The sequence below is a fragment of the Paucibacter sp. JuS9 genome (assembly GCF_044043925.2).
Classification (GTDB): Bacteria; Pseudomonadota; Gammaproteobacteria; order Burkholderiales; family Burkholderiaceae_C; genus JAUASW01.
Map to the genome: position 1 here is coordinate 57,672 of NZ_CP194172.1, position 56,672 is coordinate 114,343.

Below are 56,672 nucleotides of genomic sequence, written 5' to 3' on the forward strand. Positions count from 1 at the left end.
GCGCTTCTTGTAGCCGCGCACGGTGTCGGCGATCTCGGCCAGGTAGCGCGTGCGTGCGGCCGGCACGATGGGCGTCTGGTGCGTGCTGTGGCGGGTCGCGGCGATGGGCAGGCGGCCTTCCTTCAGCGTCAGGCCCAGTTCGGCCAGGCGCGGCTTCAACGCTTGATAGAGCGCGGTGACGCCGTCGTCGTTGAAGCGGCTGGCCATGGTGCCGAAGACCGGCATCTGCTCGGGCTTCTGGGTCCAGGCTTCCTTGTTGCGCTGGACCTGCTTGGCCACGTCGCGCAGCGCGTCGAGCGAACCCTTGCGGTCGAACTTGTTGATCGCAACGAACTCGGCGAAGTCCAGCATGTCGATCTTCTCGAGCTGGCTGGCGGCGCCGAATTCGGGCGTCATCACGTACATGGGCACGTCGACATGCGGCACGATGGCCGCGTCACCCTGGCCGATGCCCGAGGTCTCGACGATCACCAGATCAAAGCCGGCGACCTTGGCCGCGGCGATCACGTCGGGCAGGGCGGCCGAGATCTCGGAGCCGAAGTCCCGCGTGGCGAGCGAGCGCATGTAGACGCGCGAACCTTTGCCCCAAGGCGAGATCGCGTTCATGCGGATGCGGTCGCCGAGGAGCGCGCCGCCGCTCTTGCGCCGCGAGGGGTCGATGGAGATCACGGCCACGCGCAGCGCGTCGTCCTGGTCCAGGCGCAGGCGGCGGATCAGCTCGTCGGTCAGGCTGGACTTGCCGGCGCCACCGGTGCCGGTGATGCCGAGCACCGGGGTCGTGATGTCTTTCGCCGCGGCTTGCAGCTGCGCGACCAGACCGGCATCGGCCTTGTCGTTCTCCAAGGCCGTGATCAGCTGGGCCAGCGCGCGCCAAGCCGCTTCGCTGTGGCCTTGAATCGCGGCCACCGTGGTCGGCGCATCGGCAGTGAAGTCCTGGTCGGACTTCATCACCATCTCGCCGATCATGCCCGCCAGGCCCATGCGTTGGCCGTCCTCGGGGCTGAAGATGCGCACGCCGTGTGCGGCCAGGTCGCGGATCTCGGCCGGCACGATCACGCCGCCGCCGCCGCCGAAAACCTGAATCTTGTCGCCGCCGCGTGCTTTCAACAGCTCGACCATGTACTTGAAGTACTCGACGTGGCCGCCCTGATAGGAGCTGATGGCAATGCCCTGCGCGTCTTCCTGCAAGGCGGCCGTGACCACCTCGTCGACCGAGCGGTTGTGACCCAGGTGGATGACCTCCGCGCCCATGCTCTGCAGGATGCGCCGCATGATGTTGATCGCCGCGTCATGGCCATCGAACAGGCTGGCTGCGGTCACGAAACGGACCTTGTTCGTGGGACGGTAGTCGGCGAGCGCCTTGTATTCGGCGGACAGGTCGGTCATGGGGCAGTCTCCGTTATCGGCGCAGGCGAGCGCTGTGCCGGTTCTATCAGCAAGTTGGGCGGGATTCTAGGGTCGATTGACGTTTACGTAAACGTCAACTCGAATGCCCAAGACAGGCGAGGCCTTGCTTGCCGGCGCGTAGCTCTGGGCCAGAATCGTCGCTCTTCATCTGCAACCCACCAGGACCGAATCCAATGCGCCCCTTTCTCCGCCTGCTCGCCATCGCCGCCCTGTTCGCCACCGCCGTGCCCGCGCAGGCCCATGAGGTCGACTGCAAGGGCCGCACGGGCATCGAGCTGGCCCGCTGTGAGCGTCATGCCAAGGTGGCCAACCAGTGCGGCAAGCTGACCGGCGACGAGCACTTCGCCTGCGATCGCGACTACCTTCTGGCCAATCCCTTGAACTGCAAGTCCTTCAGCGGCGCTGAAGCGCAGCAGTGCGAGGCCGAGGTGGCGGCGGTGAAAAACTGCAAGGCCAAGCCGGTGGGCCGCGAGTTCATGCAGTGCGTGAAGGCCGAAGCCAAGGCCAATCCCATGGGCGGCAACTGAGGCTCAAGGGGCCCGTCCTATTTCCGCAGCGTCAGCTCGTCGTGGATCGTGTGTGCCCCATCGGCGGCTCGCGCAATCGCCAGGGCTTCGTCGATCTGAGCCTGGCTGTCGAGCACGCCGGCCAGGCGCACGTCGCCCTTGAGCGTCACCACCGTGATGTCGAAGCGCTTCAACGAGTCCCGCTGCTGCAGGGCCGTCTTGACATGCTCGGTCACATCGCTGTCGGAGACGTTGGCTGCGGCAGCCGGCGTCGGCGCCTGGCTGCATGAGCACAGCAGCAGGGCCGCGATCAGCGCAGCCGTCAGGCGGACGGGCATGTTGTTTGCATTCATGGGGGCCTCGGTGCGGGCGCCCTCGGGGAAGGGCCCTGGCGCCAGCATGGCCGGCCCGCTGGGCGCCGTCGGTGCGCTGCCGAACGTCGCGCCGCGGGGTTCAGGCCCTTCGCTCTAGTGCCCGCGCGCCGGTAGACGCTTGACCGCCTTGAACCAGAGCATGGCCAGCACGGCCAGGCCCGCCGGCGCGAGCCAGGTGGCCGGCGGGGGCAGTTCAAAGCCGAACAGGTGCCGGACCATCGGAATCCACAGAACGGCGACCAGCATGGCCAGCGTGCCCGCGGCCACCCAGGCCGCCTGCGGCGAGGGCTTGAGTTGCGCCGGCCCCGCAGCGAATCCCCAGGTCCGGTTCGTGCGGATCAGCGCCAGGTTGGACAGCACCAGCGCTACAAAGCTCAGTGCGCGCGCCATGCCTTCGCGCTCGGGCCCGTCGGGCAGCCAGGCCCGGGCGGCGGCATGCAGGCCCAGCAGCATCACGAGCAGGCCGACGCCTTGCAGGAGCCCGCGAGCCACCACTGCCCGGTCGAACAGCCGCTGGTCCGGCCGGCGCGGCGGGGCCTTCATGGCCTCGGGTTCCAGGCCTTCTGCCTCGAAGACGACCGAGCAGGCCGGGTCGATGATCAGTTGCAGGCAAAGGATGTGGACCGGCATCAGCAGCAGTGGCCAGCCCAGCAGCACAGGCATGAGGGAAAGGCCGACGATGGGTACGTGAACGGCCACCACGAACACGATGGCCTTGCGCAGATTGGCAAAGACCCGGCGGCCGTAGCGCACCGCGGTGACAAGGGAGGCGAAGTCGTCATTCAGCAGCACCAGCGCCGCGGCCTGGCGCGCGACTTCGGTGCCGCGCGCTCCCATGGCCACGCCGATGTCTGCGGCCTTGAGCGCCGGCGCGTCGTTGACGCCGTCGCCCGTCATGGCCACCACCTCGCCGCGCGCCTGGAAGGCCCGCACCAGGCGCAGCTTCTGCTCGGGCTGCACGCGGCAGAAGATGTGGGTGCTGCCCAGCCGTCTGGCCAGCTCGGCGTCGTCGAGCGTTGCCAGCTCGACGCCGGTGAGGGCGGGCGCCTCGGCATCCAGCCCGGCCTGTCGTGCCACCGAGACGGCCGTGGCCGGATGGTCGCCAGTCATCATCACCACGCGGATGCCCGCGGCCCGGCATTCGGCAATCGCCTGCGGCACATCGGGCCGCACCGGATCTTCCAGACCCAGCAGTCCGAGGAACTCGAAATTGAAATCGTGCTGCTGGTCAGGCAGGTCGCCGGCAGGAAACCTGGCCCAGGCCACGCCCAGGACCCGCAGGCCGTCGGCCGCCATTGCCTGCACCTGAGTGCTGATGCTGGCGCCCTGGTCCGCGCCGAGATGGCAGAGGTCGATGATGGCCTCGGGCGCGCCCTTGGCGGCGATCAGCTGCGCGGCCAGGTCCGGCGAGCGCCAGACGCGCGACATGGCCAGCAGGTCCGGCGAGAGCGGGTAGTCGTCGATCAATGTCCAGTCGGCATGCAGATGCTCGGTGCCGGCCAGCAAGCGCTGCCCGGCTTCGGTGATCGCGGTCTCCATCGGATCGAAGGCGCGGCGGTGGCAGGCCAGCACCGCGTACTCCAGCAGGCCATGCAGGGCCTCGGGCAGCGGGCTCGGACGGGCCTGGGCTGTGTCGTGACCGTGATCGGCCGACCAGAGGCGGCGCAGCGCCATGCGGTTGGCGGTCAGCGTGCCGGTCTTGTCGACGCAGAGCAGGGTGGTGGCGCCGAGCAATTCGACCGCCGGGATCTGTCGGGCCAGCACCTTCTCGCGCGCCAGCCGCCAGGCCCCGAGGCTCAGGAACAGGCTCAGCACCACGGGCAGCTCTTCCGGCAGGATGGCCATGGCCAGCGTCAGCCCGGCTAGCAGGCCCTGCAGCCATTCGCCGCGCGCCAGGCCGTAGGCCAGCGCCAGAAGTGCTGCCAGCGCCAGGCCGAACAGGGCCACGCGCTTGACCACCTGGCGGGTCTCCTGCTGGATCGGCGTAGGTGGCGCGACGATGCCGGCGAGCGACTGGCCGATGCGGCCCAAGGCGCTGCGCGCTCCGGTGGCGATGACGCTGCCGCGCGCCGTGCCCTGCGTGACCAGACAGCCGGCAAAGGCCTGCGAGCTGGTGCCGCCGCCCGCCAGGGGAGCGCTTTGCTTGGGTACGGGCGCGGATTCACCAGTCAGCAGCGATTCATCCACCGACAGGTTGGCGACCTCGCCGAGCTGGAGGTCGGCGGGGACGCGGTCGCCCTCGGCCAGCAGGACCAGGTCGCCTACAACCAGCTCCCGGGCTGCGATGCGCTGGACCTGGCCATCGCGTTCAACCAGGGCCTGAGGATCGGACAGCTCACGCAAGGCCTCCAGCGAGCGCTCGCTGCGCCTTTGCTGGACGAAGCTGGTGGCCATGACCAGGAAGACGAAACCGAGCAGCATCAGTGCTTCGCGCCGACTGCCCAGCCCCAGGTAGATGAGCCCGCACGCCATCAGCAGCAGGAACATGGGCTCGGAGGCGATCTCGCGCGCCAGGCGCAGCAGGCTGCGTGGCTTGGAGACGGGCAGCTCGTTGGCACCGTCAATGGCCAGGCGCTGCCGGGCCTGGGCCTGTGTCAGGCCTGCTGGTGAGGCAAGGGCATCAGTCACGCTGAGGCAGCATCCGCCGCAGGGTGTCGTCGCGCACGACATAGTGATGGAACAGGGCAGCCGCGGCGTGCAGGCCAACCAGGAAATAGCCGAAGCTGGCCCCAGCCTCATGCATCTCCTCGGCCCATTCGGCGACGCGCTCGCTCTGCCCGACCAGGGCCGGCAGATCGATGCCGAAAAAGGCAATCGGCTTGCCCTCGGCGCTGAGCAGCAGCCAGCCCAGCAGAGGCATCACCACCATCCAGGCGTACAGAGCGAGGTGCATCCCCTTCGCCATGCGGGCTTGCCAGGCGGGCGGCTCGGGCTCTATGCGGGGCAGGCGGCCACTGAGGTTCAGGGCGGCCCTGAGCAGCAGCAGCGCGAGCACGGACAGGCCCAGCATGAAGTGCCAGGTCTTCAGGCCTTCGCGCAGCTCGCTGCCCTTGGGGAAGTTCTCGTGCAGCTCCATGCAGGCATAGACAGCGGCAATGAGCAGCAGCATCAGCCAATGAAGGCCGATGGACAGAGTGCCATAGCGAGTGTTGCTGTTGCGCCAGTTCATGGGTGGTTCCTCAGTGTTCTGCGTGTTCAGTCTCAGCGGAAGCAGCTTCCGGCGTCTGTTCCCTATCGAACAAGGGATCCGCGCCGCAGGCCAATCTGGCGCTGTCGGCCTTGATGCCATTTGATTCAACTCAAGGTCAGGTCCTCATGTGGGCGGTCCGGCATCGCAGAGCCGGAAGCCGCAGCCGCGCACGGTCTCGATCAGGTCGGGGCCGAACTTGCGCCGCAGCGCGTGCACATGCACGTCGATCGCATTGCTGCCCAGCTCCTGGCCCCAGCGGTAGATGCGCTGTTCGATCAGCTCGCGCTCCACCACCTCGCCCTGGGCCTCGACCAGCATCTGCAGCAGCTCGAACTCGCGGCCGGTCAAGGCCACGGGCACGCCGTGCCAGTAGCTGCCGCCATCGGCAATGTCGAGCAGCAGCGGGCCGAACCAGCGGCAGCCGGCCAGATTGCCTAGGGCGCCGCGGTGGAGGGCTTCCAGCTGCCGCATCAACAGGGTGGCTGTGCTGGGGCGCAAGGCATAGGCATCGCTCGGTGGCACGCCATGGGCGAGCAGTCGCTGCAGCTCGTTGGGTATGCAAAGGTGCAGCCGGCGCCTGGCCGGCGGCAGCGAATCCTGGGCAAGGGTCCATCGGGCGTCGAGCAAGCACAGCCGGTCGGCCTCGGCGACTTCGAGGGCCGGCCATGCGCAGGCCAGCTCGGCTTGCCAGCCCTCGGTCTGCAGGCCATGCACGAGCGCCTCGGCCAAGGCGCGGTCAGCGATGGCAATCAAGGCCCGTGGAGCAACTGCTGAAGAGGTCACGGCGCCACTCTGGGCGGCCATGCTTAAGTGGGCATGAAGCCAGCAAGGGCTGTGGCGCCGGCAGCGCAACTTCAGCCGCACTTCAGCTTGGCGCACAAGCATGGGGCCTGGTCCGTGCAGCCAGCCGCGCGTTTGCGCGGCGTCGGATCCCGGCGACATGCCTGTATTTCTGGATGTAAACGAAAGCCCTCGCCCCCCATGAGCCCTGCCACCACCGTCCTGTTCAAGTGCGGGCACCTCACCCGACGTCGATCCGTCGCAGGGCAGCCGGTTGCATCTGGATACGCGCTTAATGTCGACCGCGATGCGTCTGGACAAACTGGCTGATATGTCCATGCCCAGCAGTCTTCCCCATTCCGGTGGCCAGGTTGCCAAGCCAGCGCGAAGCGCCAGACCCCACGTCCGTTCTGGCCGCTGGGTCTACCTGGCTATCGCCGCCCTGGTGCTCATGGCCTGGTGGATCGTGAAGGCGCTGGACCTGCGCGCCGCTTCCGACACCGGCTACTGGCTGGGCGTGGCCGGAGGCACGTTGATGCTGCTGCTGTTCGCCTACCCCTTGCGCAAGCGCATCCGCTTCATGCAGCGCTGGGGCGCGGCCAAGTGGTGGTTCGCGGTCCACATGGTGCTGGGCGTGGGCGGACCGGTGCTGATCCTGATCCATTCCACCTTCCAGATTGGCTCGCTGAACGCTGGCGTGGCGCTCTACAGCATGCTGATCGTCGCGGGCAGCGGCGTGGTCGGGCGCTTCCTCTACCTGCGCACCCACCGCGGCTTTAGCGGCGAGCTCGAGGGCCTGGCGCAGTTGCAGCGCCAGCTCGGTCTCCAGCATGAAGGTCTGCATAAGGCCCTGGCCGCAGCGCCGGCCGTCGAGCAGCACTTGCTGGCCTTCGAGGCTGAGGCCCTGCGCCTGCCAGGCCGCTGGAGCAAGCACCTGCGTGCCTTCGTGATCCTGCCCTGGCGGCGCCTTTTCGTGCGTCGGGCCTGCCTCGATGGCCTGCGCGCTGCGCTGCGCCAGCGCGGGTACGAGCTGGACTGGGGCCCGAACCGTCGTCGGACCGAATACCTCGCGCTGCGCGAGCAGGTGCAGGACTACCTGGCTGCCGCCATGCGTGTGGCCCAGTACGACAGCGCCACGCGCCTGTTCTCGCTCTGGCATGTGCTGCACGTGCCCTTCGTCTACCTGATGGTGCTTTGCGCGGTCGCGCATGTCGTCGCCGTGCACGCCTACTAGAAGAGATGCACGATGCAGCAGTCAGGCATCGAGGACTGGAGCCGTTCCCATGAACCGCCTTGCAGCGTTCGTGGGGCTGCTGCTCGCGCTGTGCTGGCCGGCGCTGGCCGGCGCGCAAAGCATGGAGTCGGTGCTCTCTCCCGGCACGCTCTCCAAGGCCCATGCCAAATGGGACGAGAGCTGCCGCAGCTGCCACACGCCCTTCGACCGCAAGGCCCAGGACAAGCTTTGCGCCGACTGCCACAAGGACGTTGCGCGGGACCTGGCCGACCATGCCGGCTTCCACGGCCGCCTCAAGGCCGGACAGAGCTGCCGCGGCTGCCACACCGAGCACCGGGGGCGTGAGATGAACATCGCTCCGCTCGACACCAAGGCCTTCGACCACAAGCAGACCGACTTTCTGCTGAGGGGCAAGCATGCCGATACCGACTGCGCCAAGTGCCACGCACCGGGCAAGAAGTACAGCGTGGCCGCCCACGACTGCCTGAGCTGCCACAAGAAGGATGACGTTCACAAGGCGGCCCTCGGTGCCAAGTGCGAGAACTGCCACGACGAGCGCAACTGGCGCGACACCCGCTTCGACCACAGCACGACCCGCTTCGCGCTGAACGGTGCCCATGCGCCGGCCAAATGCGAGTCCTGCCACAAGACGCGCGAGTACAAGGAGACGCCGCGCGAGTGCGTGGCCTGCCATCGCAAGGACGACAAGCACAAGGCCCAGTTCGGCGACAAGTGCGAGAGCTGCCATGGCGAGAAGCGCTGGCGTGACATCGGCTTCCGCCATGACGTCGACACCAAATACCTGCTGCGCGACAAGCACCGCGACGTTCGCTGCACCAGCTGCCATACCGGGCCGCTCTACAAGGAAAAGACGCCGACCGACTGCCTCTCGTGCCACAGGAAGGACGACAAGCACAAGGGCACGCTGGGCGCGGACTGCAGCAGCTGCCACAGCGAGAAGGGCTGGAAGGAAGTGCAGCGCTTCGACCATGACCGCACGTCCTTCCCGCTGCTCGGCCGGCATGTGAAGCCGCGCTGCAACGACTGCCACCAGAGCCTCGTGTATCGCGAGGTGCAGACCACCTGCGTCGGCTGCCACAAGAAGGACGACAAGCACGAGAAGACGCTGGGCGAGCGCTGTGCCGACTGCCATACCGAGAGCGACTGGAAGGCGCCGCGCTTCGACCATGGGCGCACCCGCTTCGCGCTCAAGGGAGCGCATGCCAAGACCGAGTGCCGCGACTGTCACCGCGATGTGCGCAGCTACCGTGAAACGCCGAGCAGCTGCATCAGCTGCCACAAGAAGGACGACAAGCACGAAGCCCAGCTCGGCGAGCGCTGCGACAGCTGCCATGACGAGCAGCGCTGGAAGCTGGCGCGCTTCGACCACAACCGGGCCCGCTTCGCGCTGGCCGGCGCGCACCTGACCGTTGAATGCAAGGTCTGCCACCAGAGCCTGCGCTACCGCGACACGCCGCGCGACTGCCTCAGCTGCCACAAGAAGGACGACCGCCACAAGGCCCGCCTCGGCGCGGCCTGCGACAGCTGCCACAACGTGCGCGCCTGGCGGCTCTGGCGTTTCGACCATGAGCGCCAGACCGACTACCCGCTGACCGGTGCCCATCAGAAGGTGGCGTGCGAGGGCTGCCACCGCGAGCCCGCACCGGCAGGCCGCAAGACGGCGCCGCTGGGACGCGACTGCGTCAGCTGCCACCAGAAGGACGATGTCCACGACCGCAGCTTCGGTCCTCGCTGCGACAGCTGCCACCAGACCACCCGCTGGAATCAGGTCCGCCACACCGCACCAGGAGCTCGCCAATGAAACTCATCCATTGGATGCTGGGCCTCGTGCTGTGGCTCACCCAGGCGCTCGCCGGTGCCGCCACCAGCGAGTTCGATCACCTTCGCACCGGCTTTGCGCTCACCGGTTCGCACCAGAACCAGCGCTGCGAGAGCTGCCACATCGGCGGCGTGTTCAAGGGTACGCCGCGCGATTGCGACTCCTGCCACACCAGCGGCGCCCGCTTCGCCAAGACCAACACCGTCAAGCCCGCCAGCCACATCCCGACCAGCCAGAGCTGCGACAGCTGCCACAACACCCGCAGCTTCACCGGCGCCAAGATGAACCACAGCGGCGTTGGCAGCGGCAGTTGCGCCAGCTGCCACAACGGCGCCATCGCGAGTGGCAAGACCAGCGACCATGTGCAGACCAGCCTGTCCTGCGACAGCTGCCACCGCACCAGCGCCTGGAAGCCGCTGTCGGCCTTCAACCATGCCGGCGTGGCACCCGGCACCTGTGTCAGCTGCCACAACGGCAGCAAGGCCACCGGCAAGCCGGCCAATCACACGCCCTACACCGGCGTGGCCTCGCTCGCTTCGCTGGCCTGCGACAGCTGCCACAAGGCCGGCTTCACGTCCTGGACCCCCGCCAAGCTGCATGCGAGCGTTGCGGTGACCGAAGGCTGCGCCAGCTGCCATGCTGCCCTCAAGCCAGCCAATGCGGTGCATGCGGGCCAGACCGCTTGCGAGAGTTGCCACAAGAGCACCAGCAGCTGGGGCGGCGCCAAGGTCGACCATGCGAGCTTCAATGCCTCGACCAACTGCGCCAGCTGCCACAACGGCAGCAGCGCCACCGGCAAGCCCAGTCAGCACATGCCCACGGGCAGCGCCAACTGCAGCAGCTGCCACAGCACCGGCAGCTGGAAGCCGAGCAAGTGGAACCACACGCAGCTGCCGGTCAGCAACCAATGCGCCAGCTGCCACAGCGGCGCCTTCCCGCCGGCCGACGGCAAGCCCGCCGCGCACACGCCGTACACCGCCGTGGCCTCGCTGGCAGCCTTGAACTGCGACAGCTGTCACAAGGCCGGCTTCACCGCCTGGGCGCCGGCCAGGCTGCACGCCAGCGTCGCGGTGAGCGAGGGGTGCGCCAGCTGCCATGCGGCGAGCAAGCCCAACACAGCGATCCACGCGGGCCAGACCGTCTGCGAAAGCTGCCACAAGAGCACCAGCAGCTGGACCGGCGCCAAAGTGGACCACGGCAGCTTCAATGCCTCGACCAACTGCACCAGCTGTCACAACGGCAGCAGCGCTACGGCCAAGTCGGCCAGCCATGTTCCGGTGGCGTCCACCAATTGCATCAGCTGCCATACCACCAGCAGCTGGAAGCCGACGAAGTGGAACCACACGCAGCTGTCGGTCACCAACCAATGCGCCAGCTGCCACACGGGTGCGTTCCCGCCGGCCGATGGCAAGCCGGCCAGCCACACGCCGTATCAGTTGGTGCCGGCATTGGCGGCCTCTAATTGCGACAGCTGCCACAAGTCGGGCTTCACGGCCTGGGCGCCGGCCAAACTGCACAGCAGCGTGGCGGTGACCAGCAACTGCTCGACCTGCCACTTGAGCGTGCGGCCGACCAACGCCACGCACAGCGGCCAGACCGTCTGCGAGAGCTGTCACAAGAGCACCAGCAGCTGGAGCGGCGCCAAGGTCGATCACAGCACGTTCAATGCAGCCACCAACTGCGCCAGCTGCCACAACGGCAGCAGCGCCACGGCCAAGTCGGCCAGCCATATCCCAGTGGGCTCGACCAACTGCATCAGCTGCCACAGCACGAGCAGTTGGAAGCCGAGCAAGTGGAACCACACGCAGCTGCCGGTGACCAGCCAGTGCGCCAGCTGCCACAGCGGCGCCTACCTGCCCGCCGATGGCAAGCCCGCGACGCACACGCCCTACCAGCTCGTGTCCACGCTGGCGGCGGCCAATTGCGACAGCTGCCACAAGGCGGGTTTCACGGCCTGGGCGCCGGCAAGGCTGCATGCCAGCGTCACCGTCAGCACCAGCTGCTCCACCTGCCACTTGAGCGCTCGTCCTGGCAATGCCACACACGCTGGCCAGACCGTGTGCGAGAGCTGCCACAAGAGCACCAGCAGCTGGACGGGAGCCAAGGTGGACCACAGCGGCTTCACCGTCGCCACCAACTGCGCCAGCTGCCACAACGGCAGCAGTGCGACGGGCAAGCCGGCGGTGCACATCCCGGTGGCGGCCACCAACTGCATCAGCTGCCACACGACCAGCAGCTGGAAGCCGACGAAGTGGAACCACACGCAGCTGCCGGTCACCAGCCAGTGCGCCAGCTGCCACAGCGGTGCCTATCCGCCGGCCGATGGCAAGCCCGCGACCCACACGCCGTATCAGCTGGTGGGCACGATCGCGGCGTCGAACTGCGACACCTGCCACAAGGCCGGCTATGCCTCGTGGACACCGGCGAGGCTGCACGCCAGCGTGACGGTCACGAACAGCTGCTCGACCTGCCACCTGAGCGCGCGCCCGGCCACGACCATCCACGCCGGACAGACCGTCTGCGAGAACTGCCACAAGAGCACCAGCAGCTGGACGGGAGCCAAGGTGGACCACAGCGGCTTCACCGTGGCGACCAACTGCGCCAGCTGCCACAACGGCAGCAGCGCCACCGGCAAGCCGGCGGTGCACATGCCGGTGGGCACGACCAACTGCATCAGCTGCCACACGACGGCCAGCTGGAAGCCGACCAAGTGGAACCACACGCAGCTGCCGGTGACCAGCCAGTGCGCAAGCTGCCATAGCGGTGCCTATCCGCCGGCCGACGGCAAGCCTGCAAGCCACACGCCGTATCAGCTGGTGGGCACGATCGCGGCGTCGAACTGCGACACCTGCCACAAGGCCGGCTATGCCTCGTGGACACCGGCGAGGCTGCACGCCAGCGTGACGGTCACGAACAGCTGCTCGACCTGCCACCTGAGCGCGCGCCCGGCCACGACCATCCATGCCGGACAGACCGTCTGCGAGAACTGCCACAAGAGCACGAGCACCTGGACCGGGGCCAAGGTCGACCACAGCGGCTTCACCGTGGCGACCAACTGCGCCAGCTGCCACAACGGCAGCACCGCCACCGGCAAGGCGGCCAGCCACATGCCGGTGGGCACGACCAACTGCATCAGCTGTCACACGACCTCCGCCTGGAAGCCGAGCAAGTGGAACCACACGCAGCTGCCGGTGACCAGCCAGTGCGCCAGCTGCCACAGCGGCGCCTATCCGCCGGCCGACGGCAAGCCCGCGACCCACACGCCGTATCAGCTGGTGGGCACGATCGCGGCGTCGAACTGCGACACCTGCCACAAGGCCGGCTATGCCTCGTGGACACCGGCCAGGCTGCACGCCAGCGTGACGGTCACGAACAGCTGCTCGACCTGCCACCTGAGCGCGCGCCCGGCCACGACCATCCATGCCGGACAGACCGTCTGCGAGAACTGCCACAAGAGCACGAGCACCTGGACCGGGGCCAAGGTCGACCACAGCGGCTTCACCGTGGCGACCAACTGCGCCAGCTGCCACAACGGCAGCACCGCCACCGGCAAGGCGGCCAGCCACATGCCGGTGGGCACGACCAACTGCATCAGCTGTCACACGACCTCCGCCTGGAAGCCGACCAAGTGGAACCACACCCAGGTTACGGTGGTGAACCAGTGCGGCAGTTGCCATAGCGGCGCCTACCCGCCTGCCGATGCCAAGCCGGCCAACCACATTCCCTACCAGCTGCTCACCGGCGTGGCGATCACCAACTGCGACACCTGCCACAAGACCGGCTTCGCCAGCTGGGCCGGCGGCCGCTTCCATGCCAACGTCACCGTCACCGGCCAGTGCAAGACCTGCCACAACGGCAGCTACACCTCGCAGGGCGCCACGGCCAAGCCGGCCAACCACATTCCCGAGAACCAGCTGCTCAACGGCGCGGCGATGGAATGCAGCGCCTGCCACACCAGCGTCACCGCCTGGACCCAGAAGATGAACCACAACGCCTCGATGGGCAGCGGCGCCGGCTGGTGCAAGAGCTGCCATGCCTCCGGCACGGCCTACCTGGGCGGCATGGAGCGCAAGTCGCTGACCCATCGCACCAAGACCCCCGTGCCCACCGACTGCTCGGAATCCGGCTGCCACCGCCCGCTCGGCAACAAGGGCGCGGCCTACACGAAATGGGACTGATGAACGCCACGACGATGCGCCGCCTGCTGGCGGCCCTGACCTTCGCCCTGTGCAGCGCCGCGAGCCAGGCCCAGCTGATTGACGATGTGGAACTGCGCCGCCAGGGCGACGATGCCCTGGTCGTGGTGCGCTTCGTGACACCGGTGCAGTTCCAGCGCAATGTGGCGGCGCGCAGCGGTGACCTCGGCCAGGTCTACTACGACTTGCTGCCGACGCGCGACACGCTGAACCTGATCACCGCCGAGCGCCGGCTCACGACGCCGGCCGGCGCGCCACTCGTGATCGTGACCGACGAAAGCGCGGGCGGCACCGAGCGCAGCCGCAAGCTGGTGCTGCGTTTCTTCGGCGAGACGCCCTACCAGGCGCGGGCGGGATCCGGCAACCGCAGCATCGAACTGTTGCTGCGTGGCCAGGGCAGCAAGCTGGCCGAGGCCGTCGCGCCCGCTACCGCGCCGCGCACGGCCCCGCCTGCGGCGCCAAGCGGTCTGACCCTGGTGCTGCAGCGGCTCGAGGGCGATGACCCGGGGCAGGCCGTGCCGGTGCTCCTGCAGAGCTATACGGTGCTGGTGCGCAACCGCCAGGTCGACGGCCGGCCGCTGCGCGAAACCCTGGTCACCGGCATCGCGAGCGAAGCCGAGGCGCGCTCGCTGATCGCTGCCCTGAAGCCGCGCTTTCCCCAGGTGGCCATCGATGCCGCGCCAGCCGGCACCGAGACCCAGGCCACCACCGCAGCCCTCGCCACCGCCCCGCAACTGCCCGCCGCGCTCGGCGAGGCTGACGAGGCCCGCTCGGCCGCGCTGCTGACCGAGGCGCGGCGCAAGAGCGAGGAGGGCGACCACACCGCCGCCATCGCGCGGCTGGAAGAGTTGCTGGCAATGCCACCGCACGGCCGCACCGCCGAGGCGCAGGAACTGATCGCCCAGGCCCGCTGGCGCCAGGGCGACACCGAGCGCGCGCGCGCCGAGTTCGAGCTCTACCTGAAGCTCTATCCGCAGGGCGAAGGCGCCGGCCGGGCCCGCGAGGCGCTGCTGACGCTGGCGCCGCCCCCGCCGCCGGTGCAGGCCGCTGTCGGTGCCGACGGCAAGGCCGCCGCGACCACCACGTTGAGCGGCTCGCTGTCGAGCTTCTATTACGGCGGTCAGTCCAAGATCCGCACGCAGGACTTCCAGGACTCGCCGCTGGGCGGCCTGCCCGAGTTGGTCAGTGATGCCTCGCTGTCGGGCACCGACCAGAAGCAGATCATCTCCAGCGTCGATGTGAACTGGCGCCGCCGCGATGCCGACAGCGACCTGCGCCTGGTGCTGCGCGACACCTACAGCGCTGACCTGCTGCGCAGCAGTCGCAGCAAGAACAAGCTCTCCGCCCTCTACGCCGACTACCGTCTGACCGGCGCCGGCCTCAACCTGCGCGTGGGTCGGCAGTCGCCCACCGGCGGAGGCGTGATCGGCCGTTTCGATGGTCTGCAGCTGGGCTACAAGTTCGCGCCCAAGTGGCGGCTGAGCGGCGTGGTCGGCCAGCCCTCCGATCACCTGCTCGATGCCAAGCGCTACTTCTACGGCGCGTCCATCGAGGCCGATGAATTCCTGGTCAAGGGCCTCGGCGGCAGCCTCTATGCCATCGAGCAGCGCGTCGATGGCCAGGTCGACCGCCGCGCCATCGGCAGCGAGCTGCGCCTGCTGGCCGGCCCGGTCACCGCCCTCGGCTTGCTGGACTACGACCCGCTGCTCAAGGGCCTCAACATCGGCTCTGTGCAAGCCACCTGGCAATGGCAGGACAACACGGTCGTCAACGTGCTTTACGACCGTCGCTCGACGCCGATGTTGATGCTGGGCAACAGCCTGTTCTTCCAGAACCCGGTGCTGCAGGTGCAGGCCCGCACGCTCTACGAACTGCTGCTGACGCAGAGCCTGCCCCTGCTGCGCCAGCAGGTGCGCGACACCACGGCCTTCAGCACGCAAGGCATGGTCTCGATCACGCGGCCGCTCACCCCCAGCTGGCAGCTGGGCCTGGACCTGCGCCTGACCAATGTCGGCGCGCTGCAACCGGTGGCCGACATCCTGCCGAACGGCCAGCCCGGCACCGGCAATATCTGGAGCAGCGGCCTGCAGCTGATCGGCACCAATCTGTACTCGGCGCGCGACACCCATGTGCTGCTGCTGACCCTGCTGCGCGGCCCGAGCTATCGCGGCGAGCTGCTCTCCTACAACAACAGCTCGGCCGTCGGCGAGGGCTGGTTGATGGAGCCCTCGCTGCGCCTGTACCGCCAGCGCGACGACACCGGAACCGACAGCCGCCGCTGGGCGCCGGGCCTGCGTCTCAGCAAGCGCAGCACGGCCAAGCTGGTGCTGGAGGGCGAGCTGAGCATGGAGTTCAGCAAGACCGACGGCCCGCTGCGGCATGAGTCTTCCAGCCGCAGCTTCTACTACCTGGGCCTGCGCTATGACCTCTGAGGCAGACCTGCTGCTGCGTGCCCGCGAGCTGGCCTGCGAGCGCGGTGGCCGCCTGGTCTGCCGCGACCAGAGCCTCACGCTGGCGGTGGGCGGCTCGATCTGGCTGCGTGGTCGCAATGGTTGCGGCAAGACCAGCCTGCTGCGCGTGCTCGCCGGCCTGGCCCGCCCGGCCCGTGGCGAGCTGTGGCTGGCGCCGCAGCTGCGCAGCCTCTTCGTCGGCCACCAGAACGCCTTGAAGGACGATCTCACGGTGGCCGAGAACCAGCGCTTCCTGGCGCGGCTGTGCCGACTGGAACGCGGCGAAGCGGCGCTCGATCAGGCGCTCAAGACCTGGGGCCTGTGGAGCCGCCGTCACCTGCCGGCGCGTGCCTTGTCACAGGGCCTGCGCCGGCGCCTGTCGCTGTCGCGGCTGAGCCTCGCGGAGGACGCACGGCTCTGGTTGCTCGACGAGCCCTTCGATGCGCTGGACGGCGAGGGCGTGGCGACGCTGGGCGCGGCGCTGTACGGCCATCGCGCGATGGGCGGGGCCTGCGTGCTGAGCAGCCATTTGCCGCTGGGCTTCGACCGGCTGCCGCAGCTGGAGCACTGGGTCGAGGCGCGGGGAGCGGGCGCATGAGCCGCGACGAAGCGCTGGCGCTCAGAATGCCTGCGCCAGCCCGGCCCGAGCCGCATCAATCGCGCGAGCCCTCGCTGGCCTGGACGCTGCTGCAGCGCGACCTGCGGCTGGCGCTGCGCCGCCGTGGCGAGGCGCTCTTGCCGCTCGGCTTCTTCGGTGTGATCGCCGGCCTGCAACCGCTGGGCATTGGCTCGGACCTGGTGTTGTTGCGCCAGCTCGGGCCGGGCCTGATCTGGATGGCGGCCTTGCTCGCGGCCCTGCTGCCGCTGCCGGCCCTCTTTGCCACCGACCAGGCCGACGGCACGCTGGACCAGCTGATGCTCAGCGGCGAGCCGCTGTGGCTGCTCGCGCTGGCCAAGGCTGCAGCCCATTGGCTGGTCAGCAGTGCGGCGCTCGTGCTGCTCGCGCCGCTGCTGGGCCTGCTTTATGGGCTGAGCGGCGAGGCCCTGCTCGTGCTGGTAGCGGGCCTAGCGATCGGCACGCCGGTGCTGAGCCTCGTCGGCACGCTCGGCGCAGCGCTGACCACCGGCGTGCGCAGCGCCGGTGCGCTGATCCTGCTGTTGGTCCTGCCCTTGCTGGCACCGGTGCTGATCTTCGGCGCAGGCGCCGTGCAGGCCGTGCTGGCCGGGCAGAGCGCTGCGCCGCACCTCTCGCTGCTCGGGGCCGAGGCCTTGCTCGCCCTGGTCGGCAGCCCCTTTCTGACGGCGCAGGCCCTGCGCATCGCCCAGGAGTGAACCCATGATGAACACCACCGCCACGCTGCGCCCGCCCTGGCGCTTTTTCAGCCTCGCGGCGCCATCCAGCTTCTACCGCGCCACCGAGGCCATGGCACCGCTGCTCTGGGCGACCTGCCTGGTGCTGGCGGCCGTGGCCCTGTGGGTGGGCTTCGTCGTCGCGCCCACCGACGCGACGCAGGGCGAGGCCTACCGCATCATCTACCTGCATGTGCCGGCGGCCTGGCTGTCCATGGTGCTCTACCTGGCCATGGCCTTCTGGGCCCTGATCGGCTGGGCCTGGAACGTGCGCATGGCCGCGATGCTGGCGCGCGCCATCGCGCCCACCGGCGCGCTGTTCACGGTGATCGCGCTGTGGACCGGCGCGGCCTGGGGCAAGCCGACCTGGGGCACCTGGTGGGTCTGGGATGCGCGGCTGACCAGCGAGCTGATCCTGATCTTCCTCTACCTCGGCTACCTGGCCCTGGTTGCGAGCATCGAGGACACCCGCCGCGCCGACCAGGCCGGGGCGCTGCTGGCTCTCGTCGGCGCCATCAATGTGCCGGTCATCTACTTCTCGGTGCGCTGGTGGAACACGCTGCACCAGGGCGCCACGATCAGCGCGACTGCCGCGCCCAAGATGGCCAGCACCATGCTCACCGCCATGCTGCTGATGACGCTGGCCTGCTGGGCCTATGCCTTTGCCGTCGTCTTTGCACGGGCCCGTGCCATCGCGCTTGAGCGCGAGTCCGATCACCAATGGGTCCGTCAGCTGCAGGCTGAGCAGGGCCCGCATCGCCATCGTCACGAATCATGAACAGCTTGCAATCCTTGATCGAACTGGGCGGCTACGGTCGCTACGTCTGGCCGGCCTATGGCCTGAGCCTTGCGCTGATGCTGGTGGAGCCCTGGCTTTTGCGCCGCCGCCTGGCGCGCGCGCTGGCGCCGCGCCAGGACGGGGAGGGCGAGGCATGAAGACGCGCAACAAGCGGCTGCTGCTGGCGACCGGCGTACTCGCCCTGCTGGGCCTCGCGGCTGCCCTGGTGATGAATGCCTTTCGCAGCAACCTGGTGTTTTTCTATTCGCCGAGCCAGGTGCAGGCCGGTGAGGCGCCGCAGGGCCGGCTGTTCCGCATCGGCGGACTTGTGGAGGCCGGCAGCGTGAAGCGCGATGGCGTGGTCGTGAGGTTCCGAGTCACCGACACCACGCATGCCATGGCGGTGGACTACCAGGGCATCCTCCCGGACCTGTTCAAGGAGGGCAAGGGCGTGGTGGCTCAGGGCCGGCTGCAGGGCGATGGCCGCTTCGTCGCGCAGGAGGTGCTGGCCAAGCACGACGAGAACTACATGCCGCCCGAGGCCGCCGAGGCGCTGGAGCGTGCGCGCAAGGGCGGCAGTCTGAACACCTCGTCGGCGGGTGCGCCATGAGGGCCGAGCTGGGACATTTCGCCCTCTGGCTCGCGCTCGCGGCCACCCTGGTGCAGTCGCTGCTGCCGCTGTGGGGGCTGCAGCGGGGCCGGGCCGATCTCGCGGCGCTGGCGCGGCCGCTGGCCCGCCTGATCGCCGGCCTGGTGGCCTTCTCCTTCGTGATGCTGACGCTCAGTTTCGTGGCGAATGACTTCAGCGTGCTCTACGTGGCCGAGCATTCCAATACCGCGCTCCCGCTGGCCTACAAGGTCGCCGGCGTCTGGGGCGGTCACGAGGGCTCGCTGCTGCTGTGGCTGCTGATGCTGCAGCTCTGGACCCTGGCCGTGGACCGCTTCAGTGCCCGCCTTCCCGAACCGCTGGTGACGCGCTTGCTGGTCGTGCTGGCCTGGGTGGCGCTCGGCTTCCTGCTCTTCATGCTGCTGACCTCGAACCCGTTCGAGCGCTTGATACCCGCTGCGCCCGACGGCCGTGACCTGAACCCGCTGCTGCAGGACCCTGGCATGGTCATCCACCCGCCCATGCTCTACATGGGCTATGTCGGCTTCTCGGTGGCCTTCGCCTTCGCCATCGCGGCGCTGCTGAGCGGCGAGCTCGATGCGCAATGGGCGCGCTGGACGCGGCCCTGGACCACGGCCGCCTGGGTCTTCCTCACGCTCGGGATCATGCTCGGCAGCTGGTGGGCCTATTACGAGCTGGGCTGGGGCGGCTGGTGGTTCTGGGACCCGGTGGAGAACGCCTCCTTCATGCCCTGGCTGGTGGGCACGGCGCTGATCCATTCGCTTGCAGTGACCGAGAAGCGCGGTGCCTTCAAGTCCTGGACCGTGCTGATGGCCATCCTCGCCTTCTCGCTGTCACTGCTCGGTACCTTCCTCGTGCGCTCGGGCGTGCTGAGCTCGGTCCATGCCTTCGCGTCGGACCCGAAGCGCGGGCTCTTCATCCTCGCCTTCCTGGGCGTGACCGTGGGCGGGGCGCTCGCGCTCTACGGCTGGCGCTCGGGCAAGGTGGGCCTGGGGGCGCGCTTCGAGCTGCTGTCGCGCGAGACGGCCCTGCTGGCCAACAACGTGCTGCTGCTGGTGGCCACGGCCGCCGTGCTGCTGGGAACGCTGTATCCGCTGGTGCTCGATGGCCTGGGCCTCGGCAAGATCTCGGTCGGCGTGCCTTACTTCGAATCGGTGTTCGTGCCGCTGATGGCGCCGCTGCTCTTCCTGATGGCCGTCGGGCCGTTGCTGCGCTGGAAAGCGGCCGAACTGCCGCCGCTGCTGCTGCGCCTGCGCTGGGCTGCCGTGGTGGCCGTGCTGGCCGGTGTGGGCAGCACCTGGGCGGCGGGTCGCATCGGTTGGCAGGCGGCGCTGGGGCTGACGGCGGCGTTCTGGATCTTTGCAGGCGTGCTCAGCGACCTCTGGCCGCGAGGCGCGACCTGGGCCGAGCGCTGGCGCCAGCTGGCCGCGCAGCCGCGTGGTGCCTGGGGCATGTGGATGGCCCATGCCGGCGTGGCGGTCTTCATCATCGGTGTGGTGATGGTGAAGGGCTACGAGCAGGAGCGCGACGTGCGCGTGCGGCCCGGCGACACGGTGAGCTTCGAGCGCCTCACTTTCCGCTTCCTCGGCGTGGAAGACGTGCAAGGTCCCAACTACCTGGCGACGCGCGGCACGGTCGAAGCCTGGCGTGGCGAGAAGCGCGTGGCCGTGATGCATCCGGAGAAGCGCATCTACCGCGTGCAGCAGAACCCGATGACCGAGGCCGCGATCCACACGGGGCTGCGTGGCGACCTCTATGTCTCGCTCGGCGAAGCGCTCGAGGACGGCTCCTGGACCTTGCGCGTCTACCTCAAGCCTTTCGTCGACTGGATCTGGGGCGGCTGTGTCTTGATGGCCCTGGGTGGCGCCGTGGCCGCCACGGACAGACGCTATCGACAAGCGATACGCGAACGGCGCACGGCCGCTTCGCCGGTGCAGGAGGTCCTGGCATGAAACCGCTGTTCAAGCATTGGAAGCTCTGGCTGCCGCTGCTGCTGTTCGCCGTGCTGCTCGCCTTCCTGGCGCGCGGTCTCTCGCGCGACCCGCGCGAGGTGCCGAGCCCCTTCATCGACAAGCCGGCCCCGGCCCTGGACCTGCCGCGCCTCGATCAGGCCGGGCTGCGCCTGCGCCGTGAGGACCTGCTCGGCAAGGTCTGGATGCTCAATGTCTGGGCCTCCTGGTGCGTGGCCTGCCGCGAGGAGCACGAGACCTTGCTCGCCTACTCGAGGCGCGGCCGCGTGGCCGTCTACGGCCTCAACTACAAGGACACGCGGCCGGCCGGCCAGGACTGGCTGCGCCGCTTCGGCAACCCCTATGTGGCCTCGGGCTTCGATGACCAGGGCCTGGCCGGCATCGACTGGGGCGTCTATGGCGTGCCCGAGACCTTCGTGATCGACATGGATGGCCGGGTGCGTCTCAAGCACGTCGGCCCGCTGACCGAGCAGGTCATCGCCGAGAAGATCGAGCCGCTGCTCGCGCAACTGGGAGTCTGAGCATGAAGCGCTGCTGGATGTTCTTCCTGCTGTACCTGCAGGCCCTGCCTGGTGCCTGGGCTGGCGAAGCGGCACCGCTCGCGGCCGACCCGGGGCTCGAGGCCCGCGTGATGGCCGTGTCCTCGGAGCTGCGCTGCCTGGTCTGCCAGAACCAGACCATCGCCGACTCGCATGCGGGCCTGGCCATCGACCTGCGCGAACAAGTCCGCCAACGCCTCGCGCGGGGCGAGAGCGAGGCCCAGGTGATCGCCTTCATGACCCAGCGCTACGGCGACTTCGTGCTGTACCGGCCGCCGGTCCAGCCCAGCACCTGGCTGCTGTGGTTCGGGCCGGCCCTGCTGCTGTTCGCGGCGCTGGCGGCCCTGCTGCTGCACCTGGCGCGGCGGCGCAACCTGGCCGACGCCGCCTTCGAACCCGACCCCACCGATGACCTCCAGGAACCCCGCCGATGAATCCGAACGACCTGAACCTGCTGCGCCAGCGCATCGAGAAACTGGACCAGATGCAGCGCGACGGCCTGCTGTCCGAGACCCTGCACCAGGAAAGCCGCCAGGCGCTGGAGCGAGAGCTGGTGGCGGCGGTGCTGGCCGCGCCGGCCGTTGCCACGGCCGCGCCGCGTGCCGGGCTGCGCACCTGGCTGCTGGTCGGCGCCGTGGTGGCCGGCCTGGGCGGTGCCGGCTACTGGTGGAGCGGCTCGGCCGAGGCCGGCTGGTCCGGCATGCAGACGGGCTTGACCCCGTCGGCCACGGCGGCTTCGGCGCCGCATGCGCTCGGCAACGAGCAGATGGCGGCCATGGTGCAGAGCCTCGCTGAGCGGCTCAAGACCAGCCCCGACGATGCCGAAGGCTGGGGCATGCTGGCCCGCTCCTACGCCACCCTCGGCCGGCCGGCCGAGGCGCTGCCGGCCTACGAGCGCGCGCTCAAGCTGGCACCCAAGGATGCGCAGCTGATGGCCGATTACGCCGACACCCTTGCCCTGCAGCAGGGCCGGCAGCTCAGCGGCGCACCGATGGAATGGATACGCAAGGCCTTGCAGATGGATCCGCGCCAGCCCAAGGCCCTGCTGCTGGCCGGCACCGAGGCCTTCAATCGCCAGGACTACGCCGCCGCGCTCAAGCACTGGGAGGCGGTGGTGCAGGGTGGCGTGGGGGGCAATCTGGTCGAGCAGGCGCGGGCCGGCGTCGAGGATGCGCGCCAGGCGCTTGGTCAGCCGGCTGCCGCCAGTGCGGCCCTGCCGGGCCTGGCCGGCGCTCGCGTGACCGGCCAGGTCAGCCTCGCACCGGCCCTGCTGAAACAGGTGCAGCCGGACGACACGGTGTTCGTCTTCGCCCGCCCAGCGCAAGGGGCGCGCATGCCACTGGCGATGCTGCGCAAGCAGGTGAAAGACCTGCCCCTGTCCTTCGTGCTCGACGACTCGCTGGCCATGAGTCCGCAGGCCCGCCTGTCCTCGGCCCGCGAGGTCGTGGTCAGCGCCCGAATCTCGCGCAGTGGCCAGGCACAGCCTCAGCCCGGCGACCTGGAAGGCAGCACGGCGGCCGTGGCCGTGGGCAGCGAGCAGCTGAAGCTCGTGATCGCGACGCCGGTGAAGTGAAGCCGCTGCGCTCAGGCCTCGCCGTGCTTGGTCTCGAAGGCAATGCCCATCTGCTGCAGCAGGGCCGTGGGCAGCACGCCGCCGGCGCAGACGATCAGTGCGTCGTTGGGGCGTGAGAGCAGCCCGCCGCTGCCACGCAGCGACACCGCGTCGGGCGTGATGCGCTCGATCTCGGTCTGCAGCAGCAGCTCAAGGCGACCGGCGGCCGCGGCAGCCTCCAGCGCGCTGCGATTCTTGGGCTTGACGCGGCTGAACGCCTGGCTGCGGTAGGACAGCTGCACCGTCGTGCCGGGCTGCTCGGCCAGCTGCAGCGCGGCTTCCAGCGCGCTGTCGCCACCACCCACCACCATCACCTGCTGGCCGCGGTACTGCTCGGCATCGATCAGCCGGTAGACCACCTTCTGCAGTTCCTCTCCCGGCACACCCAGCTTGCGCGGCGAGCCGCGCCGGCCGATGGCCAGCAGCACCGAGCGGGCACGATGCTGGCCCTGGCTGGTGTGGATCACGAAGCTTTCGCCCTGCGGTTCGATGCGGTCCATGCGCTCGTTGAAGCGGAGCACGAGGCCGGTCTTGCCGACGATGCCGTGCCAGAAGTCCAGCAGCTTCTCCTTCGAGACCTCGCTCATGCGCACGCTGCCCACCAGGGGCAGCCTGACCGGCGCCGTCATTGCGATCTTGGCGCGTGGGTAGTGGTAGATCGCGCCGCCGAGCGAGTCCTCCTGCTCGATCACCGAATAGCGCAGGCCCATTTCCTGCGCCGCCAGCGCGGCACCGAGGCCGGCCGGGCCGGCGCCGACGATCAGCAGGTCGAGTTCGTCGGGGCCGGCCTTGCGCCGGCGTATCGCATCGACCGCCTGCACGCCCTGGCTCGCGGCCTTTCGTATCAGGCCCATGCCGCCGAGCTCGCCGGCGATGAAGATGCCCGGCACGTTCGACTCGAACTGCGGCGAGACCTTGGGAATGTCGACGCCACGCTTCTCGGTGCCGAAGACGAGGGTGATCGCCTCCACCGGGCAGGCCTCGGCGCAGGCGCCATGGCCGATGCAGGCCGAGGCATTGATCAGGGTGGCGCGGCCGTCGACGATGCCCAACGCTCCCTCGGGGCAGGCGCTGACGCAGCCGCCGCTGCCGATGCAGCGCACCGGGTTGACGACCGGATGCAGCGAGGGTGGCTCGTTGAGCCCGGCCTGGTCGGCCTCTGCGCGTGCCTCGGCGTTTCCGCGCTCTCTCCGGCGGCGCATCAACAGGTGCAGGGCGATGGCGGCGGCGCCGACGCCGAGGTAGAGGGGAAGGTAGGTGCTGCTGCTCATGGGTGTGTGCGGGGCGGTCGGCTGTCGATCAGGCCGCTGATCGGCAGCTCGGGCCGTGGCGCCGCCAGCGCCGCGAGTGCGTAGTGTTGGCTGAACAGGCTGGCCTGGGAATGCAGCTGCAACCATTGCTCACCTTGTGCCTGCTCCGGTGTCCAGTGGCGGCTGCCACCGGTCCAGGACAGTTGCAGTTCGGCGCTGCCTTGCGGCGGCAGCAGCACGCGGACCCGGGTGCCCGGCAACAGCCAGATTGGTGGCTGGCCGGCGAGTTGCACGCGCACGCGGCCGTGGCGGTCATCGGGCTCGGCACGGACCAGGTTCAGCACCCGGTCGCCGGGCTGCAGAGGCTCTTCGGCCTGAGGCCGGTCGGTACACAGCGCCTGGCGAACATGGGGCACGCACAGGCGCTCGCCGATCACCGTAGTGCCGGGCAGGGCGCAGGCGACCAAGGCGGGCAGCGTCAGGGCGAGTGGGATCCAGGGCTTCATGGGACGCTCCTTGTGACCGGGTGGCCGGACAAGGGCCAGAGACGGCTGCTCGCCAGCGCGATGCGGCCCTCCAGCAATTGCCGCTCAATGCGGGCCTGCGCCAGGGCCAACGCTGCCTCCTGCGCCTGGCGGCGTGCGGCCCAGCGGTCGCCCAGCTGCGCTTCACCGAGGGCATAGGCGCGGGCGAGCTTGTCGGCGTGCTGTTGCAGCGCCTCGGCATGGCGGGCCTGCAGGCTCAATTGCTGCTGCGCGAGTTCGAGCTGGCGCAGCAGCTGCTGGGCCCGCAGCTGGGCATCCAGGCGGGCCTGATCGAGCATGGCCTCGGCGGCGGCGGCGCGGGCCGCGGCGGCGCGGCCGGCCTGGCTGCGGCCCTCGCCGCCGATGGGCAGGCTGAGGCTCACGCCCAGCACGCGCTCCTCGCCGCTGCGCCCACGCAATGCGCGCACCGCCAGCACCGGGTCGGGCCGCTGTTCGCGCCGCTCCTGCTCGGCCAGGCGCCGGCTGAGCCGGGCCTCGGCTTCGGCCAGCTGCAGGGCGGCATCCTGTTCTTCGAGCTGCGCCGTGTTGATGTCATGCGCGGCCGGCGCCTGCCAGGTGGTGGGCGGCAGCGGTGCATCGCCCAGCAGGGTCTGCAGGCGCCGCTGCTGTTCGTCGGCGGCGCTGCGGCCCTGGGCCAGGCGCGACTCGGCGCCGGCCAATGCGGCTTCGGCCTGCAGCAGCTCGGCCGGTGCGGCATCGCCCAATTGCTGGCGCCGCGCCAGCGCGGCGACCTCCTGGGCCACGCTGTCGCGCTGCGCTTGCAGCAGCGCCTGACCCTCGGTCTCGCGCCGCCAGGCAGCCCATTGCGCCAGCAGCCGCTCGGCCTGTTCGCGCCAGGCCAGGGCCAGCCGGGCGCGGCCGTAGTCCTCCCGGGCCGCGCCAGCGAGGTCGGCGGCCGCAGCCTTGCCTGGCAATCGCCAGGGGCGCTGCAGGCTCAGTTCCAGGTCCTGGTTGCTGCCGGGCTGCAGCAGTGGTTCACGGCGATGGGCAGCGGCCAGCGATACCGTCCATTCGCCATTGCCGGCGCGGGTCTGGGCGGCCAGGGCGCCCTGTTCCTGACGCCCGGCCAGGGCGGCGCGCCAGGCGGGTGAGGCCAGCAGGGCGGGCTCGGGCGACCAGGCGGCCGGCGTCTGCGCTGAGGCGCTCGACGAGGCGCCCATCCAGCCGCCCAGAGCGGCCGCCAGCAGGCAAGGCAAGAGTCGGTGCTTCATGCGAAAGCCTCCAGCTGTTCCACCGGCTGCACCCACAGGCCGCCATCGGTGCCGGCCAGCAAGGCCTTCAGCGCTGCGATCAATGCGGCGCTGTGCTCACGCGCCAGCACCAGCTTGACCTCCACGCGTTCGGCATAGCCCTGCACACGCTCCTCGATGCCCGCCAGCTGCACCAGCGGCCCGCGGGCCGCGACACGATGCACGGCGAACTCGATGGCCTTGCCCGGCTGTTCCATCAGCCAGTCCACCAGGCGCGGCTCGGCGGCGGCTGGCACGACCAGCACCACGCAAACCAGATCACTCATGGGCTTCATCACAAGGCCTCCTTGGCCAGGCCGAAACGGCGGAACATCAAAGGCAGCAGCAGCAGCGTCAGCGCCGTGGACGAGAGCAGTCCGCCGATCACGACGATGGCCAAGGGCCGCTGGATCTCGCTGCCCGGGCCGCTGGCAAACAGCAGCGGCACCAGGCCGCCGGCGGTGATCGCCGCCGTCATCAGCACCGGGCGCAGCCGGCGCCGCGCGCCCTCGCGCACCACCTCGGCCAGCGGCCGCCCGGCCGCCAGCAACTCGTTGAAATGGCTCAGCATCACCACGCCATTCAGCACGGCGATGCCCAGCAGGGCGATGAAGCCCACCGAGGCCGGCACCGACAGGTATTCGCCCGCCACGCTCAGCGCCGCGATGCCGCCGATCAGGGCCAGCGGCACATTGGCCAGCACCAGCAGGGCCTGGCGCACCGAGCCGAAGGTGCTGAAGAGCAGGAAGAAGATCAGGCCGAGGCTGACCGGCACGCCCAGCGCCAGGCGGCGCGCGGCGCGCTGCTGGTTCTCGAACTGGCCGCCCCAGGCGAGGCTGTAGCCGGCCGGCAGCTTGAGCTCGCGGGCCATCAGGGCCTGGGCCTCTCCAACGAAGCCGACCAGGTCGCGGCCGCGCACATTGGACTGCACCATCACATAGCGCTGGGCCTGCTCGCGGTCGATCTTGACCGGGCCTTCGACACTGCTGAGCCTGGCCACGCCGGCCAGCGGTACAGCGGCGCCCTGGTCACTGGCGATGCGCAGCCGCGCGAAGGCCTCCGGGTCGCTGCGCAGCGATTCCGGGCCGCGCACTTGAAGCGGTATGCGCCTGCCCTCGCGATGCACCAGGCCGGCGCTCTCGCCTTCGACCCAGTGGCGCAGCTCCTGCTGGATGGCCTCGGCGTCCAGCCCCAGGCGGCCGGCGGCGCCGCGATCGATGTCGACCTGCAGGTAGCGCACGCCGTCGTTGCGCAGGGTCAGCGTGTCCTCGGCGCCGGGCAGGCCGGCGATCAGCTTCTCGGCCTGCTGGGCCAGCTGGTTGAGCTGCGCCAGGTCGCTGCCGTAGATCTTCAGCGCCAGGTCGCCGCGGGCGCCGGACAGCATCTCGCTGATGCGCATGTCGATGGGCTGCGTGAAGGCAATATCCACGCCGGGGAAGTCGCTCATCACCTCGCGCAACTGCCCGAGCAGCCAGGCCTTGTCGGGCTTGCGCCATTGCTCGATGGGCTTGAGGACGAGGAAGCTGTCGGTCTGATTGAGGCCCATGGGGTCAAGGCCCAGCTCATCGGCGCCGCTGCGGGCCACCACGTGCAGCACCTCGGGCACGCGCTCGCGCAGCGCCTGCTGCACGCGCAGGTCCAGGGCCACGGTGGCATCGATGCCGATCGAGGGCAGCTTTTCCAGCTGCAGGATCACGTCGCCTTCGTCCATGGTCGGCATGAAGGTCTTGCCCACCCAGGCCATCGCGCCCACGGCGCCCAGCAGGGCGATGGCCGTGCCCAGGGCGAGCGTCCGGCCGTTGGCCAGCGCCCAGTCCAGGAGCCGGGCATAGGCCGGTGCGATGCGGCGCATCAGCCAGGGTTCATGCGGCTCGCCGGTCTTCAGCAGCCAGGAGGCCAGCACGGGCACCACGGTCAGCGACAGCAGCAGCGAAGCCAGCAGCGCGAAGACGATGGTCAGGGCCACCGGGCCGAACAGCTTGCCCTCCAGTCCCTCCAGGCTCAAGAGCGGCAGGAAGACGATGACGATGATGGCGATGCCCGAGGCTACCGGCGCCGCCACGGCGCTGCCGGCGCGGTAGATCAGGTGCAGAACGCCGGCGCGGCGGGCGCGCTCGCCTTGCGCCAGTTCGCTCTCGATGTTCTCGACCAGCACCACGGCGCCGTCCACCAGCATGCCGATGGCCACTGCCAGGCCGCCGAGGCTCATCAGGTTGGCCGACAGGCCGAAGGCGCGCATCAGCACGAAGGTGGCCAGCGCCGCCAGCGGCAGCATCAGGGCCACGACCAGGGCGGGGCGCAGCTGACCGAGGAAGACCAGCAGCAGCACCACGACCAGCACCACGGCTTCCAGCAGGGCGCGGCCCACGGTGCCGACGGCACGGTCGACGAGGCGGGCTCGGTCGTAGAAGACCTCGACCTTGAGCCCCGGTGGCAGCTGCAGTTCGGCAAGTCGCTGCTTGACGCCGGCCACCACCTGGCGCGCATTGGCACCGCGCAGGCCCAGCACCAGGCCTTCGACCGCCTCGCCCTGGCCGTCGCGGGTGACCGCGCCGTAGCGGGTCAGCGCGCCGGCCTGGACCTGCGCGATGTCAGCCAGGCGCACGACCTGACCCTCATGGCGGCGCACCACGGTCTGCGCCAGGTCGTCCAGCGTTCGGATGGCACCCTCGGCGCGCACGATCAGGGCTTCCTCGCCGGCGGCCAGGCGGCCGGCGCCGTCGTTGCGGTTGGCGGCTTGCAGGATCTCGCGCAGGCGCTTGAGCGTCAGCCCCTGGGCCTGCAGGGCCAACGGGTCGGGCACGACCTCGAAGGTCTCGACCCGGCCGCCGAGGCTGTTGACATCGGCCACGCCGGGCACGGTGCGCAGGGCGGGGCGGATCTGCCAGTCCAGCAGACGGCGCTTCTCGGCCAGCGACTGCGGGCCTTCCAGCGTGAACATGAACATCTCGCCCAGCGGCGTGGTGATGGGCGCGAGGCCGCCGGACAGGCCTTCAGGCAGGTCCTTCATCACGGCGCCGAGGCGCTCGCTGACCTGGGCTCGGGCCCAGTAGACGTCGGTGCCGTCCTCGAAGTCCAGCGTGATGTCGGCCAGCGCGTACTTGGAGGTGGAGCGCAGCACGCGTTGGCGCGGCAGGCCCAGCAGCTCCTGCTCGATGGGCACGGTGATGCGCGACTCGACCTCCTCGGGTGTCAGGCCCGGCGCCTTCAGCACCAGCTTGACCTGGGTGCTGGAGACATCGGGAAAGGCGTCGATGGGCAGCGATTCGAAAGCCACAATGCCGGCACCGGCCAGGGCCACGGTGACGATGGCGACGAGAGCGCGTTGGCGCAGGGAGAACGCCAGCATGCCGGCAAACAGATTCATGGCGATGGCTCCGTCATGGCTTGGCGTTGTCCAGCAGGGCGCGCAGCGCGGCTGAGCCCTGGGTGACCAGGCGCGCGCCAGGTGGCAGGCCTTGCAGCAGGGCTTCGCCGCCACGGCGCTCGACGTTGCTGGGGTGCAGGGCGCGGTAGCGGCCCTGGCCCTCGTCCTGGAAGACCAGCGGTTTGCCGTCGCGCTCGGACAAGGCGCTGGCCGCGATGCGCTGGGGCTGGGCGCCCGGTATCCGGATCTCGACCTCGACCCACTGGCCGGGCCTTGGCGGTGAGCTGCCTTCGTAGCGGGCGCGCAGGGTCACCAGCTGCGTGGCCGGATCGGCCACGCCGGCAACGCCCAGCAGCACGCCTTGGCCGCTGCGGCCGGGCAGCTCGATGCGGGCGCCGGGGCGCAGCTGGTCGGCCAGCGCCGCCGGCAGGCTGAGCTCGATCCAGACCTGGTCGAGCCGGGCGATGCGGTACAGCGGCTGGTTGGCCTCGACCCGCTGGCCCACCTGCACCAGCTGCTCCAGCACCAGGCCAGCCATCGGTGCGCGGGCGCGCAGCAGGCCATTGCCATCGCTGCCCGAGAGGGCGAGGGCCGTCTGGCGACCCTCATGCATCAATTCGGCCTGGGCCAGGGCCGCCCGGCTGGCGTCGAGGCGCGACTGCGCGATCAGGCCTTCCCTGGCAAGCTGCTCGTCGCGCTCGGCGGTGCGGCGGGCGCTGACCAGTTGCTGGTGGCTGCCCTCCAGGTCGTGTCCCAGCTCATGGCCCTGCGCGCTGCGCAACTGGGCCATCAGCGCGCCGGCCGGCACGGCCTCGCCGGGCGCGAATCGCAACTGCTCGACGAGGCCCGGCAAGGGCAGGGCGACGACCCGCTGGGCTTGCGGCGGCAGCGCGGCGCGGCCGCTGGCGCGCTGGGCGGCGCCCTGTTCGGCCTGCGCCAGGGAACTGTGCAAGCCGAGGGCGCGCACCTGGCCATCCTGCAGGGTCAGGACTTGCGATTGCGCAAAGCCAGGCAAGAAGGACAGGGTCAATGCAAACGCCGAGAAGGCACGGATGGGCAACATGAGGGCTCCGATGTGAACGGGCTGGATGCTGAGCAGCACGCCTGAAGTCCAGCTGAAGCCGACGCTGGACCCGCGGTGTTACCTTGGCTGCCTGGAGATTGATGTCATGCGGCTGCTTTTGATCGAAGACGATGAAACCCTGGGCGAAGCGCTCAGCGCCTTCCTGCGCCTGGAGGGTCATCTGGTGGACTGGTTCCAGCGTCTGCTGGACGCCCAGACGGTGATGAGCGAGCCCTATGACGCCTTGCTGGTGGACTGGCAGCTGCCGGATGGCTCCGGGCTGGACTGGGTCAGGCGCCTGCGCGAGCGCGGCGGCACCGTGCCCATCATCATGATCACGGCGCGCGACCTGCTGAGCGAGCGCATCCGCGGCCTGGACAGTGGCGCGGACGACTACCTGGTCAAGCCTTTCCAGCCCGAGGAACTGGCCGCCCGGCTGCGTGCGCTGAGCCGGCGGGCTGTCACGCAGGGCGCACCGCGTGTGCGCCTCGGCGAGGGCGCCGAGCTGGACCTGACGGCCAAGCAGGCCTACTGGCATGGCGTGCCGGTGGACCTGACGGCGCGGGAGTGGAACGTGCTAGGCGCCCTGGTGGCGCGCGCCGGGCGGGTGGTGTCCAAGTCGGACCTGGAGGCCTTGTCCACCGGCTTCGACGGCGAGAGCAGCAGCAATACCCTGGAGGTCCATGTGTTCAACTTGCGCCGCAAGCTGGGCCGCGACTGCATCGAGACAGTGCGCGGCCTCGGTTACCGGGTACCGAAATGAACAACAAGTTGGAGCATCTGCCCTCGCTGCAGCGTGAGCTGATACGCACGCTGACCCTGGTGAGCCTGGGCTGGATGCTGGCGCTGTTCCTGACCTTGACCTGGGGCGTGCGCCACGAGGTCGACGACCTGATGGACGACACGCTGCGCGAGGCCGGCGAGGTGATCTACGGCCTGGTGGCGCTGCGGCCCAACCTGCCCGACGAGGCGCTGGGCGAACTGCTGCCGGCACCGCCCCATGTGGAGCGAGTCGTCTGGCAGATCCTGGAGGCCGACGGCAGCCTGGTGCGCCGCTCGCATGGCGCGCCCCGGCCGCCGCTGCTTCCCGCCTTCCATGCCGGTCTGTCCGATGGCAGCGGCGGATGGCGGGTCTATGGCATGCGCCTGCTGGACCGCAACCGCATCCTCTACGTGGCACAGCATGGGGCGGAGCGTTTCGAGTCGCGCTACGAATCGGTGGTCTTCGTCGGGCTCAGTGCGATGGCGGTCAGCGTGGTCTTCGCGGTGCTGCTGCGCCGGCGCGTGGCGGCAGCGCTGCATCCGCTGCGCGGCCTGGCGGCCCAGATCGAGCACTATGACCCGCTGCGGCCCGACACCCAACTGCCCGAGGCCACGCGGGCCGAGATCGCCGTGGTCCGGGCCTCGATCACGGCCCTCGGCGAGCGGCTGGCGCGCAAGGTGCAGCAGGAGCAGGCTTTCGCCGCCCATGCCGCCCATGCCTTGCGCACGCCGCTGGCCGGCATGGACGCTCAACTGGCCCTGGCCTTGCGCGAGGTGGATGAGTCGGCCCGGCCGCGCCTGCAGCGCACGCGCGCTGCCGTTGACCGGCTCAAGCGCGTCGTCACCTCGCTGCTGGCCCTGTTCCGCAGCGGCCATGAGCTGGCCTTGCAGCCGCTGACCCTGGCCGACCTCACCCGCCAGCTGCCCGTGGAAGACTTGAGCCTGCACCTGGAGGGCGGCCCGCCACTGCGCGCCGACCCCGACCTGATCAGTGCCGCGCTGGCCAATCTGCTGGACAACGCCGTGCGCCATGGCGCCACCGACGTCTGGCTGTCCACACGGCGCGAGGGTCAGGTGCAATGCCTCTGTGTGCGCGACAACGGCCCCGGCGTCGATGAAGGCCGCCGCGCCGACTTGCAGGCAGGCCTCGGCGACACCAGCGAACGCGCCGGGTCGGGCCTGGGCCTGCGTCTGGTGGACCTGATCGCCCGTGCCCATGCGGGTTCGCTGACACTGGAGCCGGGACCTGGATTCGCCGTGTCACTGCGCCTGTGGGAGCGCGCGGGGGCCGATGGCCAGCCGATGCAGGGTTGACGCCTGACCTTCAGCCCTGCGCCAGCAGCGTTGCCACTTCGGCCGCCGAGCGCAGGCCCAGCTTGGCGAACACGCGGGCGCGGTGGACCTCCACCGTGCGCACCGAGACATGCAGCTCGTCGGCAATCACCTTGTTGAGCTTGCCGGCTGCCACGCGGTGCATCACCTCGCGTTCGCGTTCGGTGAGGCTGGCCAGGCGGGCTTCACGCTCGGCGGCATTGGCGCCTTCGGCCTGCATCGCGGCTTCCACGGCCAGGGCCTGCTCGATGCGGTCTGCCAGCGCGTTGTCGCTGTAGGGCTTCTCCAGAAAATCGAACGCGCCCTTCTTCAGCGCCTCGACCACCATCGGGATGTCGCCATGGCCGGTCAGGAAGAGCACCGGGTTCTTGAGCTTTCGCTCCAGCAGCTCGTCGTGCAGCCGCGTGCCGGTCATGCCTTCCATCCGCACGTCGAGCAGGAAGACGCCACGCGGCGGCCGGCTCAATGCATCCAATGCGGCGAGCACGGCCGCGCCGCTCTCGAATGCCTGCACCTGCAGCCCGCGCGAGCCGAGCAGAAAGGCCAGCGCATCGCGCACATCGGGATCATCGTCAACCAGCCAGACTTCAGACATGGCTCGGATCCTCCTCTTCTGCAGTCGCTGTCGTGGCCAAGGGCAGGCTGAACGAGAAGCGCGCACCGCCGCCCGGCGCTTCGCCTGCATCCAGCAAGCCCTGATGCGCTTCGATGATGGAGCGGCAGATCGCCAGTCCCATGCCCATGCCTTCGCTCTTGGTCGAATAGAAGGGTGCGCACAGGGCTTCGGCGCCCAGGCCTTGCAGGCCCGGGCCGTTGTCCATCACGTCGATGCGCACAAAGCTGCCGGCCAAGCGGCTCGTCACTTCGATGTGGCGGGGTTCAGGGTGCGTCAGCAAGGCATCGGCGGCGTTGCGCACGAGATTGATCAGCACCTGCTCGATCAGCACAGCGTCAGCCACCACGGCGGGCAGGGCGGGGTCGAGCCGCAAGCTCATCTCGATCTTTGCGCGCGACAGCTCCTTGCTCAGGAGCGCCACGGCATCGCTGATCACGACACCCAGCTGGCAGCGCTCCCGCTGCGGTTCGCGCCGCGTCAGGAACTCGCGGATGCGCTGCACCACGCGGCCCGCCTGCGCGGCCTGCTGGCCCAGCCGCTGCAGGGCATTGAGCACCACCGGGTCCGCGCCGCCCTGGCGCTGCAATGAATTCAGAACGCCGGCGTTGTAGCTGGCGATGGCCGTCAGCGGCTGGTTCAATTCATGCGCCAGCGTGGACGCGACTTCGCCCAGCATTGTCAACCGCGCGTTGTGGGCCAGGGTCTCGACCTGCCGCCGCTCGCGCTCCTCGAGCCGCTTGCGCTGCGTGATGTCGATGATGGAGCCCATCCAGCCGATCTGCTGCCCGGCCGCATCGACCAGCGGCGACTCGAACACCATCACCTCGATCATGTGGCCGTCGCGGTGCACCCAGCGCGCCTCATAGCCCTCGCGCGGCGCCTGGCCTGCGAAGGTGCGGCGGTTGCGCTGCGCCACTTCTTCCAGCGCGTCCGGCGGCCAGTAGGGCATGGGTGGCCTGCGGCCCAGCAACTGCTCGGCGGGCCAGCCGACCAGGTCGCAGAAGGTGCGGTTGACGTAGAGCACCTGGCCTTCGGAATCACGGGCGCGCAGGCCCACGAGGGCCGAGTCTTCCATCGCCGCGCGCCAGGCAGCTTCAGTGCGCCAGGCCGATTCGGCTCGCAGCACCTGGCGCACCTGCCGGCGCAGCAGCCAGCTCGCAACGGCCGACAGGGGCAGGAAGCCGGCGATGAGCACCAGGGCCAGCGGCTTGAGCGCGGTGGGCTGGGGCTCGCGCACGGTCAGCACCAGCGCGGCATCGGTGATGGCGGCCTCGGTCAGCGGGCTGGAGCGCAAGGGGCCGCTGAAGGCCACGCGGTAGCTGGGCCCGGGGCCGGCCGGCATGCGCAGCTCGCCGGTGCTGGCGATCAGCAGCTCGGCACTGTCCACCATCTGCACCTCGTACTTGCGCGAAAGCCACCAGGGCACGCCATGCTTGAGAAGCAGCGACGGCGCATAGCGAACGACCAGGCTGCCCTCTCGCCCTTCGGGCCCGACCGGCTCGCTCAGGTGCAGCGACAGTCCGTCCTCGTTGGCAATGCCCTGGGGCGGCAGTTGCGCGATCTGGCGGTTGCGGCTGTCCAGCCAGGTCACCGAGAGCCAGAGCCGGCGCAGGCCGGTGTTGAGCTCGGGCCGGGCAGCCAGGGCCTCGACGCCGGGCTGCGCGCCGGCCAGGCCGGCCGCCAGGCGGCGCAGCAGCGCCGTTTCTTCAGCGATGCGGCTGCGCAGCTGGGCTTCGGTGGACAGGGCGTCGGTGATCAGCGTCTGCCGCTCCAGCTCGCGCTCGGCCAGCTCGTTGGCCCGCACCCAGGCCAGCACGCCGGCCACGAAGACCAGCGAGAGCAGCAGCGGCAGCGTCCACAGCAGGGAGCGCCAGCCGCCGCGGCGCGGATGGGCGTCTTCAAGAGGGCGGGGCTGCATGCCGCGCAGTCTACGTTTGCGCCCAGTGGGCCTGTGGTGCCGGCGCGCCGAAATGTGGATGTCCACAACTTCCGCCGGGCGAGGTCGCTTCGCACAATCGAGCGCATAGCGGCTCAATTCCATCCGCAGCTGCCACAACAGGAGACAAGCCATGCCCAGAATCGCACGCCGTTCCATCGCCATCGCCGCCGCCAGCCTGCTGGCCATCGTCAGCTTGGGCGCCCAGGCGCAGGCGCCCATCGTCATCAAGTTCAGCCATGTCGTGGCGCCCGACACGCCCAAGGGCAAGGGCGCACTGCGCTTCAAGGAGCTGGCAGAACAGCGCACCGGCGGCCGCGTCAAGGTCGAGGTCTATCCGAACAGCCAGCTCTACAAGGACAAGGAAGAGCTCGAGGCGCTGCAGCTCGGCTCGGTGCAAATGCTGGCGCCCTCGCTCTCGAAGTTCGGTCCGCTGGGTGTCAAGGAATATGAGGTCTTCGACCTGCCCTTCATCTTCAAGGACACAGAGGCCTTCCGCGCCGTGACCGAGGGCAAGGTCGGTGCCGACCTGTTCAAGAAGCTGGAGAGCAAGGGCATCACCGGTCTCGCCTACTGGGACAACGGTGCCACCCACATGACGGCCAACAAGCCGCTGAAGAACGTGGCCGACTTCAAGGGCCTGAAGATGCGCATCCAGTCCAGCAAGGTGCTTGACGCGCAGATGCGCTCGCTCGGCTCGATCCCGCAGGTGATGGCCTTCAGCGAGCTCTACCAGGCGTTGCAGACCGGCGTGGTGGACGGTACCGAGAGCACGCCGTCCAACATCTACACGCAGAAGGTCTTCGAGGTGCAGAAGCACATGACGCTGTCCGGCCACGGCCACCTGGCCTATGCCGTCGTCGTGAACAAGAAGTTCTGGGACGGCCTGCCGGCCGAGCTGCGCAGCCAGCTCGAGGGCGCCATGAAGGACGCCACCACCTACGCCAACGCCATCGCCGCCACCGAGAACGCCACGGCCCTGGACAAGATCAAGGCCAGCGGCAAGACAGCCATCTACACGCCCACGGCCGCCGAGCTCAACGAGATGAAGAAGGCCACCTCGGTGGTGCACAAGGAGATGGAAGCGCGCGTGGGCAAGCAGATGATTGCCGATACCTACAAGGCCGCCGGCTACTCGCTGAGCAAGTAAGCCATTGTTCCGAACGCGGCGCCACACTGGTGCCGCTCTCGCACCTGCCCCCCCCTCTCTGGGAGCTTCCATGCTCAACCGCATCCTCAACCACCTCGAGGAATGGCTGATCGCCTTCCTGATCGGTGGTGCCACGCTGGTGATCTTCGCCGCCGTGGTGCACCGCTACCTCTCCGGCGTGCCCTACATCCAGGACTACACGATCCAGATCAACATGAGCTGGGCGCAGGAGCTGTGCATCTTCATGTTTGTCTGGATGGCCAAGTTCGGCGCCGCCTATGGCGTGCGCACCGGCATCCACGTGGGCGTGGACGTGATCCTGCGCAAGCTCAAGGGCCGTGCGCACAAGGCACTGGTCCTCGTGGGCCTGCTGGCCGGCGCGCTGTTCACCGGCACGGTGGCGGCCATGGGCGCCAACTTCGTCTGGCACATGTCCGAGACCGAGCAGACCTCGGCCGACCTCGAGGTGCCGATGTGGTGGGTCTATCTCTGTGTGCCGCTGGGCTCGTCTCTGATGAGCTTCCGCTTCCTGCAGGTGGCCTGGAGCTTCCTGAAGACCGGCGAGCTGCCCCACCATGACCACGGCCATGTCGAAGGCCTGGACGATGCCGGTCCGGCCTGAGCAAGGAGCACGACACCATGAACGCCTCCATCATCTTCGTGCTGCTGATCCTGCTGATGCTGACCGGCATGCCGATCAGCATCTCGCTCGGGCTCACCGTCCTGACCTTCCTCTTCACCATGACCGAGGTGCCGATCCAGTCGGTCGCCTTGAAGCTGTTCACCGGCATCGAGAAGTTCGAGATCATGGCGATCCCGTTCTTCATCCTGGCCGGCAACTTCCTGACCCACGGCGGCGTGGCGCGGCGGATGATCCGCTTCGCCACCAGCATGATCGGCCACTGGAACGGGGGCTTGGGCCTCGCCGGCGTGATGGCCTGCGCGCTGTTCGCCGCGGTGTCGGGCTCCTCGCCCGCCACCGTGGTGGCCATCGGTTCGGTGATCCTGCCGGCCATGGTCAAGCAGGGCTTCCCCAACCGTTTCGGCGCGGGCATCCTGACTACCTCGGGGTCGCTGGGCATCCTGATCCCGCCGTCCATCGTGATGGTGATGTACTCGGTCTCGACCAACACCTCGGTCGGCTCACTGTTCATCGCTGGCGTGGTGCCGGGCCTCTTGCTGGCGATCTGCCTCGGGTTCACGACCTGGTACATCGCCCGCAAGAACAACTACCCGCGCATGCCCAAGGCGTCCTGGGCCGAGCGCTGGAAGGCCTTCCGCGAAAGCGTGTGGGGCCTTTTGCTGATCGTCATCGTGATGGGCGGCATCTACACCGGCATCTTCACGCCGACGGAAGCGGCGGCCATGTCGGCGGTCTATGCCTTCGTGATTGCCACCTTCGTCTACAAGGACATGTCCCTGAAGCGCCTCCCGAAGGTGCTGCTCGACTCGGCCAGCATGAGCGCGATGCTGCTCTACATCATCACGAACGCGGTGCTGTTCAGCTTCCTGATGACCAGCGAGAACATCCCGCAGGCCATGGCCGACTGGATGATCGGCCAGGGCTTCGGTCCCATCGCTTTCCTGCTGGTCTGCAACATCCTGCTGCTCTTGGCCGGCAACGTGATGGAGCCCAGCTCCATCGTGCTGATTCTTGCGCCCATCCTGTTCCCGGTGGCGATGAAGCTCGGCATCGACCCGGTGCACTTCGGCATCCTGATCGTGGTGAACATGGAGGTGGGCATGTGCCACCCGCCGGTGGGCCTGAACCTCTATGTGGCCTCGGGTATCACCAAGATGGGCATCTCGGAGCTGACCGTGGCCGTCTGGCCCTGGCTGCTCACGATGCTGATCTTCCTGGGCGTGGTGACCTATGTGCCTCAGATCTCGCTGTGGCTGCCGCAGCTGCTCCTGAAATAGGACCAAGGCACTTGCAATAGGGGCTCGCCACGGCGAGCCCTTTTTTCTGCTGAATCGCCGAATTCCTTGGATGTCCCTTGACGGCACGTTGCCGTCTTTCATGATGGCTCGAAGATCAGGCCGCTTGGGCGCTCTGTTGCGTTCGTGTCCCCCGGCCTTCGGCCTCCTCCTCTACCTCACTCCACAGAGCGCCCAACCGTCCTGACCCGCACCGCCCGTCGCCTGTGTCGAGGCACATGCCCAGTGTGGCCGGAGCAGGACGGCAGTGGGTTTCCCGAAGCGAGGTAAAGGAGGAGGGCCTGGCGCAGCCAGGGCCGGGGGACACGAGCGCAGGGGAACCCGCTGGCGGCCTGATCTTCGACCAACCGAGGAACAAGAAAACGAACGGCAGCTACGTGCCTGCATGAGTCTCCCCCTCAGATCGGCGATGAGCCATTTTTTGCATGCGCGCGCGATGCGATGATCCGGCTCCATCGAAAACCCTGGATGAATTCCATGCGCAAGCTGCTCGCCTTGATTCCCCTCGCGCTGTGCCTGTCGCCGGCCTTGGCCGCCGAACCCATCACCACCGCCTCGGGCCTGGTCTACACCGAAGTCGTGGCCGGCACCGGCGCGAAGCCGACGCAGAACGACAAGGTCAAGGTGCACTACGTCGGCCGCTTTCTCGACGGCCGCGAGTTCGACAGTTCGGTCGCCCGCGGCGAGCCGATGGACCTGCCGCTCAACCGCGTGATCCGTTGCTGGACCGAAGGCGTGCAGTTGATGAAGGTCGGCGGCAAGGCCAAGTTCTATTGCCCGGCCGCCCTGGCCTATGGCGAACGCGGTGCCGGTGGCGGCGCCATTCCGCCCAACACGCCGCTGACCTTCGAGATCGAGCTGCTGGGCATCGTCAAGCCCTGAGCACGGCGGGTCGCCTCGGGGATGGCCATGGACCGATGGGCTGTGACCTTGATTGATTGCTGAGGCCCGCTTGCGGGCATGGAAGTTGCGTCAAGCCCTGCAACCCTTGTCCCGTAACAACCCCCCTTGAGCGACTCCCTCTCCCTGGCCCAGGGCCTGCGCATCCTGCTGATCGATGACGGTGCCCACCGCGGCGCGCTGATCAGCGACGAGCTGGCGCGCCTGGGCTGCGAGGTGGTGGGCGTGGTGGAGCAGGCCACGCTGATCCATGACTGCGTGCTGCGCTTGAAGCCCGATGTGGTGATCGTCGACAGCGAATCGCCCACCCGCGACACGGTAGAGATGCTTGCCACGGTGTCGGAGACGATGCCGCGCCCGGTGGTGATGTTTTCCGAGGACGGCGGCGACGACCCGATGCGCCGCGCCCTGAAGGCGGGCGTCAGCGCCTATGTGGTGGCCGGCCTGCGCGCCGAGCGCCTGGCGCCGGTGCTGCAGGTGGCGATTGCCCGTTTCGAGCAAGACCTGGCGCTGCGCCAGGAGCTGGGCAAGGCGCAGGCGCAATTGGCCAGCCGCAAGAGCGTGGAGAAGGCCAAGGGCATCCTGATGAGCGAGCTGGGCCTGGATGAGGACGCGGCCTACAAGCGTCTGCGCAAGCTCGCGATGGACCGCGGTGAGGCGTTGGCCGCCGTGGCAGAGCGGGTCATCGACGCGCATTCCCTTTTGCGCCCGGGTTGATGTTGCATTGCACCAATCTGGCGCAGCGATGCCGGCAAACAGTGCGCGGCCGGTGCGTGCACCGGCCAAATCTCCCGGAATAACGCTGGCACGCTTTCTGCTGAAGTGAAGTCGTCGGGCCCGCAACGGCGTGGGCCCTTCTGGAATCGAACAAGGACAAAGGCGTCCGACCGATGGAGACACGCGAGTGGTCTCCTGGTCGCGACGCCTTTGTCCTTTTCTGCTTGGAGATCTCGATGAGCCATACGACTGGAAAGAAGCTGCACAAGGAGGGTTTGATGAGCGAGGAACGCCGCACATTGCTGGCCGGCGCTGCCGGTGCCGCCATGAGTGCCATGAGCCCCATGGCCTGGGCCGCCGGCTCGGACAAGCCCGAGAAGGAGGAGGTGCGCATCGGCTTCATCCCCCTGACCGACTGCGCCTCCATCGTGATGGCCTCGGTGCTGGGCTTCGACAAGAAGTACGGCATCAAGATCATCCCGACCAAGGAAGCCTCGTGGGCTGGTGTGCGTGACAAGCTGGTCAACGGCGAGCTGGACATGGCGCACGTGCTTTACGGCCTGATCTACGGCGTGCACCTCGGCGTCAGCGGGCCGAAGAAGGACATGGCCGTGCTGATGACCCTGAACAACAACGGCCAGGCCATCACGCTGTCGAAGAAGCTGGCGGACAAGGGCGCCGTGGATGGCGCCTCGCTCGCCAAGCTGATGAGCACCGAGAAGCGCGAGTACACCTTCGCGCAGACCTTCCCGACCGGCACGCATGCGATGTGGCTGTACTACTGGCTGGCCAGTGTCGGCATCAATCCGATCAAGGACGCCAAGGTCATCACCGTGCCGCCGCCGCAGATGGTGGCAAACATGCGCGTGGGCAATATGGACGGCTACTGCGTCGGCGAGCCCTGGGGCCACCGCGCCATCATGGACGGCATCGGCATCACCGCCGTGACCACGCAGGACATCTGGAAGGACCATCCCGAGAAGGTGCTGGGCACGACCGGCGAGTTCGCGAAGAAGTATCCGAACACCGCGCGCGCCGTGATCATGGCCGTGCTGGAGGCCAGCCGCTGGATCGATGCCGGCCTGCAGAACAAGCTGAAGATGGCCGACACCATCGCCGACAAGTCCTATGTCAATACCAGCGCCGACGCGATCAACCAGCGCATCCTCGGCCGCTACCAGAACGGCCTGGGCAAGACCTGGGACGACCCGAACCACATGAAGTTCTTCAACGACGGTGCGGTGAACTTCCCCTATCTGTCGGACGGCATGTGGTTCCTCACCCAGCACAAGCGTTGGGGCCTGATCAAGGGCCATCCCGATTACCTGGGCGTGGCCAAGCAGATCAACCAGATCGAGCTCTACAAGCAGGCCGCATCGCAGCTGAAGGTCAGCGTGCCCAAGGACGCCCTGCGCGCCAGCAAGCTGATCGACGGCGTGACCTGGGACGGCAAGGAACCCGCCAAGTACGCCGATTCGTTCAAGGTCAAGGCTTGAGGAGCACAACATGGTCTCCGCAGTCTTTCATTCGCCGCGCGAAGTGATCAGCGAGGAGCCAGCCGCCGTGGCAGCCAAGCCTCGCGAGCCCTTGGCTGTCGTCGCCAAGCCGCAGCCCAAGGCGCGCGCACCGCTGGACTGGCGCGCCTTCTGGATGCGCGTGCTGCCACCCATCCTCGGCCTGGCCTTGCTGGTCGGCGTGTGGGGACTGCTGACGCAAAAGGGCGGCAGTTTTCCCACGCCCGTTCAAACCTTCGATGCCGCCGTCAAGCTGTTTGCCGACCCCTTCTACAGCAAGGGCCCGAACGATCAGGGCATAGGCTGGAACATCCTGTTCTCGCTGCAGCGCGTGGCCATGGGCTTCGGCCTCGCGGCCCTGGTGGGCATCCCGCTGGGCTTCATCATCGGCCGCTTCGAGTTCGCGAACCGCATGGTCTCGCCCTTGATCAGCCTGCTGAAGCCGGTGTCGCCGCTGGCCTGGCTGCCCATCGGCCTGCTGGTGTTCAAGAGCGCCAATCCGGCCGCGATCTGGACCATCTTCATCTGCTCGATCTGGCCGATGGTCGTCAACACCGCCGTGGGCGTGCAGCGCGTGCCGCAGGACTACCTGAACGTGGCCCGCGTCTTGAACCTCAGCGAATGGAAAGTCATCACGCGCATCCTGTTCCCGGCCGTCCTGCCCTACCTGCTGACGGGTGTGCGCCTGTCCGTCGGCACGGCCTGGCTGGTGATCGTGGCGGCCGAGATGCTGACCGGCGGCGTGGGCATCGGCTTCTGGGTCTGGGACGAGTGGAACAACCTGAACGTCCAGCACATCATCATCGCCATCTTCGTGATCGGCATCGTGGGCCTGGCCTTGGAGCAACTCCTGATGCTCGTGGCCCAGCGCTTCTCCTTCAGCGAGGACTGACCCCATGAGCAGCAAACCATTTGTCCTGGTGCAGGACGCCGAAATGGTGTTCGCCACCCGCAAGGGAAAGTTCCATGCACTGCGCGAGATCAATCTTGAAGTGCAGCGCGGCGAGTTCATCACGCTGATCGGCCATTCGGGCTGCGGCAAGTCCACGCTGCTGAACCTGATCGCGGGGCTGCTCTCGCCCACCAGCGGCGGCCTGATCTGCGATGGCCGCGAGATCGCGGCGCCCGGCCCCGAGCGCGCGGTCGTGTTCCAGAATCATTCGCTCCTGCCCTGGCTCACGTGCTTTGAGAACGTGTACCTGGCGGTCGAGCGCGTTTTCGGTGCCGAGGAGACAAAGGCCCAGCTCAAACAGCGTACGCTAGATGCGCTGGCGCTGGTCGGCATGGGACATGCGGCCGCCAAGAAGCCGCAGGAAATTTCGGGTGGCATGAAGCAGCGCATCGGCATTGCCCGGGCGCTGGCCATGGAGCCCAAGGTCCTGCTGATGGACGAGCCCTTCGGCGCACTCGACGCGCTGACCCGCGCCAAGCTGCAGGACGAACTCCTGAAGATCGTGGCGAGAACGCAGAGCACGGTGGTGATGGTGACGCACGACGTGGATGAAGCCGTGCTGCTCTCGGACCGCATCGTGATGATGACCAACGGGCCGGCCGCCACCATCGGCGAGATTCTCCCGGTGGACTTGCCACGGCCGCGCGACCGCGTGGCCTTGGCCGAAGACCCGGTCTATTTGCATGCCCGCAAGGCGGTGATCGACTTCCTCTACACCCGCCATGCCCATGTGGAGGCTGCAGCATGAAGAAGATGAAGCTGGTGATGGTGGGCAACGGCATGGCCGGTGTGCGCACGCTGGAAGAACTGCTGAAGATCGCGCCCGATCTCTACGACATCACCGTGTTCGGCGCCGAACCGCATCCCAACTACAACCGCATCCTGCTGAGTCCGGTGCTGGCCGGAGAGCAGACGATCGAGGAGATCATCCTCAATCCGCTGGACTGGTATGAGGACAACAACATCACGCTGCATCTGGGCAAGAAGGTCACCCAGATCGACCGTGTCAAGCGGCGCGTGATCGCAGAAGACGGCAATGGATCCACAACTTCGGCCGACTACGACCGCCTCCTGATCGCCACCGGCTCCAGCCCCTTCATCCTGCCGGTGCCCGGCAAGGAGCTGAATGGCGTGATCGCCTACCGCGACATTGCCGACACCAACGCGATGATCGATGCGGCCACGAAGTACCAGCATGCGGTGGTGATCGGTGGCGGCCTGCTGGGCCTGGAAGCCGCCAACGGCCTGATGTTGCGCGGCATGCAGGTGACCGTGGTGCATCTGGGTGACTGGCTGATGGAGCGCCAGCTTGACGACCAGGCGGGCGACCTCCTGCGCAAGTCGCTGGAAGCACGCGGCCTGAAGTTCCTGCTCGGCGCGCAGACGCAGGCGCTGATCGGTGGCAAGGATGGTCGTGTCATGGCGGTGCAATTCAAGGACGGCAAGGAGATTCCGGCCGATCTGGTCGTGATGGCCGCCGGCATCCGCCCCAATACCGAGCTGGCCGCTTCTGCCGGCATCCACTGCAACCGCGGCATCGTCGTCAGCGACACGATGCAGACCATCACCGACCCGCGCATCTACTCGGTCGGCGAATGCGCGGCGCACCGCGGCATTGCCTATGGCCTGGTGGCGCCGCTGTTCGAGCAGGGCAAGGTCTGCGCCACGCACCTGGCCGAGTTCGGCATCGGCCGCTACCAGGGCTCGCAGACCAGCACCAAGTTGAAGGTCACCGGCATCGACCTGTTCAGCGCCGGCGATTTCATGGGCGGTGAGGGCAGCGAAGAAATCCTGATGAGCGACCCCTTCGCAGGCGTCTACAAGAAGCTGGTGATCAAGGACGACAAGCTCGTCGGCGCCTGCCTGTATGGCGACACGGTGGACGGCAGCTGGTACTTCAAGCTCCTGCGCGAGGGCCGCAAGATCTCTGACATCCGCGACAAGCTGATGTTCGGCGAGTCGAACATCGGCGACGTGGGTCATCAAGGCCACAACAAGGCCGCAGCGATGGCGGACTCTGACGAAGTCTGCGGCTGCAACGGTGTCAACAAGGGCTCGATCTGCAAGGCGATCAAGGACAAGGGCCTGTTCACCTTGGAAGAGGTGCGCAAGCACACCAAGGCCAGCGCTTCCTGCGGGTCCTGCACCGGCCTGGTCGAGCAACTCCTGATGTTCACGGCCGGTGGCGACTATTCGGCCACGCCGAAGAAGAAGGCGATCTGCTCCTGCACCGACATGAGCCACCAGGACGTGCGCGACGCGATCTTCAAGGATCACATCACCAGCCTCGATGCGCTGTATGCGCAGCTTGGCTGGAAGAGCGCGAACGGTTGCGCCACCTGCCGGCCCGCGCTCAACTACTACCTGATCTCCTCCTGGCCCAAGGAGGCCGAGGACGACCCGCAGAGCCGCTACATCAACGAGCGCTCGCATGCCAATATCCAGAAGGACGGCACGTACTCGGTGATCCCGCGCATGTGGGGCGGCGAGACAACGGCCGATGAGCTGCGACGCATCGCAGCCGCGGTCGACAAGTACCAGATCCCGACGGTCAAGGTCACGGGCGGCCAGCGCATCGACCTGCTGGGCGTGAAGAAGGAGGACCTGGTCAATGTCTGGAAGGACATCGGCATGCCCTCGGGCCACGCATATGCGAAGGCGCTACGCACGGTCAAGACCTGCGTGGGCTCGGAGTGGTGTCGCATGGGCACGCAGGATTCGACGCAGATGGGCAAGGACCTCGAGCGCGCCATGTGGCGCATGTATGCGCCGCACAAGGTCAAGTTCGCGGTCTCGGGCTGCCCGCGCAACTGTGCGGAGGCCGGCATCAAGGACGTCGGCATCATCGGTGTGGACTCGGGCTGGGAGATGTTTGTGGCCGGCAACGGCGGCATCAAGACCGAGGTGGCGCACTTCTTCACCAAGCTGAAGACCGCCGAGGAGGTGCTGGAGTACACCGGCGCCTTCATGCAGCTCTACCGCAAGGAAGGCTGGTACCTGGAGCGAACGGTGCACTACGTCTCGCGCGTGGGGCTGGACCATGTGAAGGCCAAGGTACTGGACGACCACGAGGGTCGCAAGAAGCTCTGGGCCGAGCTGCAGTTCGCGCTCGATGGTGAGCCTGACCCCTGGTTCGACTTCGACAAGGCGAAGGTCGATCTGCGCCAGTTCCAGCCGGTGTGAGAGGAGACACGCAAATGAGTGAATGGAAAACGATCTGCGCCGTCGCTGACATCCCGGTTCTGGGTTCGCGCCGCGTGCAACGTGCCAAGGGCCCGCAAGTGGCCTTGTTCCGCACGGCGGACGATCAGGTCTATGCGCTGCTGGACCGCTGCCCGCACAAGGCCGGGCCGCTGAGCCAGGGCATCGTGTTCGGCAAGGCCGTGGCCTGCCCCCTGCACAACTGGACCATCGCGCTGGACAGCGGCTGCGCCCGCGAGCCCGATGAAGGCAGCACGCCCAGGTTCACGGTCAGGATCAATGGGGGCCAGGTCTTGCTCAGCCAGCAGGAGCTGGACACGGTGGCCATTGAGCTGGAGCCGGTCAAGGCCGGCCCCTGCACGCGGGCTCACGCCTGCTGAGCCCATGACAGACACACGCTCTACCTGCCCTTATTGTGGCGTTGGCTGTGGCGTGATCATCGAGAGCGATGCGGGCCAGATCACGGGCGTGCGCGGTGATCCCGATCACCCGGCCAACTTCGGCCGGCTCTGCAGCAAGGGCTCGACGCTGCACCTCACCGCCACGCCCATCGTGCTGCAGACCAAGCGCCTGCATCATCCGCAGCATCGCGCCGCGCGTGGCGATGAACTGCAGGCACTGAGCTGGGACGAAGCGAATCAGAGAATCGCCGACAAGCTTCTGAGCCTGCGCGCCGACCATGGGCCCGACGCCATCGGCTTCTACATCTCCGGGCAGTTGCTCACCGAGGACTATCACGCGTTCAACAAGCTGGCGCGTGGCCTGGTCGGCACCAACAACATCGACAGCAACTCGCGCCTGTGCATGAGCTCGGCCGTGGTGGGCTACAAGCAGAGCCTGGGCTCGGACGCGCCGCCGGCCTGCTACGAAGACCTGGACCGCGCCGACTGCCTGTTCATCACCGGCTCGAACATGGCCTGGGCACATCCCATCCTGTTCCGCCGGATCGAGGCGGCTCGCGCGGCGCGGCCGGAAATGAAGATCATCGTCGTCGACCCGCGCCGCACCGAGACGGCCGAGTTCGCCGACCTGCATCTGCAGATCCAGCCCGGCACCGATGTGGCGCTGTGTCTGGGCATGCTGCATGCGATGGTCTGGGAGGGATGGATCGATGCGAATTTCATTGCCGAGCACACCGAAGGTTTTGACGCGCTGAAGGCCTTGGCACGCGACATGCCGCCGGCCAAGGCGGCGCGGCAATGCGGCATCAGCGAGGCCGATCTTCTGCAGGCAGCACGCTGGTTCGCCACCTCCGAGTCCACGCTTTCGCTCTACTGCATGGGCCTGAACCAGAGCACGAGCGGCACCGCCAAGAACACGGCACTGATCAACCTGCATCTCGCCAGTGGCCAGATCGGCCGGCCCGGTGCCGGGCCCTTCTCGCTGACGGGCCAACCCAATGCCATGGGTGGTCGCGAAACCGGCGGCATGGCCACGCTGTTGCCCGGCCATCGCGACCCGACCGATGCCGACCATCGCGCCGAGATTGCGCGCCTGTGGGGCGTGGACGCGCTTCCAGCCACGGCGGGCAAGACGGCTGTCGAGCTCTTCGAAGCGGCTGCCCGCGGCGAGGTCAAGGCACTCTGGATTGCCTGTACCAACCCGGCGCAATCGCTGCCCAATCAGGCCTTGGTGCGCGCGGCGCTGGAACGCTGCGAGCTGGTGATCCTGCAAGAGGCTTTCACCGGTACCGCCACGGCTGCCTATGCCGACTTCGTGCTGCCCGCGGCGACCTGGGGCGAGAAGGAGGGCACGGTCACCAACAGTGAGCGCCGCATCTCGCGCGTGCGTGCCGCCATCTTGCCGCCAGGCGAGGCGCGGCCGGACTGGCAGATTGCACGCGACATCGCGCAGCGGCTTGAAGTGCAGTTGCGCCCGGGCCTGCCGTCCTTGTTCGGTGTTGAGGGTCCCGAAGCCCTGTGGCTCGAACATCGTGAAGCCACGCGTGGCCGCGACCTCGACATCACCGGCCTCACCTACGCGATGCTGGAGCGGTCACCACAGCAGTGGCCATGCCCGGAGGCTGAGTCGCAGGGCCGGGCAAGGCTCTACCAGGACTCGCGCTTCGCCACTGCCAACGGCCGTGCCCGTTTCGTCAGCAGGCCCTTTGCGGCGGCTGCCGACAAGATCGACGCCAGCTTTGCGCTCGCCCTGACGACCGGCCGCATGCGCGACCAGTGGCATGGCATGAGCCGCAGCGGCGCGGTGCCGCGATTGATGGCCTTCGACGCCAGGCCGGCGGTGCGGCTCAATCCGCAAGACCTGGCACGGCGCGGCCTGAAAGACGGCGGGCTGGGCAAGCTGACGACGCGTCGCGGTTCCCTGGTGCTGCCCATGCAGGCAGACGAGACCGTGGCCTGCGGACAGGCCTATGTGCCCATGCACTGGGGCGCCGAGTTCATTGGTGGCGATGGCATCAACGCCTTGACGCAAGACGCCTTCTGCCCCGATGCCCGCCAACCCGAGCTGAAGTTCTCGGCGATGAATGTGCAGTCTGCCGAGCTGCCCTGGCGCATCAGCGCTGCGGCCTGGGTGCCAGCTGCAGAGAGCGCTGCGCTGCGCGAGCAGCTGCGCGCATTGATGCCTGAATTTGGCTATGTGCAATGCCTGCCCGCGCCGCCGCGTGACGAGGCCTTTGGCGGCAGCGAAGGCTGGTGCCTGGACGCGGCGCTGGCGCAGGCGCCGCACCCCGCGCTCTTGCAGCGCCTGGCCGCCATCCTCAAGCTCGAAGGTACCGGCGTGCTGCGCTATGCCGACACCCGCCGGGGCCGCCATCGCGCGCTGCGCCTGTCCGGCGAGGGCGATCAGGCGCGCTTGCAAGCCCTGCTGCGTGTCGGCGAAGGCGAGGAGGGCGCCTGGCTCACCGAGCTCTGGCGTGAAGCGCAAGCCGCCGCGCCGCATGGCCGCTGGCTGCTCGCACCCGAAGCGCAGGCGCCGCAGGGCATGCAGCAGAGCAGCCCGCAGGTCTGCAACTGTTTCAACGTGCGTGAGGACAGCATCCGTGCCTGCCTAGGGGGCGTCAGCGGGTCGCCGAACGAGCGCCTGGCCCAGCTGCAGGGGCAATTGAAATGCGGCACGCAATGCGGCTCCTGCCTGCCGTCGCTGCGTCGACTTGTGTCCGAAGTTCGCGAAGAGGTGATCACATGAATACTGTCAGCCTTGTTGGCGCCGGCCCCGGCGACCCGGAACTCCTGACTGTGCGTGCGCTCAAGCGCCTGCAGGACGCCGATGTGGTGCTGACCGATGACCTCGTCGATGCCCGTGTGCTGGCGCTGCTGCGATCAGATGCGCGACTCTTGCGCGTCGGCAAGCGCGGCGGTTGCGTCTCGACCGAGCAGCGCTTCATCCATGAGCTGATGATCCGCGAGGCGCGCAGCAGTGCGCGGGTCGTCCGCCTGAAAGGCGGCGACCCCTTCGTCTTCGGCCGCGGCGGCGAAGAGGTCACGGCGCTGCGCGAGGCCGGCATCGAAGTGGAAGTAGTCTCAGGCCTGACCGCAGGCATCGCCGCGCCCGCCAGCATCGGCATTCCGGTCACCGACCGCCGCCATGCACCCGGCGTGGCCTTCGTCACCGGCCACAGGCAAGACGGTGAGGACGCACCCGACTGGGCCGCCCTGGCGCGCAGCGGCCTGACGCTGGTGATCTATATGGGCCTGGCGCGCGCCGAAGCGCTGGTGGCCGCCTTGCGCGCCGGTGGCATGCCGGCTGCGATGCCTGCGGCTGTGATCTCTGCAGCGCATACCGAGCATCAGCGACAGGCGATCTGCACGCTCGGCACCCTGGCCGCTACCCTGAAACGCGAGCGCATCGCGAGCCCCGCGATCCTGGTGGTCGGCGAGGTGGTTCGTGAGGCCGCGCAGCTCGAACAGCTGCTGCCTTTCGGCGAGCAGGCTAGCGCAGGCGGAAGCCGCTGACCACGTCCGACAGCTTGACCGCCTGATCCTTCAGGCTCTCGGCTGCGGCCGCGCTCTCCTCGACGAGCGCGGCGTTCTGCTGCGTCATCTGGTCGAGCTGGGCGACGGCCGTGTTGACTGTGCCAATGCCCTGGCTCTGTTCGATGGTGGAGGCACTGATCTCGGCAATGATGTCGGTCACGCGCTGCACGCTGGCCACGATTTCGTTCATCGTCGTGCCGGCGTCCTGCACCAGGCGAGCACCGGTCTCGACCTTGTCGACGCTGGTATCGATGAGGCCCTTGATTTCCTTGGCGGCCGAGGCTGACCGCTGCGCCAGCGAGCGCACTTCACTGGCCACCACCGCAAAGCCGCGGCCCTGCTCGCCGGCACGCGCGGCTTCCACCGCCGCGTTCAGGGCGAGGATGTTGGTCTGAAAGGCGATGCTGTCGATCACGCCGATGATGTCGGCGATCTTCTTGGAGCTGGTGTTGATCTCGTCCATCGTCGCGACCACCTGGCCCACGACCGTGCCGCCGCGCTGCGCCACTTGAGCTGCGCTGTTGGCCAGCTGGTTCGCCGTGGAGGCACTTTCGGCGCTTTGGTGCACCGTGCCGGTCAATTGCTCCATCGAGCTGGAGGTCTTCTGCAGGTTCGATGAAGCTTCTTCGGTGCGTACGCTCAGGTCCTGGTTGCCGCTGGCGATTTCGGCGCTGGCCGTGTGTATCGATTGTGAGGACTCGCGCACGGTGCGCAGCGACTCGCTCAGCTGCTGGGCCATGCGGTCCAGCGAGCGCAGCAGGTCGCCCACTTCGTCGGCACGGTCGCTGTCGGCTGCCACGCTCAGGTCGCCGGCGGCCACGGCATTGGCCACCTCGCCGGCCCGTGCCAGCTCGGCCACCAGCTTGCCCTGCATGCGCCAGGCGACGAACACGGCGCCGCCGGCGGCCAGCAGGCCGATCAGTGTCAGGATGATGTTGTAGCGGGTGGAGCGGGCCTGTGAGCTTTCAGCAGACTCGGCCGCCAGTGCGTCGATGCGCGCCACCATGCCGCCCATGGTCTTGGCCAGGCTCTCGAACGCGGCATCGGCCTGTTGCATCGCGGCGATGCCGGTGTTCGGGTCGACCGAAGCGAGGTCGATGGCCGAGTCCGCGGCCTTCAGGTATTTGTCGATCTGCCCACCGGCCTCGACGACACCGGAGTGCAGCTGCTCGTCGGCGCCGCTGCCGTCCAGGCTGGCGGCGAGCGTGCGTTGCACACCGCCCAGCTGCTTGGCGAGGTCGGCACGCAGCGCCTTGGTCTTGGCGTCATCCAGCGAAGCCATCAGGGCGACGGTGCGGTAGACGCTGGCATGCACCTGACCCAATTGGGTCTGGGTGCTGGCCAGGGTCTTGAACTGCTCCATCTGTGCCTGCACTTCCAGCTGGTTGGCCGCGGCCTCGCGATTCATCAGCAGCGCATTGATCTCGCCGGCGGCCAGTGCCACGACCGCGGTGAGCAGCGGGGCCATCAGAAGCTTGGTACCCAGTTTCATGAATGACCCTCCCGGTTCAGCGCTGGTTTGCTTACTTGTAGATGCCGCCGCAGACCACCATGTCTTCAAGCTTCTCGCAGTACATGCTCTTGGGTTCGATCTTCTTGTTCTCCGGATTGGTGAACTTGTAGTCCTGCCAGAACGTCGGCTTGGTCTTGGCCATGTCCAGGCGCTCCTTGACGAAGGCCTTGCCGTCCACGTCCTTCAATTCGATCAGGTTCTTGCCCACCATCTTCTCGTTGGCACCATGGGCGCGTACCACGCCGTCCATGCCGTAGACCGTCAGGTAGAGGTCGCGGTCGCGGAACTGGCCGGTCTTGCTGGTGATCTCGGCATAGCCCTTGTCGTGGCCATTGGCCTTGATGAAGGCGACACCCTTCTTGACCATGGCCGTGGCCTGCTCGGCGGTGGCGCCACCGTCGGCCGCATGCGCGCCGGTGCTCAGGGCCGCGGCCAGCAGCAGGGTCTTGGCGATGCTGCGGTAGTACGTGCTCTTCATGGTGCGGATCTCCTTGTTGGATGGACAGCCCCATCATGGGGCGGCCGCTTGATTCTGACCAGCTTGACAGCGTGCTGGCAAGGAATTGATCACGCTTGCCTGCTTCTTAGAGCTTGAAGCCCCGCACTACCTCGGTCAGGTTGATGGCTTGGTCCTTCAAGGATTCGGCCGCGGCCGCGCTTTGCTCCACCAGGGCGGCGTTCTGCTGGGTCATCTGGTCGAGCTGGGCCACGGCGTCGTTGACCGTGCCAATGCCCTGGCTCTGCTCGATGGTGGAGGCGCTGATCTCGGCAATGATGTCGGTCACGCGTTGCACGCTGGCGACGATCTCGTTCATCGTCGTGCCGGCGTCCTGCACCAGGCGGCTGCCGGCCTCGACCTTGTCCACGCTGGTGTCGATCAGCGACTTGATCTCCTTGGCCGCACCGGCCGAGCGTTGCGCCAATGAGCGAACCTCGGAGGCCACCACGGCGAAGCCGCGGCCCTGCTCGCCGGCTCGGGCCGCTTCCACGGCAGCGTTCAGCGCCAGGATATTGGTCTGGAAGGCGATCGAATCGATCACGCCGATGATGTCGGCGATCTTCTTGGAGCTGGCGTTGATCTCGTCCATCGTCGTGACCACCTGGCCCACCACGGCGCCGCCGCGCTGGGCGACCTGTGCGGCGCTGTTGGCGAGCTGGTTGGCCGTGGAGGCCGCGTCAGCACTCTGGCGCACGGTCGTGGTCAGGCCGCTCATCGAATTGGCGGTCTGCTGCAGGTTGGAGGCCGCCTGCTCGGTGCGCTGGCTCAGGTCCAGGTTGCCGGATGCAATCTCCGCGCTGGCCGTCTGGATGCTGTCGGCGCTCTGGCGCACGGCGCCCACCATGCGGTTCAGGGAGTCCTGCATGGCGCAGAGCGCGCGCTGCAGCGAGCCGATCTCGTCGCTGCGGTCGGTGCTGATCGAGCGGCTCAGGTCACCGTCGCCAATGTGCCGGGCCTGCGCCGTGACGGCCTCCAGCGGCTGCAGCACCGAGCGGGCCAGGAAATGCGTGGCCACGCCCATCAATGCCACCAGCGTACCCATCACGGCCGCTACCAGCCAGACGGTGCGCATGCGCTCGGCCGTGGCCGCGTCACGCAGTGCGTCGGAGCGCAGCTGCTGCAGCTTGATGAAGTCCTGCTGTGCGTCGAGGTAGCGCTTCAGCATCGGCATCAGCTTGTCCTGCAGAAGCGCTGATGCCGCAGCGGCATCGCCACCCGACTTCAGCTTGCTGACGTCGGCGCGCACGGCGATGTAGTCCTTGCGGGTGTCGGCGATGCGGGCCATGGCGGCCTTCTCTTCCGGCTCGGTAGCCAGCTCCTCGAGCTGCTTCTGGATCTCGGAGATGGTGGTCGTGGTCGCCTCGATCTCGGGCTTGAATGCGGCAGTGACGGCCGCATCGCTGCTGATGATGCCGGCCACCGCCCGCGTGGCATTGGTCTCGGTCTGGCCGCGCCAGCGCAGCGAGAGATCGAACTTCTGCTGCTGGCGCGCCTGGTTCAGGCGTGCCTCTTCGGCCAGGCTCTTGGTTCGCGTGGCGGAGGACAGCGTCATCAGTACCACCACAACGGCCAGGCCAGCCACCGGCATCCAGAGCTTGCTACGGACGGAAAAATTCATGCATCACTCCTGCACCAAGACAGTGCCGGTTATAACCCGTCGCGCGCCCCGGGCGTTTGTCCGCGCAGGGCTGTTACGCTAACCGCCACCGCAATGCGCACCACGCTCAGCCACTCCATGAGTTTTCTGGCCATCGACATCGGCAACACGCGACTGAAATGGGCGCTCTATGCCTCGCCCCAACCCGGCGCCGTGCTGTTGCAACATGGTGCGGTGTTCCTGGAAAACATCGACCGCCTGGCCGAAACCGAATGGGCTGCGCTGCCGGCACCGCACAGCATGCTGGGCTGCAACGTGGCGGGCGATGCGGTGCGCCGCCGCGTCGAGGAGCAGCTCGAGCTCTGGGACATCGAACCACGCTGGGTCGTCTCGGCGGCTCATGCCGGCGGCATCACCAATGGCTACGACCACCCGAGCCGGCTGGGCACCGACCGCTTCGTGGCCTTGATCGGCGCGCGCTCGCTGGTGGTGCGCCGTGGCCTGCCGCGGGCCTGTCTGGTGGTCATGGTGGGCACAGCGGTGACCGTCGATGCGCTGGACGCTGAAGGCCATTTTCTGGGCGGCCTGATCCTGCCGGGCCACGGCATCATGCTGCGCGCGCTGGAAGGCGGCACGGCCGGCCTGCGTGTGCCGACCGGCGAGGTCCGGGAGTTTCCGACCAATACCTCGGATGCGCTGACCAGCGGCGGCACCTATGCCATCGTCGGCGCCATCGAGCGCATGCACCGGCATCTGCAGCGCCGCTCAGGGCAATCGCCGCTCACGGTGATGACGGGTGGCGCAGGCTGGAAGGTGGCACCGGCCGTGGAGCTCGAGCACGAGCTGCACGAGAGCCTGATCTTCGACGGGATTCTTGCGCTGCAGGCGCAGCGACTGGCGCTGTAGCGGCCGGTCAGCCGCCGTCCTTCAGCTGCGCGCGCAGCAGCTGGATCTCCTCGCGCAACTCGCGCATCTGGGCGTGCACGTCCCGCAGGATGTCGTCTTCCATCCGGTGTTCAGAGGTTTCCACCCACATGGCTGCGATGGCCGCAGTCACCAGCGACAGCACGGCATAGCCCAGCAGCACCACGAAGACGGCAAAGATCCGCGCGGCCGGCGTGCTGGGCACGAGGTCTCCGTAGCCCACCGTGGCAGCGGTGGTGAAGGCCAGCCACAGGCCCTCGCCCAGCCCCTGGACCCGAGGCTCCAGGGCCCAGAAGCCGACGCCGCACAAGCCCAGCACCACCAGGGCAATCAGCAGCAGATAGGTCAGGCCGCCGCGCGTCACCCAGGACTTGATCGCCCAGACCATGCGGGCGAGCGTCAGCAGCGCCACCAGCAGGCGCGCGGCCAGCGCGCCATGCGAAGCGGTACTGGGCGGCAGGCTGGCGGCGGCGAGCAGGCCTGTCACCAGCACCAGGTCAAGAGCATTGGCGCGCAGGTAGTCGAGGGGATCCGGCAGTTGCCTGGCGACTCGCCAGAGCGACACCAGAACCAGCAGGGCCGCGCCCAGGTAGATGGCGATGGCCAGTGGCGTCGGCAGGTTGTCCAGCAGCTCGATGTAGAAGGCCGGCACTGTGCACATCAGGGCGATCAGCACCGGCCAGCGCCATCGCGCCTCGGCCCGGCTGGCGGCGGCATTCATCGGGTGGGGCTTGGCCAGCCCCCAGCTACGGGTGGCGATACGGTGCGGCATGCTGCACAGCCTAAGCCCGGGCCGGCCGCAGCGCCTTGAGTCGCGTCAAGCCTCGCAAGGTGCGCGGCCGTCGGTCAGGCCTGCCGTACCGTAGTTCCGACATCACATCCCTGCGGGATATGAGTCTTCTCTGAAGCGCGAAAGCCCTAGGCTTGTCGCACTTTGACGCGCGAGTGCTCGTTGATGCCCATCGCGCCGAAGAACAGGGCCACCAGGCGGTGCGCCTCGGTGAAGATCACCGCGCGGTTCTCGCTGCGCCGGGTCAGCACCCAGTTCAGCAGGTCGCCCGCCGCCATGAAGTCCAGGCGTATCAGCAGGGGGCAATGGATGATGATGGTGGTGGCCGCACCGAGCTGGCCGGCCATGGTCTTGAGCGTTTCGCCGATGTCGCCGGTCAGCTGGCCACTGAGTTCCAATTGAGCATTGGCCGAGAGCTGGGCCATCTCGGTGATCTGGGACTCGAGGAAGCCGGTGGTGTGCTCGCTGCCATGCACGGTCGAGTTGGGCATGCCGGCGGTGGACAGCGACTGGCCGCTGACGCGCACCCGGCACTTGGTCGGCTCCCAGGACGGCGGCGACACCTCGTAGGTGACGCAGTAGTCGATCGCCGCTTCGTCGAAATGATCGGGCCGGTTCACCAGGCGCAGCGCTTCGAGGCGCAGCATCCAGAAGGCCGTGTCGGTGGCACGCACCGAGACCGGCGCCAGGTCCTTGAGCTGCTGCAGGAACTGGTCGCCCGAGAGCCAGCGGATGTCCAGCGGTTGCGTGGCCCAGTTGCGGAACAGCTGGCGCAGGCGCGTGGCACTGTCGCTGTCCAGGGTCTTCAACGGACCCCAGTCCAGCACCCAGGGCATGGGCATCATCTGGCAGCGCTGCTCCAGCTTGATGATGGCTTCCAGCGTCAGCTGCTCGGGCGCGGTCCAGCTGACGCCGCCGGCCTTGGCATTGGGGACGCGCTCGTTGCGGGCGGCATCGGCCACCAGCTTGGGCATGGAGAAGTACTGCGGCGCTGAAAGGCCGAACTGCTGCGCGTACTCCAGTGCCAGCGGCTCGAACTTGGCGGCCTGGCCGGTGGCGCGGTAGAGGTCGAACAACACCAGCCAGGTTTCGGCATGCAGATTGCGCGGGCCGCCAGCGCGGGTCAGCTCGATCAGGTCGCGCTCGCAGCTTTCGTAATCAGCATTGGCAAAGGCGATCACCGCGTTGTCGAGCTCGGCGTCATGCACCAGTTCGGCGGGCTCGGCCGGGGCCGACACCGGCGGCGGCATCGGCAGTTCGGGCCCCGGCGGCGGTGCCACGGCAGACGGTGGCGGGGCTGCCGGGCGCTGCTCGGCCAGCTTGAAGCTGAGCGGCGGCTCGACCTCGAAATGCAGATCGGGCAGGCGGCTGGGCGCGCCGCTGGACGGTGGCGACATGCCGGCACCCATGGTGGCCACGGCCGGAGTCGGCGGTGCCTCCAGGCGCTCCACTTCTTCGGGCGAAGAGAACTCGCTGACGCGGGCGGCCGGCGGCTCGGTGGTGGTCGAGGCGAAATGGATGGGGCGGGTGCTGGTCTCGAAGAAACCGGGCGGGTGGGCCGCCTGCTGCACCTGGGTGTTGGCGAAGTTCTCGCCGGCCATTTGCTGCTCGATCTGGTCGATCTTGGCCTTCAGCCCCTGCTCGAGCTTGGAGTCGATGCCGCTGTTGCGGGCTCCGCCGCTGGCGCCGCGCTCCATGTCGTCGATGCGCGAGGAGGAGCCGCCCAGTGCGGCCAGTTGCTCGGGCGTGAGGCCCTCGCGGCGGATGCGGCGCAGCATGTCGAGCTCGCGCTTGCGCACGAAGTCGTTGCGGCGCTTGCGTTCCACCATCGCGCGCAGCTCGGCCTTGGCCGCATCGGCCTCGGGGTCGTCCTGGCGCGAATTCAGCTCGGCCCAGTCGGTCGTGGGGTTGGCCACGAAGCGCGCGACCTTGCGGAAGAAGCTCTCGCCGTCTTTCGGATCAGTCATGCGCGCGGGTCGGGCTGGTCTTCGAGCTGTTTGTTGAAGCTGTCAATCGCCGAACATCTTCTGCTTGAGCTCGCGACGCTGCTGAGCTTCCAGCGAAAGAGTGGCGGTCGGGCGGGCGATC

48 protein-coding genes (2 of these 48 cut by a window edge) are annotated in these 56,672 nt (G+C 68.2%); 29 read left to right on the plus strand and 19 right to left on the minus strand.

Features of this window, described 5'->3' with window-relative positions:
* Positions 1–1,386: the 5' end (the start) of a fused isobutyryl-CoA mutase/GTPase IcmF gene (gene icmF / locus ABT392_RS00220; protein ID WP_395384432.1), read on the minus strand. It extends 1,905 nt beyond the left edge of the window; 1,386 of the gene's 3,291 nt are visible here — the first part of the coding sequence; it begins with the start codon at positions 1,384–1,386; its stop codon lies off the left edge, out of view.
* A 194-nt stretch (positions 1,387–1,580) separates the two neighbouring features.
* On the opposite strand from icmF, the gene ABT392_RS00225 reads away from it, so the two are divergent.
* The gene (locus ABT392_RS00225; RefSeq protein WP_334279299.1) at positions 1,581–1,934 is read left to right on the plus strand and encodes a hypothetical protein; all 354 of its coding nucleotides are present in this window, start codon (positions 1,581–1,583) and stop codon (positions 1,932–1,934) included.
* 17 nt (positions 1,935–1,951) lie between these two features.
* Here ABT392_RS00225 and ABT392_RS00230 read toward each other — a convergent pair whose 3' ends face one another.
* The 4 genes from ABT392_RS00230 to ABT392_RS00245 all read right to left on the minus strand — a co-directional run bounded on the left by ABT392_RS00230 (position 1,952) and on the right by ABT392_RS00245 (position 6,260).
* Positions 1,952–2,266, minus strand: a complete 315-nt coding sequence (locus ABT392_RS00230) for a BON domain-containing protein (protein WP_395384431.1) — start codon at positions 2,264–2,266, stop codon at positions 1,952–1,954.
* Between the two features lie 114 nt (positions 2,267–2,380).
* A complete protein-coding gene (locus tag ABT392_RS00235) occupies positions 2,381–4,915 on the minus strand; it encodes a cation-translocating P-type ATPase (protein WP_395384430.1) in 2,535 nt (844 codons plus the stop codon).
* A complete protein-coding gene (locus ABT392_RS00240; RefSeq protein ID WP_395384429.1) occupies positions 4,908–5,456 on the minus strand; it encodes a cytochrome b in 549 nt (182 codons plus the stop codon). The genes ABT392_RS00235 and ABT392_RS00240 overlap by 8 nt, the downstream gene beginning before the upstream one ends.
* 144 nt (positions 5,457–5,600) lie before the next feature.
* Entirely contained in the window at positions 5,601–6,260 is a 660-nt protein-coding gene (locus tag ABT392_RS00245) for a winged helix-turn-helix domain-containing protein (RefSeq protein WP_334279295.1), read from the minus strand.
* 334 nt (positions 6,261–6,594) lie between these two features.
* Here ABT392_RS00245 and ABT392_RS00250 point away from each other — a divergent pair, with 334 nt between their 5' ends.
* From ABT392_RS00250 to ABT392_RS00310, 13 genes are read left to right on the plus strand one after another with little or no spacing between them, the layout of a single operon-like run.
* Positions 6,595–7,491: a hypothetical protein gene (locus ABT392_RS00250; RefSeq protein WP_395384428.1), complete on the plus strand. Its 897-nt coding sequence runs from the start codon at positions 6,595–6,597 to the stop codon at positions 7,489–7,491.
* Positions 7,492–7,540: 49 nt separating this feature from the next.
* The gene (locus ABT392_RS00255) at positions 7,541–9,313 is read left to right on the plus strand and encodes a cytochrome c3 family protein (protein WP_395384427.1); all 1,773 of its coding nucleotides are present in this window, start codon (positions 7,541–7,543) and stop codon (positions 9,311–9,313) included.
* Entirely contained in the window at positions 9,310–13,509 is a 4,200-nt protein-coding gene (locus ABT392_RS00260; protein ID WP_395384426.1) for a cytochrome c3 family protein, read from the plus strand. The genes ABT392_RS00255 and ABT392_RS00260 overlap by 4 nt, the downstream gene beginning before the upstream one ends.
* Positions 13,500–15,959: an outer membrane protein assembly factor BamD gene (gene bamD, locus ABT392_RS00265; RefSeq protein WP_395384425.1), complete on the plus strand. Its 2,460-nt coding sequence runs from the start codon at positions 13,500–13,502 to the stop codon at positions 15,957–15,959. The genes ABT392_RS00260 and bamD overlap by 10 nt, the downstream gene beginning before the upstream one ends.
* Positions 15,949–16,575 carry a heme ABC exporter ATP-binding protein CcmA gene (gene ccmA, locus ABT392_RS00270; protein WP_334279289.1) on the plus strand — a complete coding sequence of 209 codons (627 nt, stop codon included), beginning with the start codon at positions 15,949–15,951 and terminating at the stop codon, positions 16,573–16,575. Before bamD ends, ccmA begins: the two co-directional genes overlap by 11 nt.
* Positions 16,572–17,309 carry a heme exporter protein CcmB gene (ccmB, locus tag ABT392_RS00275; RefSeq protein ID WP_395384424.1) on the plus strand — a complete coding sequence of 246 codons (738 nt, stop codon included), beginning with the start codon at positions 16,572–16,574 and terminating at the stop codon, positions 17,307–17,309. Before ccmA ends, ccmB begins: the two co-directional genes overlap by 4 nt.
* A gap of 4 nt (positions 17,310–17,313) precedes the next feature.
* The gene (gene ccmC, locus ABT392_RS00280) at positions 17,314–18,105 is read left to right on the plus strand and encodes a heme ABC transporter permease CcmC (RefSeq protein ID WP_395384423.1); all 792 of its coding nucleotides are present in this window, start codon (positions 17,314–17,316) and stop codon (positions 18,103–18,105) included.
* Positions 18,102–18,263, plus strand: coding sequence for a heme exporter protein CcmD (ccmD, locus tag ABT392_RS00285; RefSeq protein ID WP_395384422.1), 162 nt, complete (start codon positions 18,102–18,104; stop codon positions 18,261–18,263). The genes ccmC and ccmD overlap by 4 nt, the downstream gene beginning before the upstream one ends.
* On the plus strand, positions 18,260–18,715 hold the full coding sequence (gene ccmE / locus ABT392_RS00290; protein ID WP_334279286.1) for a cytochrome c maturation protein CcmE: 456 nt from the start codon (positions 18,260–18,262) through the stop codon (positions 18,713–18,715). Before ccmD ends, ccmE begins: the two co-directional genes overlap by 4 nt.
* The gene (locus ABT392_RS00295; RefSeq protein ID WP_395384421.1) at positions 18,712–20,685 is read left to right on the plus strand and encodes a heme lyase CcmF/NrfE family subunit; all 1,974 of its coding nucleotides are present in this window, start codon (positions 18,712–18,714) and stop codon (positions 20,683–20,685) included. The genes ccmE and ABT392_RS00295 overlap by 4 nt, the downstream gene beginning before the upstream one ends.
* The gene (locus ABT392_RS00300) at positions 20,682–21,224 is read left to right on the plus strand and encodes a DsbE family thiol:disulfide interchange protein (RefSeq protein WP_334279284.1); all 543 of its coding nucleotides are present in this window, start codon (positions 20,682–20,684) and stop codon (positions 21,222–21,224) included. Before ABT392_RS00295 ends, ABT392_RS00300 begins: the two co-directional genes overlap by 4 nt.
* A gap of 2 nt (positions 21,225–21,226) precedes the next feature.
* Positions 21,227–21,676, plus strand: a complete 450-nt coding sequence (locus ABT392_RS00305; protein WP_334279283.1) for a cytochrome c-type biogenesis protein — start codon at positions 21,227–21,229, stop codon at positions 21,674–21,676.
* Positions 21,673–22,815 (plus strand): tetratricopeptide repeat protein, encoded by a 1,143-nt coding sequence (locus ABT392_RS00310; RefSeq protein ID WP_395384420.1) that lies wholly within the window; start codon positions 21,673–21,675, stop codon positions 22,813–22,815. Before ABT392_RS00305 ends, ABT392_RS00310 begins: the two co-directional genes overlap by 4 nt.
* A gap of 11 nt (positions 22,816–22,826) precedes the next feature.
* Here the strand turns inward: ABT392_RS00310 and ABT392_RS00315 are convergent, their stop codons facing one another.
* Genes ABT392_RS00315 through ABT392_RS00340 form a run of 6 tightly spaced genes read right to left on the minus strand, consistent with a single transcriptional unit; the run spans position 22,827 to position 30,308 of the window.
* Entirely contained in the window at positions 22,827–24,125 is a 1,299-nt protein-coding gene (locus ABT392_RS00315) for an NAD(P)-binding domain-containing protein (protein ID WP_395384419.1), read from the minus strand.
* Positions 24,122–24,610 carry a hypothetical protein gene (locus ABT392_RS00320; RefSeq protein WP_334279280.1) on the minus strand — a complete coding sequence of 163 codons (489 nt, stop codon included), beginning with the start codon at positions 24,608–24,610 and terminating at the stop codon, positions 24,122–24,124. Before ABT392_RS00320 ends, ABT392_RS00315 begins: the two co-directional genes overlap by 4 nt.
* Complete coding sequence (locus ABT392_RS00325; protein ID WP_395384418.1) at positions 24,607–25,860, minus strand: TolC family protein; 1,254 nt, start codon at positions 25,858–25,860, stop codon at positions 24,607–24,609. Before ABT392_RS00325 ends, ABT392_RS00320 begins: the two co-directional genes overlap by 4 nt.
* Entirely contained in the window at positions 25,857–26,165 is a 309-nt protein-coding gene (locus ABT392_RS00330) for a DUF3240 family protein (protein WP_334279278.1), read from the minus strand. The genes ABT392_RS00325 and ABT392_RS00330 overlap by 4 nt, the downstream gene beginning before the upstream one ends.
* Positions 26,166–26,173: 8 nt before the next feature.
* Positions 26,174–29,245 (minus strand): efflux RND transporter permease subunit, encoded by a 3,072-nt coding sequence (locus ABT392_RS00335; RefSeq protein WP_334279277.1) that lies wholly within the window; start codon positions 29,243–29,245, stop codon positions 26,174–26,176.
* A gap of 13 nt (positions 29,246–29,258) precedes the next feature.
* Complete coding sequence (locus tag ABT392_RS00340; protein ID WP_395384417.1) at positions 29,259–30,308, minus strand: efflux RND transporter periplasmic adaptor subunit; 1,050 nt, start codon at positions 30,306–30,308, stop codon at positions 29,259–29,261.
* A gap of 106 nt (positions 30,309–30,414) precedes the next feature.
* Here ABT392_RS00340 and ABT392_RS00345 point away from each other — a divergent pair, with 106 nt between their 5' ends.
* Positions 30,415–31,071: a response regulator transcription factor gene (locus tag ABT392_RS00345; RefSeq protein ID WP_395384416.1), complete on the plus strand. Its 657-nt coding sequence runs from the start codon at positions 30,415–30,417 to the stop codon at positions 31,069–31,071.
* Positions 31,068–32,384, plus strand: a complete 1,317-nt coding sequence (locus tag ABT392_RS00350) for a sensor histidine kinase (protein WP_395384415.1) — start codon at positions 31,068–31,070, stop codon at positions 32,382–32,384. Before ABT392_RS00345 ends, ABT392_RS00350 begins: the two co-directional genes overlap by 4 nt.
* 10 nt (positions 32,385–32,394) lie before the next feature.
* Here ABT392_RS00350 and ABT392_RS00355 read toward each other — a convergent pair whose 3' ends face one another.
* Positions 32,395–32,997, minus strand: coding sequence for a response regulator transcription factor (locus tag ABT392_RS00355; RefSeq protein WP_334279273.1), 603 nt, complete (start codon positions 32,995–32,997; stop codon positions 32,395–32,397).
* The gene (locus ABT392_RS00360) at positions 32,990–34,936 is read right to left on the minus strand and encodes a sensor histidine kinase (RefSeq protein ID WP_334279272.1); all 1,947 of its coding nucleotides are present in this window, start codon (positions 34,934–34,936) and stop codon (positions 32,990–32,992) included. Before ABT392_RS00360 ends, ABT392_RS00355 begins: the two co-directional genes overlap by 8 nt.
* Before the next feature lie 151 nt (positions 34,937–35,087).
* Here ABT392_RS00360 and ABT392_RS00365 point away from each other — a divergent pair, with 151 nt between their 5' ends.
* The 12 genes from ABT392_RS00365 to cobA all read left to right on the plus strand — a co-directional run bounded on the left by ABT392_RS00365 (position 35,088) and on the right by cobA (position 49,240).
* Entirely contained in the window at positions 35,088–36,104 is a 1,017-nt protein-coding gene (locus ABT392_RS00365) for a TRAP transporter substrate-binding protein (RefSeq protein ID WP_334279271.1), read from the plus strand.
* Positions 36,105–36,174: 70 nt separating this feature from the next.
* Entirely contained in the window at positions 36,175–36,726 is a 552-nt protein-coding gene (locus tag ABT392_RS00370) for a TRAP transporter small permease (protein WP_334279270.1), read from the plus strand.
* Between the two features lie 17 nt (positions 36,727–36,743).
* The gene (locus tag ABT392_RS00375; RefSeq protein ID WP_395384414.1) at positions 36,744–38,024 is read left to right on the plus strand and encodes a TRAP transporter large permease; all 1,281 of its coding nucleotides are present in this window, start codon (positions 36,744–36,746) and stop codon (positions 38,022–38,024) included.
* 495 nt (positions 38,025–38,519) lie between these two features.
* Complete coding sequence (locus ABT392_RS00380) at positions 38,520–38,924, plus strand: FKBP-type peptidyl-prolyl cis-trans isomerase (protein WP_334279268.1); 405 nt, start codon at positions 38,520–38,522, stop codon at positions 38,922–38,924.
* Between the two features lie 126 nt (positions 38,925–39,050).
* The gene (locus tag ABT392_RS00385; protein ID WP_395384413.1) at positions 39,051–39,659 is read left to right on the plus strand and encodes an ANTAR domain-containing response regulator; all 609 of its coding nucleotides are present in this window, start codon (positions 39,051–39,053) and stop codon (positions 39,657–39,659) included.
* A gap of 278 nt (positions 39,660–39,937) precedes the next feature.
* On the plus strand, positions 39,938–41,155 hold the full coding sequence (locus ABT392_RS00390) for a CmpA/NrtA family ABC transporter substrate-binding protein (RefSeq protein WP_395386794.1): 1,218 nt from the start codon (positions 39,938–39,940) through the stop codon (positions 41,153–41,155).
* A 10-nt stretch (positions 41,156–41,165) separates the two neighbouring features.
* A complete protein-coding gene (gene ntrB / locus ABT392_RS00395) occupies positions 41,166–42,065 on the plus strand; it encodes a nitrate ABC transporter permease (protein WP_334279265.1) in 900 nt (299 codons plus the stop codon).
* 4 nt (positions 42,066–42,069) lie between these two features.
* On the plus strand, positions 42,070–42,873 hold the full coding sequence (locus ABT392_RS00400; protein ID WP_395384412.1) for an ABC transporter ATP-binding protein: 804 nt from the start codon (positions 42,070–42,072) through the stop codon (positions 42,871–42,873).
* Complete coding sequence (gene nirB, locus ABT392_RS00405) at positions 42,870–45,308, plus strand: nitrite reductase large subunit NirB (protein ID WP_395384411.1); 2,439 nt, start codon at positions 42,870–42,872, stop codon at positions 45,306–45,308. Before ABT392_RS00400 ends, nirB begins: the two co-directional genes overlap by 4 nt.
* A gap of 14 nt (positions 45,309–45,322) precedes the next feature.
* Positions 45,323–45,706, plus strand: a complete 384-nt coding sequence (gene nirD, locus ABT392_RS00410; RefSeq protein ID WP_334279262.1) for a nitrite reductase small subunit NirD — start codon at positions 45,323–45,325, stop codon at positions 45,704–45,706.
* A gap of 4 nt (positions 45,707–45,710) precedes the next feature.
* Positions 45,711–48,473: a nitrate reductase gene (locus ABT392_RS00415; RefSeq protein WP_395384410.1), complete on the plus strand. Its 2,763-nt coding sequence runs from the start codon at positions 45,711–45,713 to the stop codon at positions 48,471–48,473.
* A complete protein-coding gene (gene cobA / locus ABT392_RS00420) occupies positions 48,470–49,240 on the plus strand; it encodes a uroporphyrinogen-III C-methyltransferase (RefSeq protein ID WP_395384409.1) in 771 nt (256 codons plus the stop codon). Before ABT392_RS00415 ends, cobA begins: the two co-directional genes overlap by 4 nt.
* Here the strand turns inward: cobA and ABT392_RS00425 are convergent.
* The 3 genes from ABT392_RS00425 to ABT392_RS00435 form a co-directional block, all read right to left on the minus strand.
* Positions 49,218–50,753: a methyl-accepting chemotaxis protein gene (locus tag ABT392_RS00425; protein ID WP_395384408.1), complete on the minus strand. Its 1,536-nt coding sequence runs from the start codon at positions 50,751–50,753 to the stop codon at positions 49,218–49,220. The genes cobA and ABT392_RS00425 overlap by 23 nt on opposite strands.
* Before the next feature lie 31 nt (positions 50,754–50,784).
* Positions 50,785–51,252, minus strand: a complete 468-nt coding sequence (locus ABT392_RS00430; protein WP_334279258.1) for a cache domain-containing protein — start codon at positions 51,250–51,252, stop codon at positions 50,785–50,787.
* A 106-nt stretch (positions 51,253–51,358) separates the two neighbouring features.
* On the minus strand, positions 51,359–52,891 hold the full coding sequence (locus tag ABT392_RS00435) for a methyl-accepting chemotaxis protein (RefSeq protein WP_395384407.1): 1,533 nt from the start codon (positions 52,889–52,891) through the stop codon (positions 51,359–51,361).
* A 117-nt stretch (positions 52,892–53,008) separates the two neighbouring features.
* Between ABT392_RS00435 and ABT392_RS00440 the strand changes: the two genes are divergently transcribed.
* A complete protein-coding gene (locus ABT392_RS00440; protein WP_334279343.1) occupies positions 53,009–53,776 on the plus strand; it encodes a type III pantothenate kinase in 768 nt (255 codons plus the stop codon).
* A 7-nt stretch (positions 53,777–53,783) separates the two neighbouring features.
* Here the strand turns inward: ABT392_RS00440 and ABT392_RS00445 are convergent, their stop codons facing one another.
* The 3 genes from ABT392_RS00445 to dksA all read right to left on the minus strand — a co-directional run.
* Entirely contained in the window at positions 53,784–54,566 is a 783-nt protein-coding gene (locus ABT392_RS00445; RefSeq protein WP_334279256.1) for a potassium channel family protein, read from the minus strand.
* A gap of 146 nt (positions 54,567–54,712) precedes the next feature.
* Positions 54,713–56,551 (minus strand): hypothetical protein, encoded by a 1,839-nt coding sequence (locus ABT392_RS00450; RefSeq protein ID WP_395384406.1) that lies wholly within the window; start codon positions 56,549–56,551, stop codon positions 54,713–54,715.
* A 42-nt stretch (positions 56,552–56,593) separates the two neighbouring features.
* Positions 56,594–56,672, minus strand: partial view of an RNA polymerase-binding protein DksA gene (gene dksA / locus ABT392_RS00455; protein WP_334279254.1) — the 3' end only. It continues 602 nt past the right edge of the window; 79 of the gene's 681 nt are visible here — the last part of the coding sequence; its start codon lies beyond the right edge, outside the window; the stop codon is at positions 56,594–56,596.

Bases quoted from the DNA above. Each gene is read 5' to 3' on its own strand.
- ABT392_RS00225 (WP_334279299.1), top strand. From the start codon at position 1,581: ATGCGCCCCTTTCTCCGCCTGCTCGCCATCGCCGCCCTGTTCGCCACC.
- ABT392_RS00230 (WP_395384431.1), bottom strand. From the start codon at position 2,266: ATGAATGCAAACAACATGCCCGTCCGCCTGACGGCTGCGCTGATCGCG.
- ABT392_RS00240 (WP_395384429.1), bottom strand. From the start codon at position 5,456: ATGAACTGGCGCAACAGCAACACTCGCTATGGCACTCTGTCCATCGGC.
- ABT392_RS00250 (WP_395384428.1), top strand. From the start codon at position 6,595: ATGCCCAGCAGTCTTCCCCATTCCGGTGGCCAGGTTGCCAAGCCAGCG.
- ABT392_RS00255 (WP_395384427.1), top strand. From the start codon at position 7,541: ATGAACCGCCTTGCAGCGTTCGTGGGGCTGCTGCTCGCGCTGTGCTGG.
- ABT392_RS00260 (WP_395384426.1), top strand. From the start codon at position 9,310: ATGAAACTCATCCATTGGATGCTGGGCCTCGTGCTGTGGCTCACCCAG.
- bamD (WP_395384425.1), top strand. From the start codon at position 13,500: ATGGGACTGATGAACGCCACGACGATGCGCCGCCTGCTGGCGGCCCTG.
- ccmA (WP_334279289.1), top strand. From the start codon at position 15,949: ATGACCTCTGAGGCAGACCTGCTGCTGCGTGCCCGCGAGCTGGCCTGC.
- ccmB (WP_395384424.1), top strand. From the start codon at position 16,572: ATGAGCCGCGACGAAGCGCTGGCGCTCAGAATGCCTGCGCCAGCCCGG.
- ccmC (WP_395384423.1), top strand. From the start codon at position 17,314: ATGATGAACACCACCGCCACGCTGCGCCCGCCCTGGCGCTTTTTCAGC.
- ccmD (WP_395384422.1), top strand. From the start codon at position 18,102: ATGAACAGCTTGCAATCCTTGATCGAACTGGGCGGCTACGGTCGCTAC.
- ccmE (WP_334279286.1), top strand. From the start codon at position 18,260: ATGAAGACGCGCAACAAGCGGCTGCTGCTGGCGACCGGCGTACTCGCC.
- ABT392_RS00295 (WP_395384421.1), top strand. From the start codon at position 18,712: ATGAGGGCCGAGCTGGGACATTTCGCCCTCTGGCTCGCGCTCGCGGCC.
- ABT392_RS00300 (WP_334279284.1), top strand. From the start codon at position 20,682: ATGAAACCGCTGTTCAAGCATTGGAAGCTCTGGCTGCCGCTGCTGCTG.
- ABT392_RS00305 (WP_334279283.1), top strand. From the start codon at position 21,227: ATGAAGCGCTGCTGGATGTTCTTCCTGCTGTACCTGCAGGCCCTGCCT.
- ABT392_RS00310 (WP_395384420.1), top strand. From the start codon at position 21,673: ATGAATCCGAACGACCTGAACCTGCTGCGCCAGCGCATCGAGAAACTG.
- ABT392_RS00315 (WP_395384419.1), bottom strand. From the start codon at position 24,125: ATGAGCAGCAGCACCTACCTTCCCCTCTACCTCGGCGTCGGCGCCGCC.
- ABT392_RS00320 (WP_334279280.1), bottom strand. From the start codon at position 24,610: ATGAAGCCCTGGATCCCACTCGCCCTGACGCTGCCCGCCTTGGTCGCC.
- ABT392_RS00325 (WP_395384418.1), bottom strand. From the start codon at position 25,860: ATGAAGCACCGACTCTTGCCTTGCCTGCTGGCGGCCGCTCTGGGCGGC.
- ABT392_RS00330 (WP_334279278.1), bottom strand. From the start codon at position 26,165: ATGAGTGATCTGGTTTGCGTGGTGCTGGTCGTGCCAGCCGCCGCCGAG.
- ABT392_RS00335 (WP_334279277.1), bottom strand. From the start codon at position 29,245: ATGAATCTGTTTGCCGGCATGCTGGCGTTCTCCCTGCGCCAACGCGCT.
- ABT392_RS00340 (WP_395384417.1), bottom strand. From the start codon at position 30,308: ATGTTGCCCATCCGTGCCTTCTCGGCGTTTGCATTGACCCTGTCCTTC.
- ABT392_RS00345 (WP_395384416.1), top strand. From the start codon at position 30,415: ATGCGGCTGCTTTTGATCGAAGACGATGAAACCCTGGGCGAAGCGCTC.
- ABT392_RS00350 (WP_395384415.1), top strand. From the start codon at position 31,068: ATGAACAACAAGTTGGAGCATCTGCCCTCGCTGCAGCGTGAGCTGATA.
- ABT392_RS00355 (WP_334279273.1), bottom strand. From the start codon at position 32,997: ATGTCTGAAGTCTGGCTGGTTGACGATGATCCCGATGTGCGCGATGCG.
- ABT392_RS00360 (WP_334279272.1), bottom strand. From the start codon at position 34,936: ATGCAGCCCCGCCCTCTTGAAGACGCCCATCCGCGCCGCGGCGGCTGG.
- ABT392_RS00365 (WP_334279271.1), top strand. From the start codon at position 35,088: ATGCCCAGAATCGCACGCCGTTCCATCGCCATCGCCGCCGCCAGCCTG.
- ABT392_RS00370 (WP_334279270.1), top strand. From the start codon at position 36,175: ATGCTCAACCGCATCCTCAACCACCTCGAGGAATGGCTGATCGCCTTC.
- ABT392_RS00375 (WP_395384414.1), top strand. From the start codon at position 36,744: ATGAACGCCTCCATCATCTTCGTGCTGCTGATCCTGCTGATGCTGACC.
- ABT392_RS00380 (WP_334279268.1), top strand. From the start codon at position 38,520: ATGCGCAAGCTGCTCGCCTTGATTCCCCTCGCGCTGTGCCTGTCGCCG.
- ABT392_RS00390 (WP_395386794.1), top strand. From the start codon at position 39,938: ATGAGCGAGGAACGCCGCACATTGCTGGCCGGCGCTGCCGGTGCCGCC.
- ntrB (WP_334279265.1), top strand. From the start codon at position 41,166: ATGGTCTCCGCAGTCTTTCATTCGCCGCGCGAAGTGATCAGCGAGGAG.
- ABT392_RS00400 (WP_395384412.1), top strand. From the start codon at position 42,070: ATGAGCAGCAAACCATTTGTCCTGGTGCAGGACGCCGAAATGGTGTTC.
- nirB (WP_395384411.1), top strand. From the start codon at position 42,870: ATGAAGAAGATGAAGCTGGTGATGGTGGGCAACGGCATGGCCGGTGTG.
- nirD (WP_334279262.1), top strand. From the start codon at position 45,323: ATGAGTGAATGGAAAACGATCTGCGCCGTCGCTGACATCCCGGTTCTG.
- ABT392_RS00415 (WP_395384410.1), top strand. From the start codon at position 45,711: ATGACAGACACACGCTCTACCTGCCCTTATTGTGGCGTTGGCTGTGGC.
- cobA (WP_395384409.1), top strand. From the start codon at position 48,470: ATGAATACTGTCAGCCTTGTTGGCGCCGGCCCCGGCGACCCGGAACTC.
- ABT392_RS00425 (WP_395384408.1), bottom strand. From the start codon at position 50,753: ATGAAACTGGGTACCAAGCTTCTGATGGCCCCGCTGCTCACCGCGGTC.
- ABT392_RS00430 (WP_334279258.1), bottom strand. From the start codon at position 51,252: ATGAAGAGCACGTACTACCGCAGCATCGCCAAGACCCTGCTGCTGGCC.
- ABT392_RS00435 (WP_395384407.1), bottom strand. From the start codon at position 52,891: ATGAATTTTTCCGTCCGTAGCAAGCTCTGGATGCCGGTGGCTGGCCTG.
- ABT392_RS00440 (WP_334279343.1), top strand. From the start codon at position 53,009: ATGAGTTTTCTGGCCATCGACATCGGCAACACGCGACTGAAATGGGCG.
- ABT392_RS00445 (WP_334279256.1), bottom strand. From the start codon at position 54,566: ATGCCGCACCGTATCGCCACCCGTAGCTGGGGGCTGGCCAAGCCCCAC.
- ABT392_RS00450 (WP_395384406.1), bottom strand. From the start codon at position 56,551: ATGACTGATCCGAAAGACGGCGAGAGCTTCTTCCGCAAGGTCGCGCGC.